At 62.1% G+C, this 55972-nt stretch carries 51 protein-coding genes; 23 read left to right on the forward strand and 28 right to left on the reverse strand.

Going from position 1 to position 55972, the window contains the following annotated elements:
• Positions 1 to 275 precede the first annotated feature (275 nt).
• From DFR34_RS14130 to DFR34_RS14135, 3 genes are all read right to left on the reverse strand, one after another.
• Complete coding sequence (locus DFR34_RS14130) at positions 276 to 590, reverse strand: BON domain-containing protein (protein WP_110391805.1); 315 nt, start codon at positions 588 to 590, stop codon at positions 276 to 278.
• Positions 591 to 679: 89 nt separating this feature from the next.
• Entirely contained in the window at positions 680 to 1561 is an 882-nt protein-coding gene (locus tag DFR34_RS16960) for a hypothetical protein (protein ID WP_146215156.1), read from the reverse strand.
• A 47-nt stretch (positions 1562 to 1608) separates the two neighbouring features.
• The gene (locus DFR34_RS14135) at positions 1609 to 2994 is read right to left on the reverse strand and encodes a KAP family P-loop NTPase fold protein (RefSeq protein WP_110391806.1); all 1386 of its coding nucleotides are present in this window, start codon (positions 2992 to 2994) and stop codon (positions 1609 to 1611) included.
• A gap of 205 nt (positions 2995 to 3199) precedes the next feature.
• On the opposite strand from DFR34_RS14135, the gene DFR34_RS14140 reads away from it, so the two are divergent.
• The 7 genes from DFR34_RS14140 to DFR34_RS14170 all read left to right on the forward strand — a co-directional run bounded on the left by DFR34_RS14140 (position 3200) and on the right by DFR34_RS14170 (position 12886).
• Positions 3200 to 5152, forward strand: a complete 1953-nt coding sequence (locus DFR34_RS14140; RefSeq protein ID WP_245906900.1) for an aminotransferase class I/II-fold pyridoxal phosphate-dependent enzyme — start codon at positions 3200 to 3202, stop codon at positions 5150 to 5152.
• Positions 5153 to 5629: 477 nt separating this feature from the next.
• The gene (argF, locus tag DFR34_RS14145) at positions 5630 to 6559 is read left to right on the forward strand and encodes an ornithine carbamoyltransferase (protein WP_110391808.1); all 930 of its coding nucleotides are present in this window, start codon (positions 5630 to 5632) and stop codon (positions 6557 to 6559) included.
• Positions 6560 to 6622: 63 nt separating this feature from the next.
• Positions 6623 to 7852: an argininosuccinate synthase gene (locus tag DFR34_RS14150; protein ID WP_110391850.1), complete on the forward strand. Its 1230-nt coding sequence runs from the start codon at positions 6623 to 6625 to the stop codon at positions 7850 to 7852.
• A 170-nt stretch (positions 7853 to 8022) separates the two neighbouring features.
• On the forward strand, positions 8023 to 9246 hold the full coding sequence (tyrS, locus tag DFR34_RS14155; RefSeq protein WP_110391809.1) for a tyrosine--tRNA ligase: 1224 nt from the start codon (positions 8023 to 8025) through the stop codon (positions 9244 to 9246).
• 13 nt (positions 9247 to 9259) lie between these two features.
• Entirely contained in the window at positions 9260 to 10276 is a 1017-nt protein-coding gene (locus DFR34_RS14160) for a hypothetical protein (RefSeq protein ID WP_110391810.1), read from the forward strand.
• The gene (recJ, locus tag DFR34_RS14165) at positions 10273 to 11964 is read left to right on the forward strand and encodes a single-stranded-DNA-specific exonuclease RecJ (protein ID WP_110391811.1); all 1692 of its coding nucleotides are present in this window, start codon (positions 10273 to 10275) and stop codon (positions 11962 to 11964) included. The genes DFR34_RS14160 and recJ overlap by 4 nt, the downstream gene beginning before the upstream one ends.
• Positions 11965 to 12097: 133 nt before the next feature.
• Positions 12098 to 12886 (forward strand): 3'-5' exonuclease, encoded by a 789-nt coding sequence (locus tag DFR34_RS14170; protein WP_110391812.1) that lies wholly within the window; start codon positions 12098 to 12100, stop codon positions 12884 to 12886.
• A gap of 191 nt (positions 12887 to 13077) precedes the next feature.
• On the opposite strand, the gene DFR34_RS14175 is transcribed toward DFR34_RS14170, so the two are convergent.
• On the reverse strand, positions 13078 to 14112 hold the full coding sequence (locus DFR34_RS14175; protein WP_110391813.1) for a DNA-binding protein: 1035 nt from the start codon (positions 14110 to 14112) through the stop codon (positions 13078 to 13080).
• Positions 14113 to 14412: 300 nt separating this feature from the next.
• Complete coding sequence (locus tag DFR34_RS14180) at positions 14413 to 14871, reverse strand: HPP family protein (RefSeq protein ID WP_211309432.1); 459 nt, start codon at positions 14869 to 14871, stop codon at positions 14413 to 14415.
• A gap of 173 nt (positions 14872 to 15044) precedes the next feature.
• Here DFR34_RS14180 and DFR34_RS17910 point away from each other — a divergent pair, with 173 nt between their 5' ends.
• Positions 15045 to 15209 (forward strand): hypothetical protein, encoded by a 165-nt coding sequence (locus tag DFR34_RS17910; RefSeq protein ID WP_158281841.1) that lies wholly within the window; start codon positions 15045 to 15047, stop codon positions 15207 to 15209.
• Here the strand turns inward: DFR34_RS17910 and DFR34_RS17915 are convergent.
• Positions 15206 to 15805, reverse strand: coding sequence for a TetR/AcrR family transcriptional regulator (locus tag DFR34_RS17915; protein ID WP_110391815.1), 600 nt, complete (start codon positions 15803 to 15805; stop codon positions 15206 to 15208). The genes DFR34_RS17910 and DFR34_RS17915 overlap by 4 nt on opposite strands.
• A 123-nt stretch (positions 15806 to 15928) precedes the next feature.
• Positions 15929 to 16855 (reverse strand): serine hydrolase, encoded by a 927-nt coding sequence (locus DFR34_RS14190; RefSeq protein WP_245906902.1) that lies wholly within the window; start codon positions 16853 to 16855, stop codon positions 15929 to 15931.
• A gap of 102 nt (positions 16856 to 16957) precedes the next feature.
• Between DFR34_RS14190 and uvrB the strand changes: the two genes are divergently transcribed.
• Positions 16958 to 18961, forward strand: coding sequence for an excinuclease ABC subunit UvrB (gene uvrB, locus DFR34_RS14195; RefSeq protein WP_110391816.1), 2004 nt, complete (start codon positions 16958 to 16960; stop codon positions 18959 to 18961).
• 6 nt (positions 18962 to 18967) lie between these two features.
• Here uvrB and DFR34_RS14200 read toward each other — a convergent pair whose 3' ends face one another.
• Entirely contained in the window at positions 18968 to 20077 is a 1110-nt protein-coding gene (locus DFR34_RS14200) for a YbdK family carboxylate-amine ligase (protein ID WP_110391817.1), read from the reverse strand.
• A 26-nt stretch (positions 20078 to 20103) separates the two neighbouring features.
• Positions 20104 to 21309, reverse strand: coding sequence for a cation:proton antiporter (locus DFR34_RS14205; protein ID WP_158281842.1), 1206 nt, complete (start codon positions 21307 to 21309; stop codon positions 20104 to 20106).
• A 342-nt stretch (positions 21310 to 21651) separates the two neighbouring features.
• Between DFR34_RS14205 and DFR34_RS14210 the strand changes: the two genes are divergently transcribed.
• From DFR34_RS14210 to DFR34_RS14220, 3 genes are read left to right on the forward strand one after another with little or no spacing between them, the layout of a single operon-like run.
• Complete coding sequence (locus DFR34_RS14210; protein ID WP_110391852.1) at positions 21652 to 22314, forward strand: sulfite exporter TauE/SafE family protein; 663 nt, start codon at positions 21652 to 21654, stop codon at positions 22312 to 22314.
• Positions 22315 to 22363: 49 nt separating this feature from the next.
• Positions 22364 to 23215: a prolipoprotein diacylglyceryl transferase gene (gene lgt, locus DFR34_RS14215; RefSeq protein ID WP_110391819.1), complete on the forward strand. Its 852-nt coding sequence runs from the start codon at positions 22364 to 22366 to the stop codon at positions 23213 to 23215.
• Between the two features lie 10 nt (positions 23216 to 23225).
• The gene (locus DFR34_RS14220; protein WP_110391820.1) at positions 23226 to 24083 is read left to right on the forward strand and encodes a putative selenate ABC transporter substrate-binding protein; all 858 of its coding nucleotides are present in this window, start codon (positions 23226 to 23228) and stop codon (positions 24081 to 24083) included.
• A gap of 90 nt (positions 24084 to 24173) precedes the next feature.
• Here DFR34_RS14220 and DFR34_RS14225 read toward each other — a convergent pair whose 3' ends face one another.
• The 8 genes from DFR34_RS14225 to DFR34_RS17220 all read right to left on the reverse strand — a co-directional run bounded on the left by DFR34_RS14225 (position 24174) and on the right by DFR34_RS17220 (position 32701).
• The gene (locus tag DFR34_RS14225; RefSeq protein ID WP_110391821.1) at positions 24174 to 24656 is read right to left on the reverse strand and encodes a RidA family protein; all 483 of its coding nucleotides are present in this window, start codon (positions 24654 to 24656) and stop codon (positions 24174 to 24176) included.
• Complete coding sequence (locus tag DFR34_RS14230) at positions 24649 to 26115, reverse strand: aminotransferase-like domain-containing protein (protein ID WP_110391822.1); 1467 nt, start codon at positions 26113 to 26115, stop codon at positions 24649 to 24651. Before DFR34_RS14230 ends, DFR34_RS14225 begins: the two co-directional genes overlap by 8 nt.
• A gap of 94 nt (positions 26116 to 26209) precedes the next feature.
• Positions 26210 to 28177, reverse strand: coding sequence for a tetratricopeptide repeat protein (locus DFR34_RS14235; protein WP_110391823.1), 1968 nt, complete (start codon positions 28175 to 28177; stop codon positions 26210 to 26212).
• Complete coding sequence (locus tag DFR34_RS14240) at positions 28174 to 29355, reverse strand: TIR domain-containing protein (RefSeq protein ID WP_158281843.1); 1182 nt, start codon at positions 29353 to 29355, stop codon at positions 28174 to 28176. Before DFR34_RS14240 ends, DFR34_RS14235 begins: the two co-directional genes overlap by 4 nt.
• Positions 29356 to 29420: 65 nt before the next feature.
• Entirely contained in the window at positions 29421 to 30173 is a 753-nt protein-coding gene (locus DFR34_RS14245) for a LytR/AlgR family response regulator transcription factor (protein ID WP_110391825.1), read from the reverse strand.
• Complete coding sequence (locus DFR34_RS14250; RefSeq protein ID WP_110391826.1) at positions 30142 to 31221, reverse strand: sensor histidine kinase; 1080 nt, start codon at positions 31219 to 31221, stop codon at positions 30142 to 30144. Before DFR34_RS14250 ends, DFR34_RS14245 begins: the two co-directional genes overlap by 32 nt.
• Positions 31218 to 32294, reverse strand: a complete 1077-nt coding sequence (locus DFR34_RS14255; RefSeq protein WP_158281844.1) for a sensor histidine kinase — start codon at positions 32292 to 32294, stop codon at positions 31218 to 31220. Before DFR34_RS14255 ends, DFR34_RS14250 begins: the two co-directional genes overlap by 4 nt.
• Positions 32288 to 32701: a DUF2306 domain-containing protein gene (locus tag DFR34_RS17220; protein ID WP_158281845.1), complete on the reverse strand. Its 414-nt coding sequence runs from the start codon at positions 32699 to 32701 to the stop codon at positions 32288 to 32290. The genes DFR34_RS14255 and DFR34_RS17220 overlap by 7 nt, the downstream gene beginning before the upstream one ends.
• 375 nt (positions 32702 to 33076) lie before the next feature.
• Here DFR34_RS17220 and DFR34_RS14260 point away from each other — a divergent pair, with 375 nt between their 5' ends.
• Positions 33077 to 33340: a hypothetical protein gene (locus DFR34_RS14260; protein ID WP_110391828.1), complete on the forward strand. Its 264-nt coding sequence runs from the start codon at positions 33077 to 33079 to the stop codon at positions 33338 to 33340.
• Between the two features lie 25 nt (positions 33341 to 33365).
• Here the strand turns inward: DFR34_RS14260 and DFR34_RS14265 are convergent, their stop codons facing one another.
• The 8 genes from DFR34_RS14265 to ubiM all read right to left on the reverse strand — a co-directional run bounded on the left by DFR34_RS14265 (position 33366) and on the right by ubiM (position 42381).
• The gene (locus DFR34_RS14265; protein WP_110391829.1) at positions 33366 to 34532 is read right to left on the reverse strand and encodes an FAD-dependent monooxygenase; all 1167 of its coding nucleotides are present in this window, start codon (positions 34530 to 34532) and stop codon (positions 33366 to 33368) included.
• Complete coding sequence (gene pepP / locus DFR34_RS14270) at positions 34529 to 35833, reverse strand: Xaa-Pro aminopeptidase (RefSeq protein ID WP_110391830.1); 1305 nt, start codon at positions 35831 to 35833, stop codon at positions 34529 to 34531. Before pepP ends, DFR34_RS14265 begins: the two co-directional genes overlap by 4 nt.
• 285 nt (positions 35834 to 36118) lie before the next feature.
• A complete protein-coding gene (locus DFR34_RS14275; protein ID WP_110391831.1) occupies positions 36119 to 36457 on the reverse strand; it encodes a HigA family addiction module antitoxin in 339 nt (112 codons plus the stop codon).
• A gap of 6 nt (positions 36458 to 36463) precedes the next feature.
• A complete protein-coding gene (cybH, locus tag DFR34_RS14280) occupies positions 36464 to 37171 on the reverse strand; it encodes a Ni/Fe-hydrogenase, b-type cytochrome subunit (RefSeq protein WP_110391832.1) in 708 nt (235 codons plus the stop codon).
• Between the two features lie 14 nt (positions 37172 to 37185).
• A complete protein-coding gene (locus tag DFR34_RS14285; protein WP_110391833.1) occupies positions 37186 to 38979 on the reverse strand; it encodes a nickel-dependent hydrogenase large subunit in 1794 nt (597 codons plus the stop codon).
• On the reverse strand, positions 38979 to 40079 hold the full coding sequence (locus tag DFR34_RS14290; RefSeq protein WP_110391834.1) for a hydrogenase small subunit: 1101 nt from the start codon (positions 40077 to 40079) through the stop codon (positions 38979 to 38981). Before DFR34_RS14290 ends, DFR34_RS14285 begins: the two co-directional genes overlap by 1 nt.
• Before the next feature lie 266 nt (positions 40080 to 40345).
• On the reverse strand, positions 40346 to 40930 hold the full coding sequence (locus DFR34_RS14295) for a thermonuclease family protein (protein WP_110391835.1): 585 nt from the start codon (positions 40928 to 40930) through the stop codon (positions 40346 to 40348).
• 185 nt (positions 40931 to 41115) lie between these two features.
• A complete protein-coding gene (ubiM, locus tag DFR34_RS14300; RefSeq protein WP_110391836.1) occupies positions 41116 to 42381 on the reverse strand; it encodes a 5-demethoxyubiquinol-8 5-hydroxylase UbiM in 1266 nt (421 codons plus the stop codon).
• 264 nt (positions 42382 to 42645) lie between these two features.
• On the opposite strand from ubiM, the gene DFR34_RS14305 reads away from it, so the two are divergent.
• Entirely contained in the window at positions 42646 to 43371 is a 726-nt protein-coding gene (locus DFR34_RS14305) for a DsbC family protein (RefSeq protein ID WP_110391837.1), read from the forward strand.
• A gap of 130 nt (positions 43372 to 43501) precedes the next feature.
• Positions 43502 to 44446, forward strand: a complete 945-nt coding sequence (locus DFR34_RS16965) for a hypothetical protein (protein WP_146215158.1) — start codon at positions 43502 to 43504, stop codon at positions 44444 to 44446.
• Between the two features lie 225 nt (positions 44447 to 44671).
• On the opposite strand, the gene DFR34_RS14310 is transcribed toward DFR34_RS16965, so the two are convergent.
• Positions 44672 to 44962 (reverse strand): DUF2917 domain-containing protein, encoded by a 291-nt coding sequence (locus DFR34_RS14310; protein WP_110391838.1) that lies wholly within the window; start codon positions 44960 to 44962, stop codon positions 44672 to 44674.
• A 357-nt stretch (positions 44963 to 45319) separates the two neighbouring features.
• On the opposite strand from DFR34_RS14310, the gene DFR34_RS14315 reads away from it, so the two are divergent.
• The 3 genes from DFR34_RS14315 to DFR34_RS14320 all read left to right on the forward strand — a co-directional run bounded on the left by DFR34_RS14315 (position 45320) and on the right by DFR34_RS14320 (position 48071).
• Positions 45320 to 46453: an aminotransferase-like domain-containing protein gene (locus DFR34_RS14315; RefSeq protein WP_211309433.1), complete on the forward strand. Its 1134-nt coding sequence runs from the start codon at positions 45320 to 45322 to the stop codon at positions 46451 to 46453.
• The gene (locus DFR34_RS17420) at positions 46404 to 46730 is read left to right on the forward strand and encodes an aminotransferase-like domain-containing protein (protein WP_211309434.1); all 327 of its coding nucleotides are present in this window, start codon (positions 46404 to 46406) and stop codon (positions 46728 to 46730) included. The genes DFR34_RS14315 and DFR34_RS17420 overlap by 50 nt, the downstream gene beginning before the upstream one ends.
• Before the next feature lie 525 nt (positions 46731 to 47255).
• Positions 47256 to 48071, forward strand: a complete 816-nt coding sequence (locus DFR34_RS14320) for a C39 family peptidase (protein ID WP_158281846.1) — start codon at positions 47256 to 47258, stop codon at positions 48069 to 48071.
• Positions 48072 to 48183: 112 nt separating this feature from the next.
• Here the strand turns inward: DFR34_RS14320 and DFR34_RS14325 are convergent, their stop codons facing one another.
• A complete protein-coding gene (locus DFR34_RS14325) occupies positions 48184 to 49341 on the reverse strand; it encodes a UbiH/UbiF family hydroxylase (protein ID WP_110391840.1) in 1158 nt (385 codons plus the stop codon).
• Positions 49342 to 49373: 32 nt separating this feature from the next.
• Positions 49374 to 51224 carry a lytic transglycosylase domain-containing protein gene (locus DFR34_RS14330; protein WP_146215159.1) on the reverse strand — a complete coding sequence of 617 codons (1851 nt, stop codon included), beginning with the start codon at positions 51222 to 51224 and terminating at the stop codon, positions 49374 to 49376.
• Positions 51225 to 51518: 294 nt separating this feature from the next.
• On the opposite strand from DFR34_RS14330, the gene ribBA reads away from it, so the two are divergent.
• From ribBA to DFR34_RS14360, 5 genes are all read left to right on the forward strand, one after another.
• The gene (ribBA, locus tag DFR34_RS14340) at positions 51519 to 52622 is read left to right on the forward strand and encodes a bifunctional 3,4-dihydroxy-2-butanone-4-phosphate synthase/GTP cyclohydrolase II (protein WP_211309435.1); all 1104 of its coding nucleotides are present in this window, start codon (positions 51519 to 51521) and stop codon (positions 52620 to 52622) included.
• Between the two features lie 52 nt (positions 52623 to 52674).
• The gene (ribH, locus tag DFR34_RS14345) at positions 52675 to 53148 is read left to right on the forward strand and encodes a 6,7-dimethyl-8-ribityllumazine synthase (RefSeq protein WP_110391853.1); all 474 of its coding nucleotides are present in this window, start codon (positions 52675 to 52677) and stop codon (positions 53146 to 53148) included.
• Entirely contained in the window at positions 53145 to 53600 is a 456-nt protein-coding gene (gene nusB / locus DFR34_RS14350; RefSeq protein WP_110391844.1) for a transcription antitermination factor NusB, read from the forward strand. The genes ribH and nusB overlap by 4 nt, the downstream gene beginning before the upstream one ends.
• Positions 53601 to 53657: 57 nt before the next feature.
• Positions 53658 to 55184: a DUF4214 domain-containing protein gene (locus tag DFR34_RS14355; RefSeq protein WP_158281847.1), complete on the forward strand. Its 1527-nt coding sequence runs from the start codon at positions 53658 to 53660 to the stop codon at positions 55182 to 55184.
• Positions 55185 to 55273: 89 nt separating this feature from the next.
• Positions 55274 to 55942 (forward strand): MOSC domain-containing protein, encoded by a 669-nt coding sequence (locus DFR34_RS14360; protein ID WP_110391846.1) that lies wholly within the window; start codon positions 55274 to 55276, stop codon positions 55940 to 55942.
• Positions 55943 to 55972: the final 30 nt, after the last annotated feature.

Genomic DNA, 55972 nt, shown 5'->3' on the forward strand with positions numbered 1-55972 from the left:
ATGGCGGGCATGGTGATTTCCTCAGCGGGGTTGTGCTGTCCTGTATGCAGCGGCTGTGCCTATTATCTGTTCAGATCATGGTGACTGGCTACTAGCGCCGCTCACAAAACCCAGCGCAGCGTCGCGCGGCCTGGTTGCCTGCCTGCGGCCGCACACCTGACCAGCACCGCTGCGCTGAGTGTGATGAGCGACGGTTAACCATACACTGAGACAATCGCCACCCCCGCAAAGATGGAAGCACAACCATCTGATTTTACTGGGCTTTGTGCTCCGCTTTACGGCTGCACCACAATATCATTGCGCACCCCAGCCACCCCCGGCGTGGCCCGCGCCAAAGCCTCGGCCCGCACCCGCTCGGCCGCGCTGCGGGCAAACCCGGACAACTGCACCACCCCGCGCAAAGTCTCCACCCGAATCGCCACCGCGCTCACCGTCGCATCCTCGGCAAACCGCGCCTTCACCCGCGCGGTGATGCCGGTGTCGTCCACATACTGGCCGACGGTGGACTGATCACGGCTGACCGCGCAGCCGGTGACGGAGACGGCCAGCAAAGCGGCCAGGGCGAAGGAGGCGGGGAGAGTGCGACGCATGGTGGGCTCCTGGGGAAAGTCGAAGGGAAAACGCCCCGCCAATTGGGTGGCGGGGCGTGGGGGTTGGAGTGTGGGGGGAGGGGAAGGTTCTACGGATTGCTCTCTGCTTCTGGGACGAGCTTGTCAAGCACCGCAAGTAAGTCATTTTGTTGATCTTTTTGCAGCGAGTCTCGAATGCGAGGAATAAGCTGAGAAAGTTTGGAGTGAACAATTAACTTTGAGTTCTCTCTTTCTTGCGCTAAAGATCCTAGCATCCAACCATGTAAATGTTTTTTTTGATTGTCATTCAATTTTTCAAGGGCAGGCAAACCAGAAAGCCAGTTATCTAAGATGTGCGGAGAAATATGTGAAGAGTGCGAAAATAACTTATTAAGAATAGTAACACAAGAAAAATCACCATACTCCATTTTTGAGAGCACCTGCTCAAAAATAGAAAATGGATATTTTGACAACACCTCATCATAAATAGAATCCATGTCCAGCTTTTTTTGCTTTATTCGGGAATCCAATACAAATAACGGACCTTTTTTTTCAATCTCCCGATTAAAATATTCCCTTTCGTCGTACGATTGAACGCGGTATAAGTAAACCTGCAACCCATTAAAAGATCTTTGAAAAGAATGCAGATGGACATGGTTTAAATGTGTCTCTGGTTGCAAATATAGTTCTTCGGCAACTTTTGCTATGAGTTTAGCCAAACCACAAGCTTTCTCTAACAACTCCTGCTCTGTTACTCTATTCAGCAAATAAAACTCTAATTCACGCTCCAAATAATCATGGTGGCGTAGCATGCCAGCGCGGGCATCTATAAATTCAACAAGTTGGTCTCTATTTTTTACCTCAGAAAGCATGAACTCTACCCCATACTTAGACTCAAATTTTTTATATAAATAGCGAGCACATGCTCGAGATTTTTCTTCTAGCTCAGCTAGGTCGGCACGCTCCACCATGGCATATTCATGGCGCATCATAGAAAAAGGCCGCCTTTGAGATTCAGTAGGAAATCCCAAAAAGAAAGCTATGCATTCCAACTCCGATTTGCGTACGATTGGAAAAAAGCTTTTTTTGAGCTCTGAGCGCCAATCCATTCTTGAAGTTTTTTAAGCCCTTCTTTAGCCTCAGCATCTTGATCGGCATCCTTAACCCAATTAATCGAAGGCTTGTAATAAGGATGGTTCTTATAGTCACACATTGCTTGACATAGGGTAGAGCAAGCATTTGCAGCATGCAGATAAAGTGCCTCTAAAAAGAGAAAAAACAAAGGGTGTATAAGAAGATCATGATTGTACTGTGTATTTATGGCATCTCGAAGACGTTTAGCTTGCCTGGTGTTGTTGATAAAGCTTTCGCAAATCAACCCCCAGCCATACCCATTATGAGAATAATGGTCAGTAGGTTTTTGTAGGATTTCATGTATTGCAGGCACACTGGAAAAAATCTCACGATATGCTTTTTCTTTCATCTGTGGAGTTGGCACTGGTAACGCAATAGGCATCTGCACAATTTTTTCTAAAAACAGCTCGCCTCGCCCTGGGTGAAATTTATCCAAAGCAGCCGATACTACTTTCCGATCATACGCCAACACATAAACCACATTGGGGAAATTAGCGACAGATTTAATCACCCGAAACATTTCTTGTAATTCGTCTGCGGGTAGTCGGTCGAGATCATCAATAAATACAACTCGCTGAAAGCGATCTTTTTTGAGCAGCTCTTCGAGTTTTTTCTTTCTAGCCTCGAATCCTTCTGGAGGGGTAAGCTTAGCGATGGCTAAGCTCAGTCCTAGTTTAATCGGCCAGAATAGCGCGGGTACTAATAATGCTACTTGGCCATTCTCCAGCCAAGGCTTGATTGCGTTTGAAACACTGTCACCAAACCAATCCAGCATGGGATTCAGAGCAGCACTCACAACAGATGCTAATACCAAAGCAATAATTTCCAGCTTGGATTTCAACCAGACATTATCTGTGCTAGCTTGCCTCTCCAGGCTTTTCAGTAAATCACGAATTGAAGAGCGTAACCATGGCTCCTGGCCCTCCAACTCTTTCAGCAATTTGTCCAGCAAGTTTTCTTTGCCAGAAAACCACCATGGATCAAATTCAATCAGCTTGATTTGCCTGACTGGTTTTTTTCTCTGCACTTTTTCTTGAAGCAATTGGCAAAGATTTGCGCAGAAGCCTTGCGGAGCCAAGCGTGCTTGCTTCCGCCAATGCTTTTTCATCATCAACAAGAAAGATGACTTACCTTCTCCCCATTTACCCTCTATTCCAACAACCATTGGCTCACGGCGCGGAAAGCTAGCGATTTTGTCCGCCAAGCGAGCGGCAGGTTCGGCAAAACCGAGTTTGTCGTTAGATGTTGGGCGGTCACCTCGTACTTGCCCATTGTTATGTAGCGTGTTCATAGCTCAGCTTTCATCATGCATTTGGCCTCAATTGTACGCCAAACGCGGTGAGCGCTTGCACCGCCCCCTTTCCGACTTTGCCCTTTACTGGCACAGTACCCCTTTCAAACGCCGGTTTGCCGGCGGTGGGGGCTGGTGGGCCAGAAGCCTGCTGGGGATGGCCGGGGTGATCGTCCCGGTGGATCAGATAAACAAGGATGAGCGGATGACAGCGTCTCCGGTGTGTTTGATGGTGGTGGCCAGTCATGATGGGCGCTGGCTGCATGAGACGGTGCAGGGTTTGAATGCGCTGGCGGCGCGGCAGGAGGCTGTGCCCGGCTTGCGCTTTTTGCCGGCGGCCAGCGCCGACGAGGCGTTGCGGCTGGCTGGCGAAGAGGGCGATGTGCAGGGTGTGCTGGTGGACGAGAGCATGCCGGCGCGCGGGGCGATTGCCTTGGTGGATGCGCTCAATCAGCTGCGCCCGGAGCTGACCTTGTATGTGCTGCTGGACAATGACGACGAAAAAGCCATGGTGGATACGTTGTCGGCGGATAGCGTAAATGGCTATTTTTTCCGCGAAGAGCGCGATTGGGCCAGTTGGTTGCGCATTATTCACGCCGAGCTGGTGGATAAATCGGCCACGCCGTTTTTTGACCGGCTGCGCCGTTATGTGGCAATGGCTAAAGATTCCTGGCACACCCCCGGCCATTGCGGCGGTGATTCGCTGCGCGCCAGCCCGTGGGTGCGCGACTTTTTTGATTTTGCTGGCGAAGATATGCTGCGCGCCGATTTATCGGTGTCGGTGCCGATGCTGGATTCGCTTTTGCATCCCACCGGGGTGATTCACCAGGCGCAAAAGCTGGCAGCGCAGGCGTTTGGCGCGCGGCGGACGTTTTTTGCCACCAATGGCACGTCTACCGCCAATAAGGTGATTGTGCAAACCTTGCTGGCGCCGGGTGATATGTTGTTGCTGGACCGCAATTGTCATAAATCGGTGCACCATGCGGTGATTTTGTCTGGCGCGCGGCCGGTGTATCTGGATTCGTCGGTCAATCGGCAATACGGGATTTTTGGCCCGGTGCCCAAGGCCACGCTGCTGGCGGCGATGGATGCTCATCCGCAGGCCAAGGCGCTGATTTTGACCTCGTGCACCTATGACGGTTTTCGTTATGACCTGGCGCCGATTATCGAGGCAGCGCATGCGCGCGGCATCAAGGTGATTGTGGACGAAGCCTGGTATGGCTGCGCGCGCTTTCACCCGGCGCTGCGCCCCACTGCGCTGGAGTGTGGCGCGGATTACGCCACGCAATCCACCCACAAGGTGCTGTCAGCGTTTTCTCAGGCCAGCATGATTCATGTCAACGACCCGGATTTTAACGGCCATTTGTTCCGCGAAAATCTCAATATGCATACTTCCACCAGCCCGCAATACGGCTTGATCGCCAGCCTGGACGTGGCGCGCAAGCAGGCGGTGATGGAAGGCTATAAGCTGTTGTCGCGCGCGCTGCGCCTGGCCGCCGAGCTGCGCGAGCAGATTAACGCCACCGGGGTGTTTCGCGTGCTCAGCCTGGAAGAGATGCTGCCGGAAGATGTGCGCGACGACGGCGTGCGGCTGGACCCCACCAAGCTGACCGTGGATATTTCCGCCAGCGGTTATAGCGCCGACGAGCTGCGCGAGGTGTTGTTCGAGCGCTTTAATATCCAAGTAGAAAAATCCACTTTTAACACCCTCACCCTGCTGGTGACGCTGGGGGCAACGCGCAGCAAGGTGTCGCGGCTGTATGACGCGATGCTGCGGCTGGCGCGCGAACGCCGTCCGCCGGCGGTGCGCCAGCGCATGCCGGAAATCCCGCGCTTTACCCAACTGGCCTGCCTGCCGCGCGATGCTTTTTACGAAAGCGGCGAGCGCCTGCCCTTGTTTGACGAACACGGCCAGCCCAATCCGGCGCTGGTGGGCCGGGTGAGCTGCGACCAGGTGACGCCGTATCCGCCGGGCATTCCGGTGCTGGTGCCGGGCCAAGTGATTGATTTGTCTATTTTGAATTACCTGGCGCGGCTGGGCGCTTCGCAAAAAAGCATCGAGCTGCACGGCGTGGATGAAAGCCTGGGCGAGCCGGCGCTGCGCGTGCTCAGCGCGGATGAGCTGGTGCTGTTGCCGGGCGGGCGGCTGGACAATTAAGAGCGGCTAACAAAACCCTCCTGGCGTCGTTGCCCGACCTTGCCGTACTGCTTGTACTGTCTGCGGTCGTGCGCCTAGCCAGGATCGCTGCGCTGGGTTTTGTTAGCCACTCTAAGCGTCGCGCACAGCACCTTCCTGGCGTGCCGGTATGAGCGTGTCGTAGTTCTTGTATTTCTGCGGCAGCGCGCCTGGCCAGGCGCGTTGCGCTGCGTGTGGCAAGCGCCGCTCACGCTGCGCCAAGCCGGCAGCAAAATGTCCCGGCAAGGCGGGCTTTCACGCCACGGGCATCGTCAAGCCTTGCCAGCCAAGGCTAAATCCGTTACAACTACCACTTGCAGCTTGTGCTGCCCAACCCCACGCGCCCGGCCTGGCCGGGCGTGATATTTTGGCGCCCACGCATGGGCGTGCAGGCTGGCCGCGCGGCGCGCGTCTGGCCCGCCCGTTGCCGGCGGCCTTCCCTACGGACCTTTTTTCATCATGAAGCCAGCCAGACATTACCTGCAATTCAGCGATTTGACCCGTGACGAATACCTGCACCTGTTCGAACGCAGCCGAATCCTGAAGCGACGTCACTACGATGGCGAGCTGTACCGCCCGCTGGTCGGCAAGGTCATGTCGATGGTGTTCGAGAAGAACTCCACCCGCACCCGCGCCTCGTTTGAAGCCGGCATGGCGCAAATGGGCGGCCATGCCATGTTTCTGGATTCCAAAAGCTCGCAGCTGGGCCGGGGCGAGCCGATTGAAGACACTGCGCGCGTGCTGTCGCGCATGTCCGACATCATCATGATCCGCACCTTCGAGCAAGCGCTGGTTGAGCGCCTGGCAGCGTTTTCCCGCGCGCCGGTGATCAACGGCCTGACCAACGAATATCACCCCTGCCAGGTGCTGGCCGATCTGTTCACCTGGGTGGAGCAGCGCGGCCCGATCAGCGGGCGCACCGTGGCCTGGATTGGCGACGGCAACAATGTTGCCCGCACCTGGCTGCAAGCGGCTAAACTCTTGGGTTTCAAGTTCCGCATCGCCTCGCCCAAGGGCTATGAGCTGACGGTGCTGGATGCGCAGGATTACGGCCCGGACGTCTACGAAGTGTGCGACAACCCGCTGGACGCCGCGCGCGGCGCCGATATTGTCACCACGGATGTCTACACCAGCATGGGCTTTGAGGCCGAAGCCGAGGCGCGCCACCGGGCGTTTGCCGGCTATGGCGTCACCGCTGCGGTGATGGCCGCCGCCAAGCCGGATGCGATGTTCATGCACTGCCTGCCGGCGCATCGCGGCGAAGAAGTGGACGCCGAGGTGATCGACGGCCCCAATAGCGTGGTGTGGGACGAAGCCGAAAACCGCATGCATGTGCAAAAGGCGCTGGTGGAATTCCTGCTGCTGGGCCGCGTGGCCGACAAGAAATAACCGTTTTCTAAAGGCCGCCCGACGCGGGCGGTTGCTTTATAAGTCTGAGTGAAAGAACTGATCATGTCTGACGTCAAAAAAGTCGTACTCGCCTACTCCGGCGGCCTGGACACTTCGGTGATCCTGAAGTGGTTGCAAGACACCTATCAATGTGAAGTGGTTACCTTCACCGCCGACCTGGGCCAGGGCGAAGAGCTGGAGCCGGCGCGCGCCAAGGCGCTGCAATTCGGCATCAAGCCGGAAAACATCTTTATCGACGACCTGCGCGAAGAGTTCGTGCGTGATTTCGTCTTCCCGATGTTCCGCGCCAACACCGTGTACGAAGGCGAATACCTGCTGGGCACCTCGATTGCCCGTCCGCTGATCGCCAAGCGCCTGATCGAGATCGCCAACCAGACCGGCGCCGACGCCATCTCGCACGGCGCCACCGGCAAGGGCAACGACCAGGTGCGCTTCGAGCTGGGCGCCTACGCGCTCAAGCCGGGCGTGAAGGTGATTGCCCCGTGGCGCGAGTGGGATCTGCTGTCGCGCGAAAAACTGCTGGCCTACGCCGAAACCAACGGCATCCCCATCGACATGAAGCACCGCAACGGCGGCTCGCCGTACTCGATGGACGCCAACCTGCTGCACATCTCGTTTGAAGGCCGCCATCTGGAAGACCCGGCCGCCGAGGCCGAAGAATCCATGTGGCGCTGGACCGTCTCGCCGGAACAAGCCCCGGACGCCGCCGAATACCTGGACGTGGAATTCGCCAAGGGCGACATCGTGGCGCTGAACGGCGTGGCCATGAGCCCGGCGCAAGTGCTGACCAAGCTGAACGAACTGGGCGGCAAGCACGGCATCGGCCGTCTGGATCTGGTGGAAAACCGCTACGTCGGCATGAAGTCGCGCGGCTGCTACGAAACCCCGGGCGGGACCATCATCCTGAAGGCTCACCGCGCCATCGAATCGATCACCCTGGACCGCGAAGTGGCCCACCTGAAGGATGATCTGATGCCGCGCTACGCCAGCATGATTTACAACGGCTACTGGTGGAGCCCGGAGCGCCTGGCCCTGCAAGCGCTGATTGACCACACCCAGCAAACCGTTAACGGCTGGGTGCGCCTGAAGCTGTACAAGGGCAATGTGATTGTGGTTGGCCGCGATTCCAAAACCGACTCGCTGTTCGACCCGACCATCGCCACCTTTGAAGACGATGCCGGCGCCTACGACCAGCGCGACGCTGGCGGCTTTATCAAGCTGAACGCGCTGCGCATGCGCATCGCCGCCAACCTGAAGGCCAAAAAGGGCTGATGCCAGACCGGGCGGCGTATGTCCGCCCTGCTGGCCCACCCGTCAAACCCGCTGCCATGGCTGGCCGCGGGTTTTTTTATTTGCGATAATTGCCGATTGACCTGATTGCGCCTTGCGCGCCCTGACTTGAGCCGACCGCCCACCGGCGGCGGCGCTGGAATGACTGACCGATGACCGCACCCGCCCCCCTGTCCGCCGAACTGGCCGCCGCCCTGGAAACCATCCGCCGTGGCGCCGACGAATTGCTGATCGAAGCCGAGCTGATCGCCAAGCTGAAAGAAAACCGCCCGCTGCGCATCAAGGCCGGCTTTGACCCCACCGCCCCCGACCTGCACCTGGGCCACACTGTGGTGCTGACCAAGATGCGTCAGTTGCAGGACATGGGCCACCACATCATGTTTTTGATTGGCGACTTCACCGGCATGATCGGCGACCCGACCGGCAAAAACACCACCCGCCCGCCGCTGACCCCGGAACAGGTAGCGATCAACGCCAAGACCTACCAGGAACAGGTGTACAAGATTCTCGACCCGGCCAAGACCGAAATCTGTTTCAACTCCACCTGGCTGAACCAGCTGGGCGCCGGCGGCATGCTCAAGCTGGCGGCCAGCACCACGGTGGCGCGCATGCTGGAGCGCGACGACTTCAAAAAGCGCTTTGGCAACAACCAGCCGATTTCGCTGCATGAATTCATGTACCCGCTGATGCAGGGCTACGACTCGGTGGCCATGCAGGCCGATATCGAACTGGGCGGCACCGACCAGAAATTCAATCTGCTGATGGGCCGCATGCTGCAAGAACAGCACGGGCAAAAGCCGCAATGCGTGATCATGATGCCGCTGCTGGAAGGCCTGGACGGCGTCAATAAAATGTCCAAATCGCTGGGCAACTACATCGGCATCTCGGAAGCCGCCAATGACATCTTTGGCAAGGTGATGAGCGTGTCCGACACGCTGATGTGGCGCTATTACGAGCTGCTGTCGCTGCGCCCGCTGGCCGAGATCGAGCAGTTCAAGGCCGACATCGCCGCCGGGCGCAACCCGCGCGACGTAAAAGTGCTGCTGGCGCAAGAGCTGGTGGCGCGTTTTCATTCGCAAGCCGCCGCCGAAGCGGCGCTGGCCGACTTTGAAGCGCGCTTCAAGCAAAACGCCATCCCCGACGACCTGCCGGAAGTCACCGTGCAAACCGGCGAAGGCGGCGTGCTGGCGATTGGCAGCGTGCTGAAAGAAGCCGGCCTGGTGGCCTCCACCTCGGAAGCCATGCGCATGATCGACGGCGGCGGCGTAAAGGCCGACGGCGAAAAAATCGAAGACAAAAAACTGCAACTGGCCGCTGGCGCCACCCTGGTGCTGCAAGTGGGCAAGCGCAAGTTCGCCAAGGTGACCCTGGTCTGAGCGGAGTCTTGCCATGCCGCTGTCTCATCTGACCTTGGTGGTCCCCGATTTGCTGTGGGCCGACCCGGACTTGCGCCGCGAAGCCACCCGCGAGCTGCCCTTGCCGGCCCTGGGCTGGCTGCTGGGCCGTGGCCAAGCGCGCGCGCAGGCGCAAAGCGCCTCGGCCTGCCTGGCCGAGCTGTTTGCCGCGCCGGCTGATTTGCCGGTGGCGCGCGCGCTGGCCCGCGCCGACGGCCTGGCCGCCGACGACGGCCACTGGCTGTGCGCCGACCCGGTGCATTTGCGCGTTGAGCAGGATTATCTCTTGCTGGCCGACGCGCGCATGTTTGCGCTGAACCAGGCCGAAGCCGACGCCCTGGTGGCGACGCTGAACAGCCACTTTGGCCAGGACGGCCTGTGCTTTTACGCGCCCACCCCCAATCGCTGGTATCTGCGCCTGGACGCCGCCAGCGCGGCCGAATTCACCCCGCTGGCCGAGGCGGCGGCGCAGAATATTGATTTTCATCTGCCGCGCGGCGAGCGCGCCAGCTATTGGCGGCATATGCTCAACGAGCTGCAAATGCTGCTGTTCAATCACCCGGTGAACGAAGCCCGCGAACAGGCCGGCGCGCCAGTGATCAACAGCGTCTGGCCGTGGGGCCAGGGCGACGCCGCCTTGCGCGCGCCGGCCGCGCAGCTGTGGGCGGACAGCCCATTGCCGCTGGCGCTGGCCGCCCAGGCCGGCGCCCGCGCCGCCAGCGCCCCGGCCCAGCTGGACGCCGCCTGGCTGGCGGCGCAGTCCGGCGAGGCGCTGATCTGGCTGGACACGCTCAGCGGCGTGCTGCGCTATCAGGATGGCTACGGCTGGCGACAGCGCCTGCAAGCACTGGAGGCGGATTACTTTGCCCCGCTGGCCCAGGCGCTGAAAACCGGCCAGTTGGGCCGGCTGACGCTGCGCTCGCCGGGCGAGGCCGGGTTTTGCGCCCAGCTGGGCGCGGCCGAGCGCTGGAAATTCTGGCGCGGTGCGCGCACCCTGGCGGAGCTGACATGACCGCCATTGCCGTGCGCGCGGCGCCAGAAGACGCCCGCCTTGCCCTGCAGGCCCAGGGCCTGCCCCCGTTGTTTTCGCGGCTGTTTGCCGCCCGTGGCGTGGCGCGCGCCGAGCAGCTGGATTACAGCCTCAAGCGCCTGCTGCCCTACCACACGCTGAAAGACATCGGCCCGGCCGCCGTGCGGCTGGCCGACGCCATCGCCCGGCAAGAACGCCTGCTGGTGGTGGCTGACTACGACGCCGACGGCGCCACCGCCTGCGCGCTGGCGGTGCGCGGCCTGCGCCGGCTGGGTGGCGTGGTGGAATTCATCGTCCCCAACCGCTTTGAATACGGCTACGGCCTCACCCCGGAAATCGTCGAACTGGCCGCCCAGCGCCGCCCGGATTTGCTGATCACCGTGGACAACGGCGTGGCCAGCGTGGCCGGCGTGCAGGCAGCGCGCCGCCACGGCATGGATGTGCTGATCACCGACCATCACCTGGCCGGCGACGAACTGCCCGACGCGCTGATCGTCAACCCCAATCAGCCTGGCTGTCAGTTTCCCAGCAAGCACCTGGCCGGGGTGGGGGTGATGTTTTACGTGCTGATGGCGCTGCGCGCCGAGCTGCGCCAGCACGGCGCCTTTGCCCACGGCGACGAGCCCAATCTGGCCGACTGGCTGGATTTGGTGGCGCTGGGCACCGTCGCCGACGTGGTGAAGCTGGACGACAATAACCGCATTCTGGTCGAGCAAGGCCTGCGCCGCATGCGCGCCGGCCGCGCCTGCGCCGGGGTGAACGCGCTGTTTGCCGCCAGCGGCCGCCAGGCGCGCCGCGCCAGCACGGTGGACCTGGGCTTTATGCTCGGCCCCCGGCTGAACGCCGCCGGCCGGCTGGACGACATGAGCCTGGGCATTGCCTGCCTGCTGGCCGACGACGGCGCGCACGCGCTGGCGCTGGCAGGCGAGCTGGACCGGCTGAACAAAGAGCGCCGCCATATCGAAGCCGGCATGCAGGAAGAAGCCCTGGCCCACCTGGCCGGGGTGGATCCGCAAGGCCGCTCGACGCTGTGTTTGTATCGGGAAGACTGGCACCAGGGCGTGGTGGGCATTGTCGCCAGCCGGCTGAAAGACCGTTTTCATCGGCCCACGCTGGTGTTTGCCCCCGGCGACGAGGGCGAGGTGAAGGGCTCGGGGCGGTCGATTCCGGGTTTTCATCTGCGCGACGCGCTGGACCGGGTGGCCAAGCAGCAGCCGGATTTATTGCGCAAGTTTGGCGGCCACGCCATGGCCGCCGGGGTGACCCTGGCCGAGGCGGATTTGCCGCGCTTTATCGCCGCCTTTGAAGCGGTGGCGCAAGACTGGCTCACCCCGGCGCAACTGACGCGCACCATCGAAACCGACGGCAGCCTGGCGGTGCGCGACATCGCCATGGATACCGCCGACCAACTGGCCGCGCAGGTGTGGGGCCAGGGCTTTCCGCCGCCGTCGTTTCATGACCAGTTTCGCGTGCTGGATCAGCGCCGGGTGGGCGAACGCCATCTGAAGCTCAAGCTGGGCCGCGACGGCGGCGAATTTGACGCCATGCTGTTCAACTGCCCGGACTGGCTGCCGGCGCGGGTGGACGTGGTGTATCAGCTCAATGTCAACGAATGGCGCGGCGAGCGCAATTTGCAGCTGATGGTGGACAACTGGCAGCCGGCGGCATAGGCACTGCTCTTGGCCAAAGAATGTGGCATGCACCAGGGGGGCCTCCACCTGGTGCAGCCGTCCGCCTGCCGCTGTCGCGCCCTTCCCTCCGAATCCCTACAATGGCAGATTGCCACCTTCGCGGAGCGCCGCCTTGACCCCCGTTCTTGCCTTTGACATCGAAACCATCCCGGATATTGCCGGCCTGCGCCTGCTGCACGGGCTGCCCGATACCGACGTCAGCGACGCCGACGTGGCCGAATATGCCTTTCAGCGCCAGCGGCAAAAAAACGGCAGTGATTTTTTGCCGCATCACCTGCACCGGGTGGTGGCGATTTCCTGCGTGCTGCGCTGGGGTGAGCGCATTCATGTCAGCACCATCGGCCAGCCCGGCGACAGCGAAGCGCGCATGCTGGAGATGTTTTTTGCCCTGATCGAAAAATACACCCCGCAACTGGTCAGCTGGAACGGCGGCGGCTTTGACCTGCCGGCGCTGCACTACCGCGCGCTGATTCACGGCATTGCCGCGCCGCGCTATTGGGATTTGGGCGAGGGCGACCGCGATTTCAAGTGGAATAATTACATCAGCCGCTATCACATGCGCCATCTGGATCTGATGGACCTGCTGGCCATGTATCAACCGCGCGCCAGCGCCCCGCTGGACGACCTGGCCAAGCTGGCGGGTTTTCCCGGCAAGCTGGGCATGGACGGCAGCAAGGTGTGGCAGGCCTGGCAAGCGGGCGAAGAACAAAACATCCGTGATTACTGCGAAACCGACGCCGCCAACACCTATCTGGTGTATCTGCGTTTTCAGCGCATGCGCGGCCAGCTGGACACCAGCGCCTACGGCGCCGAATGCCAGCGACTGCGCGACTGGTTAAGCGCCCATCAGGACAAAACCCACTGGCAGGCGTTTCTGGCCGCCTGGGCTGAGAGCCGCTAAGCCCCCCTCCTGGCGTTGTGGTGTAACCTTGCCGTACGACTTGTACTGTCCGCGGTCACACGCCTACGCTGGGTTTTGTGAGCGCCTCAGAGGACACTGACGGGGTCTTCTGGCGGCGTGTGCGGCAGCCGCACTTTGCCGCCAGTCATCATGCGCCAAGCCGTTCATTGGCTGGCATGCACGCGCGGTATTCAACGTGGCTGAGTCGCAGGCCCTTCGCTCATCAACCCACGCGGCGGGCCGCTGAGGCTTTCCAGCCACTCTTGCAGCAGCGCCTGGCGCCCCCGGCTTTCTGCCAGCGCCTGATTGGCCTGGTGCAGCGCGTCACTGAGCGTTTGCTGCTGAGCCAGCGCCGTTTGGCATTGCGCCTGCCAGCGTTGGCCGGCTTGTTCGCTGTCTTTCAGTTGCGACAAGAGCTGTTCGCGCTCACCGTGCAAGGCGGTGAGTTGCGCGTTCAGGCGCAATTCGCGTTTTTCCATGTCTTCGCGCAGCTGTGCCTGGCTAGCCTCCCATTGTTTGCGCGCCTCGCGCAGACTGGCGCGTTCAGCTTCGATCTGTTCATACAAATGCACCCGCAGCCCATCCAGCCGCTGATACGCCAGCGCCTCGCGCTGCTCTGCCTCGGCCTTGGCGCTGGCCAACGCAGCTTCCAGCCGTTGCTGGGCCAGGGTTTCTTGCTCGGCCAGGGCTTCTCGATGGCGGTTTAGCCATTCGGCCTGGCGCTTCTGGTTGTCTTCCAGCTGTCCTTGCAGCGCCTGGCATTGCTGGCCCAGTGCCTCGGCATTGGCCTGCGCGGCAGCCAGGCCTTGTTCCAGGCTGCGCTCGCGCTGCAATACCGCCTCGTGCGCTTCGCGCAATTCTCGTAATTGATTTTCCAGCTCGTGTTGCTTGCCTTGTGCGGCTTCGGCCACTTGCCGCGCGGCGCTGGCCTCGGCCTGCGCCTCGGCGCGCACCGCGTCCAGCGCGCTGTCAGCCTGCTGGCAAGCCTGCTGCCAGATGCTTTCCATGGCTTCTTGCAGGGCGGGCGGCCAGTCCGGCCGCCGGCTGGTTTGCGACATGCGCGCCAAAAAGGTTTGCCGCCACAGTTTTAGCGCTTCGTTGATGGTGGTGTTGGAGCCACTGCCCAGGCGGGTGCGCACCTCCAATACGGTGGGCCACTTGCCTTCGGCCACCAACTGAGTGGCGGCGTCGGCGATGCGCAGATAACTGGCGGATTGCGCTTGCATGCGAGGTTTTCCTGCGGTGGATGGCGATGTGTGTAAATATATTACGTAATACGTACATTACACAAGTTTATTATCGCACTATTTCCGATTATGGAAATAATAGGAAGTTTATTGGGGCCAGATAGCGAGGTTGTACAACAATGTCAGAAGGGGTTTACCCGCCCCCTTAAAATCATGGCCACACTGGGCAGCCCCCACCCATGCACAAGGCCTGACCCGGTTATCCTGAGGTCAGGCCTTGTGCATGGCGGCCAATGACAGGCCCTGTCACGACAGATGTCCCACCCGCGCGCTGTTGCCCTACCAATACTTGGGGTAATTCGCTTCGCGGGTGGCATTGTGATAACACGCCGCCAGCAGGGTGATCAGTACCGCACCCAACAGCGTGGGATACAGCAAAAAGCCCCAGCCCGGTTGGGCCAGAAACACAATCACCGGGTTGGAGCCCGCCGGAGGGTGCACGGTGCGAGTCAGCATCATGGCAACAATAGCCGTGCCGGCCGCCAGGCCAGCCGCCCACCAATGCGGGCCAAAGACAGCGAGAAACGCCAGGCCAATCAACGAACTGAGCACATGGCCGCAAATGATGTTGCGCGGCTGAGAAAACGGCACATCCGGATAGGCAAACACCAGCACGCAGGTGGCGCCAAACGAGCCCAGCACCAAAGGTGTGGACAGCCAAGCGCTCAGGCCAGCAAGCAGCGAGATGGCCACCACGCCGCCCAGGCCCGCCAACAGCACCGCCCGTGCCGTCGGCATCGGTGGCACCGCAAGTTCGCCACCCCGAAATTTGGTCAGCCATTGGCTGCCGGAACGTACCTCAGAAACATATTTGCCTGGGTCGTGCATGGATCCCTCCCGTTCTTTCAAAAAATACCAAACGGTCGGTATGTTATGTGGACGGAACAAGGGGTGTCAATCAAGGACTGATCATGAAATGGGGCTTGTCGCTTTCGGTGCGGCGCCAGCAGATGCACAGGCCACATGGCAAGATCAAAAAAGTGGAGGTAGCGCCACGCACAAAACTCGGCGTAGCGGGCAAAGCGTGCGGCAAGGCGGCGCAAGCACGCCAGGAGGGTTTGGTGAGCCGTGCTTAATCGGCAGACACCGCGAGGTGTGGCATGCCAAGCGGGTTGGCAGACGCCAGCAGATCCAGCAGATGCTGATGCTGCCGGCGCAAAGGCGCGATATTGCCGTCGATCCGGTGCATCAGGATGCAGCCATGCACCCGGGCAATGGCATCCTCGGCATGCATGGTCGCCAGGGCTGGCGGAAAACCCTGCTGGAAAATGGCCAGGTAACAGGCGCGCCAATCGTCGAAAAACCGCCGGATGCGCTCGGCAAACACGGTGTTGGCCACACCAATTTCCAGGCTGAGATTGGCCAGCAAGCAGCCATCCGGATTCGACAGAAAAAACGTCTCCACCGCCTGATTGAAAGCTGCCAGCTGTGTATGGCCGGGTGGCTCGGCCGTCAGAATCAGGCTGAACACATGTGTGCTGAAATGCGCGTGCACCTGGTCCATGGCGGCAAGCACCAGCGCTTCTTTGCTGCTGAAGTGGTGATACAGGCTGCCTTTGGTGATGCCACAGGCTTTGACGATTTCGTCAATACTGGTGGCAGAATAGCCCTTGGCGCGAAAAAGTTCGGTTGCCCGATCCAGCAGGGTTTGCCTGCCAATATGTTTGGCCATACACACAGAAAACGGTAAAAGAATATTCGCGAAGTGCCGCCACACACCCCAGCCAAAACACCGCGCGCCGCCACCTGGGTACAAGTGAGCGGCGCGCAGGGTTTACCCGATGCAGTGACGTGCTCAGCCGGCCAGCCAGCTGCCCGGCAGTTGCTCCAGCCAGCTGCGGATCGAGCGGGCGTCCTGGATGCGGGTCTGGCTGCCGGCGCCGTCCAGCAGCACAATCACCAGCGGCAGGTTATTTACCGTGGCTTGCATCACCAGGCAGCGGCCGGCTTCTTTGATATAGCCGGTTTTCGACAGGCCAATCTGCCATTCGCCCTCGCGCACCAGCGCATTGCTGTTGCGGTAGTGCAGGCGGCGGCTGTCACTCACCCACACGTCTTGCTCGGCGGTGGTGGTGAACTGACGGATCAGCGGGTAGTGATACGCCGCCTGCACCATGCGCGCCAGATCGGTGGCGGTGGCGCTGTTGCCACTGTTCAGCCCGGTGCTGTCGTAAAACACCGCATTGCGCATGCCAACAGAACGGGCTTTCTGGTTCATCTTGGCAACAAAGGCGCGGGTGCCGCCCGGATAGGTGCGCGCCAGCGCCGAGGCGGCGCGGTTTTCTGAGGACATCAGCGCCAGCAGCAGCATTTCACGGCGCGGCAGGGTGACGCCCACCGCCAGACGCGAACCGGAGCGTTTGACCTTGTCCACATCGTCGTCGGTGATGGTGATCATTTCGTCCAGCGACTGCTTGCCATCCAGCGTCACCATGGCGGTCATCACCTTGGTGATCGAGGCAATGGGCTGCACGGCATTGCTGTTCTTGGCGTAGATCAGCTCGCCGGTCTGCGCATTCATCACCAGGGCGGCGTTGGAGTGCAGCGCGGGGGCAGAGCCGTTGTCATAATGGTCTGCCACACGGGCATTGCTGGCGACTTTGCCGCTGCTCTGGCTGGCCCTGGCGGCGGGGGCAGCTTTGTTGGCGCTGGTGGCGCAGGCCATCAGCGGCAGGGTGGTCAGGCTGGCAGTCAGCGCCAGCGAGATGACACGTTTCAACATGAGTGGGTGTTCCTTACTTGCAAGCAGTGAGATTCTACGCACGCGCCGGAGGGGAAACAATCTAAAATCCCGGTTTTGCCATTGCTTTGACGAGTGTGCGCCATGTTTGTGACGTTTCCGGGCAGTCCGTATCAATTGCACCAGCCGTTTTTGCCCGCTGGCGACCAGCCGGCGGCCATCGCCAAACTGGTGGAGGGGCTGGAAGACGGCCTGGCCTACCAAACCCTATTGGGGGTCACTGGTTCAGGCAAAACCTATACCATGGCCAATGTGATCGCCCGCACCGGGCGGCCGGCCATCATCATGGCGCCCAACAAAACCCTGGCCGCGCAGCTGTACGCCGAAATGCGCGAGTTTTTTCCGGAAAACGCCGTCGAGTATTTTGTCTCGTACTACGACTACTACCAGCCAGAGGCTTATGTGCCCAGCCGGGATTTGTTTATTGAAAAAGACTCGTCGATCAATGAACACATCGAGCAGATGCGGCTGTCGGCCACCAAGGCGATTCTGGAGCGGCCGGATTGCGTGATTGTCGCCACCGTGTCGGCCATTTACGGCATTGGCGACCCCAGCGCCTACCATCAGATGATCCTGCACCTGAAAGAAGGCGAAGCCAAATCACAGCGCGACATCATCAGCCGGCTGACACTGATGCAATATGACCGCAATGACATGGAATTCAAGCGCGGGGTGTTCCGCGTGCGCGGCGATGTGATCGACATCTTTCCGGCCGAATCGGCCGAGCTGGCGCTGCGGGTGAGTTTGTTTGACGACGAAGTGGAAACCCTGCAACTGTTCGACCCGCTCACCGGGCAAACCCGCCAGCGCGTGGGCCGCTACACGGTGTTTCCGTCCAGCCATTACGTCACCCCGCGCGAAACCGTGCTGCGCGCCTGCGAGGCGATCAAGGCCGAGCTGAACGCCCGCCGCCAGTGGTTTGAACAAGAAGGCAAATTAGTCGAGGCACAGCGGCTGGAGCAGCGCACCCGTTTTGACCTGGAAATGCTCTATGAGATGGGCTTTTGCAAGGGTATCGAAAACTACTCGCGGCATTTTTCCGGGCACGCCGCTGGTGAAGCGCCGCCGACGCTGATTGATTACCTGCCCAAAAACACGCTGATGATCATCGACGAATCGCACGTCACCATCAGCCAGATCGGCGGCATGTACAAAGGCGACCGCGCGCGCAAAGAAAATCTGGTGGAATACGGCTTTCGCCTGCCGTCGGCGCTGGACAACCGGCCGCTGAAATTTGAAGAATTCGAACACAAAATGCCGCAAAGCATTTTTGTCTCCGCCACCCCGGCCGACTACGAAGCCCGCCATGCCGGCCAGGTGGTCGAGCAACTGGTGCGCCCCACCGGCCTGGTGGATCCGGAAGTGGAAATCCGCCCGGTGGCCAGCCAGGTGGACGATTTGCTGTCGGAAATCACCGCGCGGGTGGCCAAGAACGAACGGGTGCTGGTCACCACGCTGACCAAGCGCATGGCCGAGCAGCTGACCGACTATTACAACGAACATGGCATCAAGGTGCGCTATCTGCACTCGGACATCGACACCGTCGAGCGGGTGGAAATCCTGCGCGACCTGCGCCTGGGTGTGTTTGACGTGCTGGTGGGCATCAACCTGCTGCGCGAAGGGCTGGACATCCCGGAAGTCAGCCTGGTGGCGATTCTGGACGCCGACAAAGAAGGCTTTTTGCGCAGCGAGCGCAGCCTGATCCAGACCATCGGCCGCGCCGCGCGCAATCTGCACGGCAAGGCCATCCTCTACGCCGACCGCATCACCGGCTCGATGGAGCGGGCCATCGGCGAAACCGAGCGCCGCCGGGAAAAACAATTGGGCTTTAACGCCGAACACGGCATCGTGCCGCGCGGCGTGCAAAAGCGCATCAAGGACATCATCGACGGCGTGTACAGCGCAGAAAGCCAGGCGCGCCAGGGCAAGGCCGAGGCGCTGGACGAAAAACAACTGGCCAAGCGCATCAAGGAAACCGAAAAAGCCATGATGGACGCCGCTCGCGACCTGCGCTTTGAAGACGCCGCCCGCCTGCGCGACAGCCTGCGCGAGCTCAAGCAGCGGCTGTTTGGCGAGGAAGACGTGTAAACCCGCCTACTGCGCAGCCCATTGCTCGCAGGCCAACCGCACCACCTGACTCAGCGAGCCTCGGGCCTGGTGCTGCTGACGCAGCCAATGGGCATCGCCGTCCTGCTTGCGCGCCACCTCGCCCAAGGCCACCAGCGCCGCGCGCATGCCGGGGTGGTCGGCGTAGGGCAGCACAGTGTCCAGCGTGGCCAGCACATGCTCGGCAATCGAGCAAGACGCGCCGTCGGCCAGAATCAGATTGCCGGCCAGACCAAAACGGCAGGCCTGAAAGCGGTTGAACGCATACATGCACATCTGGTCTGGCTCGGGCGCGCGTGGTTCGGCCTGAAACCAGGCGGCCAGCGCGCGGGCATAGGCGGCCAGTTGCACCGCGCGCGCCAGCGTCAGCGGCGTATCGCACACGCGGATTTCCAGCGTGCCGAATTCTGGCTTGGGGCGGATGTCCCAGTAAAAATCCTTCATGGATTCGACCACGCCAAAGCCGCGCATTTTGTCAAAATAAGCGTTGAATTCTGCCCAATCAGCCACCGCCGGCATAAAGCCGGACAGCGGAAACGCATTGACGCAATTCAGCCGCGAGGACTGAAACGCACTGTCCACCCCCTGATAAAACGGCGATGACGCCGACAGGGCAATAAAGTGCGGCATATACGGCGCCAGCCGCTGCACCCATTGCACGGCGTGGTCACCATCCGGGCAGCCGACATGAATATGCTGGCCAAACACGGTGAACTGCTGGGCCAGATAACCATACAGCTCGGACACCAGCCGGTAGCGCGGCTGCGGATAGATGCGCTGATCGGGCCATTGCTGGAAAGGATGGGCGCCACCGCCGCACAAGCCCAGATTCAGCCGGTCGGCATGGCGCAGCAGCACAGCGCGAATGCTGGCCAGCTCGGCCAGCATGGCGTCCACATCATGGTGAATGCCCGTACTGATTTCGATCATGCCTTCGGTGATTTCTGGCTTGATTTCGCCAGCGGGCGCGGGCTCTCGGTGCACCAGCTCCATCAGGTCAGACGCGCCACGGGTCAGGTTGTAATCGCGGCGGTTGACGATTTGCAGCTCCAGCTCCACGCCCAGCGTCAGCGGGGTGGACGGGGTGAATTCCAGCATGGGCAAGGCTCCTTGGTCGGATGGCTTCAGGGACGGGCGTCGCCGCTCAGGCGCAGGGCCAGTTGCACGCCCAGCGGCGCCAGCACGGCCAGCAGCAGCCAGGCAGACAATAATGTGGTCAACAAGGGGCCGCCCAGCGCCGGGTAGACCAACCGCGCCTGATCGGCCAGCAATAGCGCCAGCCCGGACATCGGCTGCATGGCCAGCCCCAGCGCGGCGCCCTTGCGCCAGCTCAGCGCATTCAGCCGCGCCAGCGCCGTCAGACACAGCAGACGGCCGGCACATCGTGCGCCAATCAGCGCCAGCGCCGGCAACCAGGCCTGGCCCAGCGCCTGCGGTGGCAGACTGACCCCCAGCGAGACAAACAACAGCAGATAAAACACCGTGCCCAGCGGCTGCACGTCGGGCTCGGCCAGGCTTTCGCGCCGATCCAGCGCCCGCGCCGCCACGCCGCAGGCCAGCAGCGCCACCCACGGCGCCAGCGTCCATAGCTGGGCCAGCCCCAGGGTAAGCACCACCACGGCAAACAGCAGCGGCCATTGTCGGCTGTCGCCTGCGGACAGACGCTGACCCAGCCAGGCCATCAGCGCCCCGGCGGCCACGCCCAGCGCCCCGGCGCCCAGCACCTGGGCCAGCGGTTCCAGCCAGGGTAGCGCGCCATCGCCGGGCACGCGCTCCAGCACGGTCAGGCAGACGGCAAAGGCCAGCGAGGCCAGGACATTGTTCAGCGCGGTCAGGTGCAAGGCGCGCTCCGTCACCTGGCCTTCGGCCCGCAGATCACGCACGGCCATCAATAGCACCGCAGGAGAAGTAGCCAGCGCAATCGACGCTGCCAGGGCCGCCGCCAGCGGGTTGACCCCCAGCCACAACAACATGCCGGCCACCGCCGCGCCCGTGCACAGCGCTTCCAGCAGGCTGCTGGCCAGCAGGCGTTTTTCCCGCAGCAGCCAGCGCACATCAATGCGTCTGCCCAACTGGAACACGATCATGCCGGCCGCCAGATCAATAAACAGCTGCACATCGGCCAGCATGTCGCGGTCCAGCAGATTCAGCGCGGCCGGGCCCAGCAGCAAGCCCATCAGCACATAGGCGGTGGCCGGCGGCACGCGCAAGATGCGCATCAGCCAGTGCCCGCCCAGCAAGCCGCCCAGCAGCACGCCGCCCAATCCCAGCAGAGGGTTGAGCGGCAGGCTCAGGGTGTGCCAGGCGGCGGGGGTGAGCGTAGCGGGCATGGGCGGTCTCCTGTTATTTCTCGGCGTCAGCCTGGGGTGATGCGGCGGGGTGGGCGCGAGGGCGCCGAAGGGTATATGGCCGGCATGGGGCAAGCGGGCAAAACGCGCGGCGGGGCACTGCATGCCGCTGTTCACTAGAGCCGCAGGACGGCCGCTGAGTTCCCGCCGGGCAGGAATGCGCGGGTTTTTCTCAGGCGCGTTCTGCCGCGCATCCGTACAATAATGCCGGCGCGCTGTTGTCGCGCCACCGGCTCTGTTACCCTTTGCGCATTTCCCGCGCTGCACCATCGCCACGGACAGCGGCCACGCCGGCTGTCGGGATTTTTCACGCTTGGAATCTGCATGCAAGACTTCAATCTGGCCGCGCTGTTCATGCTCGGCTTTCTGGCTGGCGGCCATTGCCTGGGCATGTGTGGCGGCATTGTCGCCGCGCTGTCGCTGCAACAACGTCAGGCCCGCTCGCACTGGCTGCTGATGCTGGCGTATAACACCGGGCGCTTGTCCAGCTATTCGCTGGTGGGGGCGTTGGTGGGCGGCATTGGCGGGCTGGGCATTGCTTCGCTGAATATCGCTGCGCTGCAACACCTGCTGTATGCGCTGGCCAATCTTTTGCTGATTGCCATGGGACTTTACCTGATGGGCATATCGGCCTTCATCACCCAGATCGAACGCCTGGGCAAACCCCTGTGGCGCATTGTGCAGCCGGCCATGCAAAAGCTGTTGCCGGTGCGCTCGCCATGGCAGGGCTTGCTGGTGGGCGCGCTGTGGGGCTGGTTGCCGTGCGGCATGGTGTACACCGCCAGCCTGAGCGCGCTGGCCAGCGGCAGCGCCCAGCAAGGCGCTTTGACCATGCTGGCCTTTGGCTTGGGCACCCTGCCCAATCTGCTGGCGATGGGCGCCTTTGCCGAGGCGCTGCGCAGCCTGTCGCGCCAGCCGCTGGTGCGCTGGACCTCCGGCGGGCTGATTTGCGCGCTGGGCCTGTGGCGGCTGGCGCAGGTGCTGTGAGCCCGGGCCGGGTATAATCTCGCCTTTGCCTGTGACTTGAGGAGCCGGTGTGCTGATTCATCCGCAGTTCGACCCGATTGCCGTCTCGCTGGGCCCGCTGGCCGTGCGCTGGTATGGGCTGATGTATTTGCTGGGTTTTGTGCTGTTCATGCTGCTGGGCCAGCGCCGCCTGGCGCAAAGCCGCGGGGTGTTCACCGCCAAGATGCTCGACGATTTGCTGTTTTACGGCGTGCTGGGCGTGATTCTGGGCGGACGGCTGGGCTATGTGCTGTTTTACAAGCTGGGGGATTACCTGGCCGACCCGCTGGCCATTCTGCGCGTGTGGGAAGGCGGCATGGCGTTTCACGGGGGGTTTCTTGGCGTAGTGGTGGCCATGGCGCTGTTTGCCCGTCGCCACGGCCTGCATTTTTTGCAAGTGACCGACTTTATCGCCCCGCTGGTGCCGCTGGGCCTGGCGGCCGGGCGGATTGGCAACTTCATCAATGGCGAGCTGTGGGGTCGTGTCACCCGGCCGGATGCGCCGTGGGCCATGGTGTTTCCGCAGGCCAGCGCCGAAGACACCCGCCAGGCGCTGATGGCCCCCACGCCGGAATGGCTGACCTGGCTGGCCAGCTATGGCGGCCTGCCGCGCCACCCTTCGCAGCTGTATCAGTTTGCCCTGGAAGGCGTCGCGCTGTTTGTGCTGCTGTGGGGGTTTTCCGCGCGCCCTCGCCCGCTGGGCCAGGTGTCGGCGCTGTTCTTGCTGGGCTATGGCGTGGCGCGCTTTGTCGCCGAGTTCGCCCGCGAGCCGGATAATTTTCTGGGGCTGCTGGCGCTGAATCTGTCGATGGGTCAATGGCTGTCGCTGCCGATGATGCTGGCTGGCGCCTGGCTGTGGCAGCGCGCGGCGCGCCAGGGCTGAGGAGCAAAGCATGCAAACAGGCAAATTCTGGCTGCTGGTGCTGTGCTGCGCCGCTAGCGTGGCGCAAGCCGCACCGCTGCTGAAACTCTCGGCCCTGCCCGACGAAGGCGCCAGCGAACAACAACGCCGCTATGCGCCGCTGGTGCGCTACCTCAGCGCCGAGCTCAAGCAAAAAGTCCAGTTTGTCACCCTGCCCGATTACAGCAGCGTGGCCGAGGCGCTGGGGCGCGGCAAGCTTGATCTGGCCTGGCTGGGCGGCTTTAGCTATGTGCAGGCGCGCCAGTTGGGCGAGGTGCGGCCGATTGCCCAGCGTGAAGAAGACCCCAACCACACCAGCGTGTTTATTGTTCACGAAGACAGCCACGCCCATCAGCTGAAAGACCTGCGCGGCAAAAGCTTTGCCTTTGGCGCGCAAACCAGCGCGGCCGGCCACTTGATGCCGCGCTGGTTTTTGCAGCGCGACGGCCTGCGCCCGGAAACCGATTTTCGGCGGCTGCGCTATTCTGGCTCGCATGAAGTCACCGCGCTGTGGGTGGCCACCGGCAAGGTGGAGGCCGGTGTGCTGGGCAGCGCCGGCTGGCAGCGGCTGGTGGACAGCGACAAGCTGGACCTCAGCGAAGTGCGCGTGCTGGCCACCACGCCGGCGTATTCTGAATTCAACTGGAGCGTGCGCCCGCGCATGAGCCATGCCCTGCGGCAAAAACTCACCCAAGCCCTGCTCAAGCTGGACCCGCGCCAGCCCGCCCACCGCGAAGTGCTCACCGCACTGGGCGCGCCCAAACTGATTGCCGCCCAGCCCGAGCAATTTGCCGCGCTGGAGCAAGCCGCCCGCAGCGCCGGCATGCTGGACAAAAAACCTGGCAACTGAGCACGTGGGGCAGCGTCATTACCCAGCGCGCGGCGCGCGACTGCCGACAATCGCAGCGGCAACAGCAGCAGAAGACGCGGCGTGCCGCGTCTATCCCACCCGACTCGCCGCCTGTAAATCCAGCTCCACCGTGGCGTTTTTTGGCAGCTGCGCCACGCCCACCGAGGTGCGCGCCGCGTGGCCGGCTGCGCCCAGCACCTGGGCCAGCAGCGCCGAGGCGGCGTCGGCTACTTCACTTTGCTGGGTGAAGCCTGGCGCCGACTGCACGTAGACATTCAGTTTCAACACCTGCGCCAGCGCATCCAGCGTGCCCAGTTGCTGGCGCAACAAAATCAAGGCGCGCAGCGCGCAGATTTCCGCCGCGCGGCGGGCGTCGTCCAGGCTGGCGGCGTCGCCGGCGGCGCCGGTCACCTGCACCTGATTGCCCACGCGCGGCACCTGGCCGCTGACGTATAGCTGTTCGCCATATTGCAGCACCGCGCAATACTGGCCGCCGATCACCAGCGGCGCGTCCACATCCAGCCCCAGCGGGGCGGCCAGCGCGGTCAAGCGCGCATCGCGTGAATCAAGCATGGGTGGCCTTTCCGCGCCCGGCGGGCGCCTGGTTCAGCGTGTGCTCAATCACCTGCGCCAGGGTGTGCATGGCGCGGTCCACCTCGCGGGTGTAGGGCAGGCCGGCGTTCAGCCGCAGGCAATGGTCCACCCGGCCGGCGTTGGAGAACATCACCCCCGGCGAAATGCGGATGCCCTGCTGCAAGGCGGCGTGGAACACCGCCAGCGAAGATAACTCCCCCGGCAGCTCCACCCAGATGCTCATGCCGCCCGGCGGCAGGCTAAAGCGGCAGCCAGCCGGAAACAGCCGGTCCACCGCATCGGCCATCTGCTCGCGCTGGTGGCGCAATGTGCGCTTGAGCGTGCTCAGGTGGCGCGGCAGCGCGCCACTGCTTAAATAGTCGGTCATCGCCAGCTGCGGCAACAGCTCATTGGGCCGCGACTGGCTGTATTTCAGCATGGCGATGCGCTCGTGCCACTTGCCGCCGGCAATCCAGCCCAGCCGCAGGCCGGGGGCGAGAATTTTGTGCAGCGACGAGCAAACAATCACCTGCCCGCTGTCGTCCCAGGCCTTGATCGCCGCCAGCGGCGGGCCGGCGTCGTACAGCGGGGTGTAGGTGTTGTCTTCAATCAGGGCGATATCGTGGCGCTGGCACCAGCGCAGCAGCTGGCGCTTGTGCGCGTCCGGCATCACGCAGCCCAGCGGATTGTGCAAATTGGGCGTCACCGCCACCGCCTTCAGCCCAGGGCACTGCCGCGCCGCCATCTCCAGCGCCTCCAGCGACAGCCCGGTGTGCGGGCTGGCCGGGATTTCCAGCGCCTGCAAGCCCAGGCTTTCCAGAATCTGCAACAGCCCATAATAAGTGGGCGACTCCACCGCAATCACCTCGCCCGGCTGCGCCACCGCGCGCAAGGCCAGGGTCAGCGCCTCGGTGCAGCCGTGGGTCACCACCAACTCATCCGGCGACAAGGTCATTTGCGCATCCAGCGCATGCTGCGCCAGCGCCTGCAAAAACGGCGCACAGCCCGCCATCGCCAGCGGCTGGCTGAAAATATCCGGCTGCGCGCGCAAGGCGCGCTGGGTGGCCAGGCGCAAGGCCGCGCCGGGATACAAACTTGGCGCGCCGCACGAGCCGGACAAATTCACCTTGGCCGGATAACGCTGGCTGAGCGCCAGCACCTCAGACACCCGCTGATGAATGCCCACATACTGCGCCACATCCGGCGCGCTGGGCTGCGGCTCTTGCAAACTGGCCAGCGGCCGGCGCGGCCGCACAAAATACCCGGCGCGCGGCCGCGCCTCCAGCAGCCCTTCGCGCTCCAGCGTGCGGCACAACTGCACCGCCGTGGACAAACTCACCGCATGACGCGCCATCAAATCGCGCAAGGACGGCATGCGCTCACCCGGCGGCAAGGCGCCGGAATGAATCGCCTGAGCGTAATGATCCGCCCATTGGCGGTACAAAGTCGGAGTATGCATAGCCGACATCATGCCCGCCCCACCGCCGCCAGGGACAGATACAGATGGGGGATTTTGGCGGCGGAACAGCGGGTGTTATGGTGGCGGCGGTGGGTTAGCGGTGTTTGGATTTAAGTTTGGATTTGGGTTTGGGTTTGGCGGGGGATGGGCTGAGTTGACGCAGCACTTGACGCATGGCCAGCAAGTTGGTGCGCCATTCGGCGTGGTCTGGCGATTTCGTGACCAACTGGCTGAGCATGCATTCGGCTGTGTACAACAGCAGCACGCCAGCTTTGGATTTGCACATGTGGGCACTGCACTGGTTGAGTTTGGCTAAGGTAATCGCTAGATCGGATTGCCAACTGGAGTTGGCCGGGTCTCGTTCAACTAGCCAGATACTAATGACCAAGTCTTGCTTGAATGCCTGGGCAGCGTCATCCAGTTGGCCTTGCGCCATGCGCACATCGCCTAATCGGCTATGGGCAACGGCTAAGTTACGCCTATTGGTGTTGGTTGAGTCGAGCTTTACCAGTTGGGTGCTGATAGCTAAACCTTCGCTGAATGCCTGGGCAGCAGCATCCAGCTGGCCTTGCGTCATGTACACATTGCCCAGCTTGCTATGGGTAACAGCCAAATCACACAGACAACTGGTGTTGGCTGGGTCGAGCGCTACCAACTGGGCACCTATAGCTATACGTTCAGTGAATGCCTGGACGACGGCATCCAGTTGGCCTCGTGCCATGCGCACATCACCCAGCTTGTCATTGGCGATGGCTAAATCACGCAACCATCTAGTGGTGATAGCTAAATCTTCGAATGCCTGGGCCGCGGCATCCAACTGGCTTCGCTTCATGCGTGCATCGCTCAGTTGGCTATGGGCGATGGCCAAATCACGCTGCCAGCCGGTGTTGGCGGGATCGAACACCACCAGCCGGGTGAAGATAGCCATGCCTTCGCTGAATGCCTGGGCGGCAACGTCCAACTGGCCTTGCGCCATGCGCACGCTACCCAGTCGGCTATGGGCAATGGCCAAGTCACGCTGCCAGCCGGTGTTTACGGGGTCGAGCGCCACCAGTTGGGTGTTGATAGCTAAGCCTTTGCTGAATGCCTGGGCAGCAGCATCCAGCTGGCCTAACTTCATGTACACATCGCCTAGCCTGCTATGGGCACCGGCCAAGTTATGCTGCCAGCTGGTGTTGGCTTGGTCTAGCGCCACCAGCCGGGTCCTGATAGCTAGATCTTCACTGAATGCCTCTGCGGCGACGAACAGTATCGTGTGCCCATGGTCCAGCTTGCTATGGGCGGTGGCCAAGTCACGTCGCCAGTGTGGTGAATCCAGCAGTGTGGCCAATAGCTGTTCATGCAGAATGCGTCTGGCTTGCTGGTAATCGGCAACGGTACACCAAGTGTCCATTTCGCCATCGGCCACGGCTTGCGCCTGAAACAGGCTCAGTGCCCGTTGTGCCAGGCGTTGGCATTCTTCGGCGGTGAGATACGCTTGTCGAATTTCCACCACATGCAGGCAGGCGCGTGCTTCGGCGGCGGCGGGCAGTTGGGGCAGGGTGAGCAGTTCCGCCAGCACCAGCCCCAGGCGGTCGAGTTCCGTCTGGCGGCCGTGTTGCCGGAAGGTGTAGCAGGCGTCGCTGACTTGCCCGGCGGCGTGCTCGGGGTCGGCCAGCAGGCGGTGGTAGAGCGTTTCTACCTCGGCGTCCGGCTGGGGGTGAAAGTGGTCGGCGGCGTGGGCGGAGAGTTGGCGCAGGCGCTCGGGGTGTTCTGCGGCCAGCCAGTGGCGCAGCGCCAGCCGGGTGGATTCGTGCACATTCCAGCCCTTGCCCTGAAAAGGCTCAACCATCGGCAGGTCGGTCAGTGCGGTAAATATCTCTTTGCTGATGGCGTGTTCGGGCAGCAGGGCGGTGAGGATGGCGGGGTCGAACCAGTGCGGGATGGCAGCGGCTTCGATCAGCGGGCGCAGCTGCGGGCCGCGCGCCTCCAGCACGATGTTCAGCGTGGCCAGGGTGAGCGCTTGCGGGTTGCCTTGTGCGGCCTGGAGCTGGGCGAGGATGTGGTCGAAGTCGAAGCTCATCTGGCGCTCTCCGTTGCGCCAAGGCGCTCGGTATACAAGCTCAGAATAGGCGAAATCTGCTTAGGGTCACCCTGAAAGGTAAAAGTCAGTGCCTGAATAAATTGGATGAAATCTTCAGGCAATGATGTGCGTCGGCTATGTTTAACGCAAAACTCCTGCCATGCCTGGGTGTCAAAAATTGGCTTTAGATCAAATGATTGCGCGTAGCCCCGCCACACGGCATGCTGTTGATTCGGAACGGATTGGCCGCACACCACCACGCGTAAGGCGGGGCAAGCATGTAGGCGCGCCAGCACATCACGCTCCAGCCAGTCTTTGACTTCTTGTGACGCTTGCTCAAATGTATCTATCAGCAAAAGATGAGGGCGATTGAGGTTTTTACAGGCGTCAATCAAGTGCTTGCATTGCATGCTGAAAGAATTGCTGGCGCCAGTGGTAAATCCCGGAATCTCGATTTGGCGGTGCAGCACCGCCTCCAAGGTCACGCCATGTCTGCACTCAATCCGTGAGTGATCAAGTCCAAGTTCAATGGCCATACGCTGAAATTCATTGGTCAAGTGGGTTTTACCGCGCCCACTCGGGCCATGAATCAGCAGTGCACGTTTGGCCGATTGGCTTTGCAGCATGGCCTCGAAGGCGTGGAATTCGTCGTGACAGTTGGCCATGCGGCGATCAAATGGGGTGTGCAGTGTCGGCCAGGAGATGGCGGGGGGTTGGGCGGTGGCGGGGCTGGAGGCGGTGGCCGTCAGCCAGGTCAGCACATGGGCCTGGTCCTCGGGTTTGTGCCAATGGAAGCGATGATAGGCTTGCAAGCCAAGCGGTATGCTGTTGATATCTTCCGGCGCCAGCAGCACCACGCGGAACTGGGGATTGTTAAACCCTTGGTTGTACAGCATCTGCCGCACAATATGCGCCTCGGCGGCACAGCCGTGGCCGATCCCCAGCGGGCCGTCAGCCTCGTAACATTCATGCCAGCCTGGCGTGCAGGCAATCAGCACCTTGTCGGCTTTCTCAACCTGCTGTTGCGACCACTTCGGCCAGCCGCCATTCGGCCCGGCGGGCAGTTGGTCAGAGTCAATCACCACATTGACCCCGGCGGCGCGCAGGGTTTTTACCAATTCGGCCACGCGGGGGCTGTGGGTGTTGCTGTGTCGATACGAAATAAAAACCTGGCTCATGGGCGGCGCGGGGGCTGGGCATGCAAGACGGGTATTGTGGCACAGCTGGCCGTGGTTGTGGGGCCTCAGCCCTGGCGGAACAGGTGCACATACTGCGCCGCCACCGGCAGGCGCTCGCTGCGGCCGCGCAGGCTGAGTTGCCATTTGCCGCGCTCGTCGCGGTGGGCGGCGTCTACGTAGCGCACATTCACCAGCAGGCTGCGGTGAATCGGCCAGAAGTCGTCGCTGTCCAGCTGGCTGGCCAGGGTTTTCAGCGAGCTGCGCAGCCAGTGTTCGGTGTTTTCGGTGACGGCGCGCACGTATTTGTCTGCGGCTTCCAGGTACATCACCTGCTCGATTGGCACCAGATGCACGGTGTCGCCCTGGCCGGCGCGCAGATAGCGCAGCGGCCCGGCGCCACCGTCGGAGTTGGCACTGATGCCGGGGGCGCTGGCGGTGCGCGCGGCCAGCAGGCCTTGCAGGCGCTGCACGGTGGCGGCCAGGCGCAGGGGGTCTACCGGTTTGCACAGATAGTCCACCGCCGCCACGCCAAAGGCTTCCAGCGCGTGTTCTTGATAGGCGGTGACAAACACAATCAGCGGGGCGTCGGCCTGGCCCAGTTGGTGTTGGGCCAGCAGCAGGCCGTCCATGCCGGGCATGCGGATGTCCAGAAAAGCCACGTCCGGGCGCTGGCTGGCGATGGCTTCGCGCGCGGAAAGACCATCGTGCCACAGCCCCAGGCACTCGGCCTGCGGCCAGGCCACGGCCAGGCGTTGCGCCAGGCGTTCGGCCAGGCGGGGTTCGTCGTCAACGATCAGATAGCGGGGTGTGGTCGGCATAGTGGGCGGGCAGAATCAGGCGGGCTTCTACGCCATGCGGCGCAAGCGGGGTGAGGGTGAGGCTGGCGGCGTGGCCATACAGTGCGGCCAGCCGGGCGCGGATATTGGCCAGGCCGCTGCCAGCGCCGGGGCGGGCGTTGGGGGCGTTCAGGCCCACGCCGTTGTCGCAGACGCGGATATGCAGTGCGCTGTCGTATAAATCAGCATAAATACTCAGCTCGCCGCCTTGCACGGCGGGTTCGATGCCGTGGCGAATGGCATTTTCCACCAGGGGTTGCAGCAGCATCGGTGGCAGCTGGCAGCTGGCGGCTTGCTGGCTGGCGTGGATGCGCCAGCGCAGGCGGGCGCCAAAGCGGATGGCCAGGATGTGCAGCCAGGGTTCGATGCGCGCCAGTTCGTCGCTCAGCTGGCTGGCGGCCGGACGGGCGGTGGGTTGAGTGCGGTGCAGATAGTCGGTCAGATGGCTGAGCAGGGCGCGTGCCTCGTGGCGGGTGGGCTGGCTGATCAGCGCATCCAGATGGGCGAGGGTGTTGAACAAAAAATGCGGCTCTACTTGGGCTTGCAGCGCGTGCAGCTCGGCCAGGGTTTGCCCGCGCTGCGCCGCCTGGGCGCTGGCGCGCGCTTCCAACAGGCGGCTGCGTTGCCATAGCCCACCCAGCAGCACGCCGCTGGCGGCCAGGGTGATGGTGAGCACAATCCACAGATTGGCGGCGGCGCTCAGCGGCAACGGGCCGTCCATGGGCGAGGTGTCGGTCAGCCAGCTGCCCAGCGCCAGGCCGATGGCGCCGCCCAGCGGCACGGCCACCAGCATCAGCAGCGCCATCCAGTGGCGCGGCGGCCAGCTCTGGCCCCAAAAACGTCGGCGCACCAGTTCTTCCAGCAGCAGGATGCTGCCGCTGATGGTGTGGTTGTACACCAGGTTTTGCCACAGGGTGGTGACCGACATCGGGGTAAAGATCAGCGCCAGGACAATATTGGTGAGGATGCAGCCCAGCAGCAGCTCTCGCAGCGGAAAAAAACGCGGGCGACCCGCTTCAGCTGGCCTCATGTGCGTGGTCCTGGCCGCTGGGCCGGCAGGCTCAGACGGGCTTCCACGCCGTGTGGCGCCAGTGGGGTGAGGCTCAGGCTGGCGGCGTCGCCATACAGCGCGGCCAAGCGGGCGCGGATATTGGCCAGGCCGCTGCCGGCGCCAGGCCGGGCGTGCGCGGCTTCCAGCCCCACGCCGTCGTCGCGCACGCAGATGCACAGCGCGCCGTCGTGCACCTGGGCGTCGATATGCAGCACGCCGCCGCCCACGGCGGGCTCGATGCCGTGGCGAATGGCGTTTTCCGCCAGCGGTTGCAACAGCATTGGCGGCAGCAGGCAGTGCGCGGCCTGCTCGCTGGCGTCAATGCGCCAGCGCAGGCGCTGGCCAAAGCGGATGGACAAAATACACAGCCAGGGTTCGATGCGCGCCAGCTCATCGGCCAGCGGGCTGGCCTCCTGGCGGGAGGTGGACAAGGTGCCGCGCAGATAGCGGGTAAAGTAATCCAGCAAGTCTTGCGCCTCGTCCAGGGTGTCGTTTTGCAGCAGCGCATCCAGATGCGCCAGGGTATTAAACAAAAAATGCGGCTCAACCTGGGCTTGCAGCGCGCGCAGCTCGGCCAGGGTTTGCCCGCGCAGGGCGGTTTCGGCGTCCAGCCGGGCTTCGGCCAGCCGGCCGCGCTGCCACAGCCAGGCTGATAGTGTCAGGCTGGCCAGCATGGAAATCCCGAGCACGGCCAGCACATTGCTGAGCAAATCGCCTATCGGGCCTTCATGCAACGAAAAATGCGTCACCCACCCAGCCAAGGTGGCGCCCAGGCTGGCGCCCAGCACGGTGCTGCCCAGCAATAACAGGCCAAAGCGCCATGGCGAGGGCCAGCCGCAGCGCGTCCACAGCAGGCGTCGGCCCACTTCGGTCAGTGTGCAGATGCAGGCGCCAATCAGATGGCTGTACACCATGTTCACCCAAAAGGTGGACAGCGGCAAAATCAGCGTCAGCAGTGTGGCAATCAGGGTATTCAGCAGCAACAGGCTGAGCACCAGCTCACGCAGCGGCAGCAGCGCGATATCCGGCACGGCGCGCGCGGGTTTTACCATTGTGCCCATAGCCAGTGCCCCAGAATCCTGTCTGGCGACAGGGTAAACACAAACGCCACACCCAAGCCTATCATCATGCCGCGCACTGCCCGGTAATGCATCTGCCGCCGGCCATGACGCAGGGCATACAGGTTTTGCCCCAGGCCGATCAGCGTCAACAGAGATAGCAGATGAATCCACGACAGATGGCCCTGGCTTTGAATCCAGAACGAACCCACCGCCGTGACCGCCATGGCCGCCATCCAGCTGACGCCCAGCCCGCGATGCAGGCCATCGCCCCGACGACGGCGCCGCGCCAGCAGCCACAGGCCGCACAGCAGGCTGTAGCCTGCCGTCAGGGCGTGGCAGGCGATGGCAGGCGGCATGGCTCGCCACAGTTCGGACAAGGGGGGCGGCGTGATGGGCACCGAAAGCTTCTCCAGCAGCATCTATCTGGGCGGCAGTGTCGCGCAGTGCGGGCCAACTTGCCAGCGGCATGCGACCAGGGCGGGGTTTGGCGGCGCGAAACGCGGCATCTGTGCGCCACGGATTCACGCCGTGAATAAAGTATTTCACGCCCGTGCCAAGTGGTTTAGTCGCACGCCCGTGGTGAGCTGGCCGGGCCACGCGGCAAGCTAGGCTGCCATTCCCCCGGCCGGTGCTGAGCGCCGCTGATCAAACCCCATTGGCGTGATTGGGTGACCTGGCCACACTGGCTTGCTCACCCTGCTGGCCGCGCTGAGTTTGGTGAGCCGTGAACATCGGTGCGTGACTGAAATCAGCCCGTTGCCAAGGAGCGCATCATGAGCAGCCATGTTACCCCATCCCCTGCCATCCCCCGCCACAGCGCCTCGGCGCGCGCCGTGCTGGCCGAGCTGCTGCACCACCCGCTGGCCGGACATTGGCCGGCCGAGTTTCAGGCGCTACTGTGCGTGAATGCTGCGCGTCTGCGCGGCGAACAGGGCCAGCATGCCCAGGCCGGGCGCTGGCTGCACAAGGCACGGGCGCTCAGCCAGTGCGCTGTCACCTTGCGCGAGATAGAGCAACTGGCCCTGATGCCGCAGTAAGCGCGGCTGACAAAACACAGGTGAGTCAGCCGCCCACACCAAACACCAGATGGCCGGCAAAGGCGCGGCGCAGCGGGGCGATATTGTCCAGCAGGGTGAGCCCTAGCCCGCGTGCGGCGTTCAGCAGCGGGTCGTGGCGGTCAAACAGCTGAATCAGGCTGTGGGTAAAGCCGGTGACGGCGCGGCGGTCCAGCTGGCGTTGGCGGGCAAAGCCAGCCAGCACCGCCGCCTCGCCAATGTCGCGCGCGCCGGCCAGGCTGTCCACCAGGCCGACGGCGTCGCGCAGGCCCAGGTTCAGCCCTTGCGCCGCCACTGGGTGCATGGTTTGCGCGGCGTTGCCCACCAGCGCCACCCGGCCGCTGACCGTGCGCAGGGCAAATTTCAGCCGCAGCGGCACACAGGCGCGGGCGCCCACCCCGGTGATGGCGCCCAGCCGGTCGCCGATGGCGGCCTGCAACTGGGCGATGAAGTCGGCGTCGTCGCAGGCGGTCAGCGCCTCGGCGGCGGCGCCTTGCCGCGTCCACACCAGCATCATGGCGTCGCCGCAGGGCAGCAGCGCCAGCGGGCCATCCACGGCAAAGCGCTCAAACGCCATGCCCTGATGCGGCACGCTGACGTCCACCCGGCAGATCAGCGCCGATTGCTGGTAGTCATGCTCGTGGCGGCGCATGCCGGGCAACTGGGCGGCCAGCGCGCCGCCTTCGGCCAGCGCCACCAGCCGGCCGGTCATCTGCCGGGTGTGGCCTTGGTGGGCAAAGCGCACTTGCGCATAGGCCGACAAGGAGTGCAGCCCCTGGACTTCTGCGCCGTGAATCACCCGCACCGACGAGGCCGCCAGCGCGGCGTCCAGCGCTTGGTTCAAATCCGGGTAAGACACGGTGTAGCCCAGATGCGGCAGCTTGAGGTCGTCGCGCTGAATCAGCGTGCGGCCAAAGCTGCCTTGCTGGCTGATGTGCACGGTGTCGATGGCGGTGGCGGCCAGGCTGTCCGGCCAGCCGCCAGCGGCCAGCAGCGCTTGCTGGCTGGCGTGCGACAGCGCCAGCACGCGCGGGTCGTCGCGGCGGCCGGCGTCGTGGGCGCGCGCTTCCAGCAGGGTGACTTGCCGGCCGGCGCGCGCCGCCAGCAAGGCCAGGGTGGCGCCCACCGGGCCGCCGCCCACCACGATCAGTTCGCTGTGTTCGGGCAGCTTCATGCGCGCGCCTCGGCCATCAGCGCTTCGATATCGGCCACCGTCTTGGGCGCGCCGTCGGTCAGCACCACGCCGCCCTCGGCGCTCACCAGCACATCGTCTTCAATGCGGATGCCAATGCCGGCAAAGCGCTCGGGCACATTGGCCGCCGCGCGCAGATACAGCCCCGGCTCGACGGTGGTCACCATGCCGGCTTGCAAAGCGCGCCATTGGCCGTCCAGCTTGTAGCGGCCAACGTCGTGCACGTCCAGGCCCAGCCAGTGGCCGATGCGGTGCATGTAAAACTGCCGGTAGGCTTCTGATTCGATATTGCCGTCCACCGTGCCGTGCAGCAGGCCCAGGTCGATCAGCCCTTGCACCAGCACGCTTAAGGCGGCGTCGTTGGGCACATTCCAGGCCACGCCAGGGCGGATGGCGGCAATCGCCGCCAACTGCGCGGCCAGCACCACCTCGTACACCGCGCGCTGTTCGCCGCTGAAGCGGCCATTCACCGGAAAGGTGCGGGTGATGTCGCCCGCGTAGCCCTGGTATTCGCAACCGGCGTCGATCAACAGCAAGTCGCCATCGCTCAGCACATCGCGGTTGCCCACATAGTGCAGCACGCAGGCATTGGCGCCGCCAGCGACGATGCTTTCGTAGGCGGGGCTGCGCGCGCCGTGGCGGACAAAGGTGTGCAGGATGTCCGCTTCTACCTGGTATTCATACAGGCCCGGCTGACAGGCGCGCATGGCGCGCACATGCGCCTCGGCCGAGATGTCGCCCGCGCGGCGCAGCAGCTGGATTTCGTGGGCGTCTTTGAACAGGCGCATTTCGGCAATCGCCAGCGACACATCATGAATGGCCGGCGGCGCGGTGACGCCGCTGCGCGCCATGCCGCGCACGGCGTCCAGCCAGCCCAATACCCGGCGATCCCAGCCGCTGTCGCGGCCCAGGGTGTAGTGCACGGTGGGCTGGTTGCCCAGCCATTGCGGCAGTTTGGCGTCCAGTTCGCTGAGCGGGTAGGCCTGGTCAAAGGCAAAGCGCTCGCGCGCGCCGTCCGGGCCGTGGCGAAAACCGTCCCAGATTTCCCGCTCCAGGTCTTTTTCCCGGCAGAACAGGATGGACTGCCCTTCCGCCGGCAGCAGCACCAGCACGGCTTCCGGCTCGTCAAAGCCGGTGAGGTAGTAAAAACTGCTGTCGGCGCGATAGGGGTAGTGGGTGTCGGCATTGCGCACAGCGTGCGCGGCGGTAGGCAAAATGACAACGCCAGCGCCCAGCTCGGCCATCAGGCGGCGGCGGCGTTCGACGTAATGGGCTGTGGACATGAACAGGATTCCCGACAATGGCATGATGCCGGCCAGGGGGATGGCCGGATACAGAATGCGCCAGTGTACACCGGCGGCGCGGCGATGATGAAGCCAGCCAGATAAGCGCCGCTCACAAACCCTTCCTGGCGTGGTTGCCCGACCTTGCCGTACTTCTTGTACTGTCTGCGGTCGTGCGCCTGGCCAGGCGCGCTGCGCTGGGTTTTGTGAGCAACGCCAAGCCCGTCCGGCCAGGCCACAGAAAAAAATACCCCGGCAAGCCGGGGCACAGAGAGAGAGACGTATTCAGGCGCAAAGGGCCGTGTCGGGCCGCAGTGGCTTGCCGGCCAGTTGCCGTCGGGCGGCGTATAAATCCCAATCCGCCTGCAAGTGCAGCCAGAAACCGGCGTCCACGCCAAAACACGCCGCCAGCCGCAAGGCGGTGTCGGGGGTGATGGCGCGGCGGCCGTGGATCATTTCGTTCAGTCGCCGGCGCGACATGCCCAGCGCGCGCGCCGCCGCCAACTGGCTTAGCCCCAGCGGGGCCAGGATGCGGCTGGCCAGAAAGCGCCCCGGATGCAAAGGGGCGCGATTGCCGCCAAATCTTGGCCAGCGGGCGACGGTGGGCGCAAGGCTTGCAGGCATGGCGGCTCAGTCCTTGAACATGCGAAAACCGCTGACCATGGTGGAGATCATGCTCTGCTTGGACATGATGTCCTCGCGGATGGCGGCGTACACATGCACCATCACAAACAGCACAATGCCCCACATCGCCAGCCGGTGCCAGTTATGCACGTCCAGGCTGCTGCCAAAGGCGCCAATCACCCAGCCAAAGGCGCTGTGCGCCCAACTGCCGGCGCCCGTGCCTTCGCCGTACAGGGCAAAGCCGGTGACGCACATGAACAGGGTGATCCACAAAAAGCTGGCCATGGCGATCTGGCCCACCGGGTTGTGGCCGATGTATTTTTTCGGATAGCGCTCCAGGAACAAATACCAGCGGATTTCAAAGAAAAACTCTTTCCACCACTGTTTATCCCACACCGGCACCAGGATGATTTCCCGCGCGTGGTGGTTGCCCACAAACGCCCAGTACAAACGGCCAAGCAGGCCCACCGCCAGAATGTAGCCGGCGGTGAAATGGGCAAAGCGGATATAACCCATCACATAGTTGAAGGTTGCCTCACCGGGCACGCTGGGCAGCGGCTTGCCGATGAAATAACCGGTCACCGACAGCACGATGATGCTCAGCACGGTGATCCAGTGCCACAGCCGCAACGGCGCCTCGTAGACATACACCGAGGTGACCTTGCGCTGGCCGGACAGCTGCGGGGCGTCGCCGTCAAAACCATAGGTTTTCATGGGGAATCCTCCGCTTAGCGCACGGCAACGCTGATCAGCTCTTCACCTTCCGGGCTCATCACATGCGTCGAGCAGGCCAGGCAGGGGTCAAAGCTGTGCAGGGTGCGCAGGATTTCCAGCGGCTCGTCCGGCTTGGCCAGCTGGGTGTTCATCAGGCTGGCTTCGTAAGCGCCGATCTGGCCCTTGCTGTCGCGCGGGCCGGCGTTCCAAGTGGTGGGCACGATGCACTGGTAGCTGTCGATGCGGGTGTTGTCGATTTTCAGCCAGTGGCCCAGCGCGCCGCGCGGCGCCTCGGTAAAGCCCACGCCCTTGACCTGCTTGGGCCAGGAGGCCGGCTCCCATTTTTCGATATTGGCGGTGGCGGTATCGCCGGCCTTGATGTTGGCAATCAACTCGTCGTAATTGCGGCGCATCTCGTAGGCAGCCCACACGCTTTCCAGGCCACGGGCGGCGGTGCGGCCCAGGGTGGAGAACAGCGCTTCCACCGGGGCGTCCAGCTTTTTCAGCAGCGCTTCCACCGGTTCTTTGAATTCCGGCTTGTTCTGCATATAGCCAATCACGTAGCGGGCCAGCGGGCCGACTTCCATGGCGTGGCCCTTCCAGCGCGGCGACTTGATCCAGGAATACTTGGCCGATTCGTCCAGCTGTTCGATCTTGGTCTTGGTGCCCTTGTGGCCCTTGCCCAGCTCGAATTTCGGCTCGGTGCGGCCATCCCACGGGTGCAGGCCCTTGCTGTCGTCGCCGTAGGTGTACCAGGAGTGGGTGACGAACTCCTGAATCTCGTCCGGCGCGGTGAGGTCCACCGGGTGCACTTCGGTCAGCTTGCCATTGATGATGGCACCGCGCGGCAGCAGCAGGCTTTTTTCGCTGTAATCGTTGGCGATGCTGGGGAAGTCGCCATAAGACAGCAGGCTCTGGCTGGCCAGGCCGCCGCCAATCTTGGACCAATCCTTGTAAAAACCGGCAATCGCGGTCAGGTCGGGCAGGTAAACCTGCTCGCAGAAGGCAATTGAGCGGTCGATGATGCCCTTGACCAGGTTCAGCCGCTCCATATTGATGGCGCCGACCGCGCCGACGTCGTCAATATTGATCGCGCACGGCATGCCGCCCACCAGCCAGTTCGGATGCGGGTTTTTGCCGCCAAAGATGGCGTGAATCTTGACGATGTCTTTCTGGAAATCCAGCGCTTCCAGGTAGTGCGCCACCGCCATCAGGTTGGCTTCCGGCGGCAGCTTGTAGGCCGGGTGGCCCCAGTAGCCATTGCGGAACGGGCCCAACTGACCGGATTCGACAAACTTCTTCAGTCGCATTTGCAGGTCATGAAAATAACCCGGACTGGAGTTGGGCCAGCTGGAAATGCTTTGCGCCAGCGCGCTGGTGGCTTTCGGGTCGGCTTTCAGCGCCGACACCACGTCCACCCAGTCCAGCGCGTGCAGGTGGTAAAAGTGCACCAGATGGTCGTGCACATACAACGTGGCCTGCATCAGGTTGCGGATCAGGTTGGCGTTTTTCGGGATGGCGATGCCCAGGGCGTTTTCCACTGCGCGCACCGAGGTCAGCGCATGGGTGCCGGTGCACACGCCGCAGATGCGCTGGACAAAGGCCCAGGCGTCGCGCGGGTCACGGCCCTTGAGAATCACTTCCAGACCGCGCCACATGGTGCCGGTGGACACCGCATTGGTGATGACGTTCTGACTGTTCAGGTTCACCTCGCAGCGCATATGGCCTTCGATGCGGGTGACCGGGTCCACCACCACGCGGCGGCCGCTATTGTCCAGCGAGAACCCTTGTGTTGTGTAACTGCTCATTATTTATCCTCCGCCTGGGTGGTTTCGACCGGTTTGAGGTCCTGTTTTTTCAGGGCTGTGCTCTTGAGCGCGCTGACAGCGGCATGCGCGGCAATGGCGGCGCCCACCCCGCCGGCGGCGGTCAGGCCAATGGCGTCGGCGTTGGCTTCGATGCCGAATTGCGGAATGCCGGTCACCCGGTCGTAGAACGAACCCTTGTCCCAGAAGCCGTCTTCCGAACAGCCCAGGCAGCCATGGCCCGATTGCACCGGCCAGGACACGCCCTCGTTCCAGCGCACGGTGGAACAGGCGTTGTAAGTGGTTGGGCCCTTGCAGCCCACTTTGTACAGGCAGTAACCCTTGCGCGCGCCTTCGTCGTCCCAGTGCTCGACAAACTGGCCGGCGTCAAAATGCGGGCGGCGATAGCATTTATCGTGAATGCGCTGGCCGTAGAACATCTTCGGCCGGCCCTGGCGGTCCAGCTCGGGGATGCGGTCAAACGTCACCATATAGGTGATCACCGCCGCCATGACTTCCGGAATCGGCGGGCAGCCCGGCACCTTGATGACGGGTTTGTCCAGAATCACCTGGTGCACCGGCGTGGCGCGGGTGGGGTTGGGCTTGGCGGCCTGCACGCAGCCCCAGGAGGCGCACGAACCCCAGGCGATCAGCGCCTTGGCGTCTTTGGAAATCCGCTTGAGTTTTTCTACAAACGGCTCGCCGCCCGGAAAGCAAAACATGCCGTCTTCGTTCAGCGGCGGGTTGCCTTCCACGGCGACAATATAATTGCCTTTGTACTTTTGCTGGATTTCTTCCAGGATGGCTTCTGCCTGATGACCGGCGGCCGCCATGATGGTGTCGTCGTAATCCAGCGAGATCATCGACAGAATGGCATCCTTGGCCAGCGGGTGCGCCGAGCGGATGAACGATTCGGTGCAACAGGTGCACTCCAGCCCGTGCAGCCAGATCACCGGCACGCGCGGCTTGGTTTCCAGCGCGTGGGCAATTTTGGGCACAAAAGCCGAACTCAGGCCCAGCGAAGTGGCCGTCAAGCTGCAAAATTTGAGGAAGCTGCGACGGGTCACCCCCTGACGCCGCATCACGTTGTAGAAAGTCTCCATCTCGTGTTGTTGTCCTTTATACGTGGCGGGAAAAGCTCAGAGCATCAAGCCAGGGCAACAACAAGATGCATGCCAGCCTGTCTAAAGGCGACATGCACTGATAAAACAGCGACTTGTCACGGGGTGGAAATAAACCGGTGGAAACTTGCTTTGCAGTGCGCAGGGCGGGGTGACAAGTTGGATAACTGGTCTTGCCGGCCAGGCGTGCCGTGCGCCTGATCAGGCGCAGGGCACGGGCGGCGGGGGTTTTGTTAGCCGCTCTTAGCTCAGCGGCCGTCTTCTTCACGCTTGCTGCGCCGATAATCCCACGGCGCGGTAGGCATGGCGTCGGCCCACAGGCCCAGATGCTGCTGACGGGCAGACTGCTGGGCTTGCTCGTAGGCGGCAAAATCACTGCCCGACTGGTTCTTTTTGGCGTACTGGGCATAGTGCCAGGCATAACCATCCTGCACCTGCGCCAGATTCACGTCCACATTATCCAGCCACACCCGACCGACATGGCGGCCATAGCGGTCTTTTTCGACCACTTCTACTTTCACCTGGCGGCCGAACACCCGCGCCGACAGCGCCTGCTTGGCGGCCTGGCCGTGCGGCTGGGCTTTTTCCGGGGCGTCGATAAAAGCAAAGCGGATTTTTTCCGGGCTATTGCCCAGCGCCAGCACGGTGATCGTATCGCCATCGGCCACGCTGACCACCCGGCCTTCAATCACCCCCTGCCCGCCGGCCGAGCCGGTATAAAACAGCCCAAGCACCGCGCTGATCACCACCACCAGGGCGGCCAGCTTGGTTTTCAGGCTGCCATTGCCAAACAGGCGAAGCAAGGCGTTGATTTCTCGCTGGGTGATGCGCATCGGGTGTTTCCTACACAAACAGACAGCCGCAAAGTCTAGCAGGCTGCGCCAGCACAGGAAACGCCCAAGCCGTGCTTAGCGTCGCTCACAAAACCCGGCGAAGCGATCCTGGCCAGGCGTGTGACCGCAGACAGTACGGGTAGTACGGCAAGGTCACACCACCACGCCAGGGGGGTGAGCGGCTCTTACGCCAGCCAGCGCGGCAGCGGCAGCTTGGGCAAGGGCGGCAGCGGCAGGGCGTCCAGCGCGCGCCACAGGCCGTGGGCCGGTCGGCCAGTGAGCTGGCGGGTGACGGCGGCGCGCACTGGCGGCAAGAGATTGCTCAGCCCCACCACCGCTTCGCGCAGCGCCTTGGCCGGCGCGCGGTCGTCGGTGAACAGCTTCACCACCACATTGGTGCCCAGATAAATCGGCAGGGTGACGCGCTGGTGTTCGCGGGCATAGGCGGCCAGCCCGCGCGCCTCGCCCAGATCACGGCCGGCCTTGCGCGCCTTGGCCAGCTGTTTGGCCAGGGTTTCCACCCCATACAGGCCAAAGTTGTAGCCATGCGCGGTCACCGGGTGCATGCCCACCGCCGCATCGCCCACCAGGGCAAAGCGCGGCCCCCAAAAGCGCTCGGCGTACACCGCCACCAGCGGGTAGGCGTGGCGCGCGCCGGCCTGGCGCATGGTACCCAGACGGCTGCCAAACGCCTGTTCCACCGCCTGGGCAAAGCCGGCGTCGTCCAACGCCATCAGCGCGTCGGCGCCGTCGCTTTTCACCGTCCACACCGCCGACGATTGCTGGCCGGCCATCGGCAGAATGGCCAGGGTGTGGCCGTGCAAAAAGCACTCGTGCGCGGCGCCATCGTGCGGCTGGGCGTGCGCCATGCGGCAGACAATCGCCGTGCGGCCAAAATCCAGCGAGCGCGCACCAATGCCGGCCATGCGCCGCACGCTGGAAAACCGGCTGTCAGCCGCCACCACCAGCGGCGCACTGAACTGCCGGCCATCGGCCAGCGTCACTGTGGCGGCCTGGGCGCTGCGCGTCAGCGCCGTCACCCGCGCCTCGCCAATCAGCTGAATCGCCTCGCCGCGCGCCATGGCGCCAGCGTGGCAGGCGGCGCGGATGCGGTGATTGGGCACCAGCCAGCCCAGTTGCTCGTGGCCATCGGCCTGGCCGTCAAACACCAGCCCGCGCGGCGAATCGCCATTGCTCACCCGCGCCTGGCGCAAGGGGGCGATGTCATCCGCCGGCAGATGCTGCCACACCCCCAGCTCGCTCATGATGCGGCGGGCGCGGTGGGTCAGCGCAATATCACGGCCGTCTTCCGGCGGCTGCGCCAGCGCCGCAGCCGGCTGTTGCTCCAGCACCAGGCTGCGAATGCCGGCATCAGCCAGCGCGCACGCCAGCGCCAGGCCGGCCGGGCCGGCGCCCACAATGATCACGTCGCTGCTGAAAGAAATGCTCACGGTGAAGGCTCCTGCAAGATGAAAGTCCGCGCCGGGCGGACGGAATGTGACAATCGGCGCACTATGGCCTTGGGCTTGGCTTAAGGTCAATCACGCAGGGCAAGCCAGGCGGCTTTGCCAGCCCCACCGTCAGCGCAGGCATCAGCCCAGGCCCATGACGGCACGGCAATTGCATATTCACCCCGTGCGGCGGACAATCACGCGCTGAACCCTGGCGCCCGGAATGGGTCCCAGACTGTCTGACTGTCTGCTGAAAGTGTATTGATGACCTTTTCCTTCCGCCCCCTTGCCCTGGCCCTGGCCAGCTTTTCCCTGCTGGCCTGCACCGCCCAGGCTGCCGACGACAGCGACGCGGTAAAAAAAGCCTTCGCCAAGCAGTTTCCCGAGCGCAAAGTGCTCAGCGTTGCGCCGACCTCAATGAAGGGCGTCTATGAAGTGGTGATGCCAGGCCGGCAGATCGTCTACACCGACGCCCGCGCCGAGCACCTGCTGGTGGGCGAGCTGATCGACGTGAAAAAGCGCGAAAGCCTGACCGAAAAACGCATGAACCAGCTCTCCAAAGTGGACTGGAAGCAACTGCCGCTGGAGCAAGCCATCAAAGAAGTGCGCGGCCAGGGCCGTCGCCAGCTGGCGGTGTTTTCCGACCCGGATTGCCCGTTCTGCAAAAAACTGGAAGCCACCCTGGCCCAGCTGGACGACGTGACGATCTATACCTTCCTGTTCCCGCTGGCTGAACTGCACCCCGACGCCCCGCGCAAATCCGCGCAAATCTGGTGCGCCAACGACCGCGCAGAAGCCTGGACACAATTCATGCGCAAGGGCATCGCCCCGCAAGGCGCAGGCGACTGCGACACCCCAATTGCCAAACTGCAAACCCTGGGCCAGCAACTGGGCATCAGCGGCACCCCGGCACTGATCTTCCCGAACGGCCAACTGGTGCCGGGGGCGATTGGCAAGGAGGATATTGAGAAGCTGCTGGGGGCGAGGTAATATTGTCGATATTGCACGAGACCTTACCTTATACAAAATAATCAAATCAATTAATAATAATTTGGCATATACCCCCCTTTGTTTCTGCAGGGGGGCTTCTTAATATTTGATAGGTTTTTGAATGCACACCATGTCAGAAAAAAGAATCACGTTGCCGTATATAGAGTTACTTAGCGCCCCATCAGAACTTTTAGCTTGGTTTAGTCAAAATTTCTTTTTTGGTGGGAAGTATTCTGAAGTACTCAACCTACTAATTGATAATGACTTGCTTGTTGAGGCAATGTGGGTGGTAAGGCATATCGACGCATCCAGCTCGTCCGGAGAAATTATTATGGTAGAGGCAAAAGATGTTCTAAGAAAAGGAAGCATAATCACACCTTACTATTTAGAAAGCAAGGATAAGCTTCTAGTAGAGGGACACATTATGGCAAGACAAGGAATTTTTTGCAGAGGCCTTCTTGCCACTGAGAATGGCGATATATGGACTCTTGGAGATATCGTTTGTGGTGGCATTTCGACCGATAATTTGTATGTAAATAAAGACTGCATTTGTTATGGTGAAGTCAAAGCAAAATCATCCATTGTAGTCAACGGAAATATTGAGGCTTCTGATGACATAGAGGCCGGCGGAAAGATTTTGGCTCGCTCAATAGACTGTGAAACAAACATTAGTTCAGGTGGAAGCATTTTAACCGCAGGAGAGCTGTGTGCCGAATATTCAATTTTTGCCGAAGAAGAAATTTATTCGAAAGGAAGTATTTCAGCCTCAGTTTCCATTGAATCAGGAGTTGAGATAGCATCTCGAAGAAACATTTTTTGCTCACACGGAGCTATATACTCTGGCGGAGGAATTTACGCAAAAGGCAAAATCTCTTCTGCGGACTCAATAACCGGGATGAGTGATGTTATGGCAAACAATCAGATAGAAGCATATGAGATACAGGCGGAAGGAGTGATATACCCAGATCAAGCTGAAACCGAAGAGAATAACCAAGAAGATTTCTGCGATGAAAAAAACATGCGAGTTAAGCTCGCAAAAAAATTGAGTCAAGTATTTTTGAGAAGAAAATCGTAAACAGTAAGCCACTTTGAATTAGCTTAAATTTGACGCGCCAAAAATTAATATTTCTTATGCCGGCCCTGATTGTTATCAGATTTTGCGAATAAAATGAAAGCCAAGAAATTTTTCAAAAGCCTGTATATGTTTGTGTAAATGCGTACATGGCTAGATTTTAGCAAACATGCCATCAAACTAGTTCAAACACTGCCGGGCAACCACGTCACCCGGCAATCGCCATGCTCACCCCAACACCCACACCGCCCCCCGTCCCAAGCCAGGATAGCGCAGCGGGCGGGGTCGATGGCGGGTTTGGGGATTCGGGGTTTCCAGCAACAGCACGCCTTGGTCGGCGGCTTCGACCAGCAGTGGGCCGTCGGCGGGCACCGGGTAGCTGTCGCCGGGGCGCAGCACCACATCGCCATCACCAGCGGTGAGCCATAGCACGCCGCTGGCGCAGCGCGCCAATTGGCCGGCGCGGGCGGGCAGTGTCAGTAATTGGCCAGCGGCAACACAGTGACGGGTGGGGGTCATGATTGGGCTCCTGAAAGCGGTGTGGGGACGCCAATCATGCTAGGCTGTGTCGCGCTGCGCCGGCAGAGGCACAGTGGCCCGATTTTGACCGGTTTTGCCTGGGCAGTTTTCAACTGTCCTGCCCATGTTGCACTGCAACTGTCTCTGGCGGGCCAGGGCGACAGGCGCGAGCATAAGCATGACGCGCTGCCGGCAAAACGCCGCACAGCCGCCACAGTAAAAACCGCGCCGCAAGCTCGCACCTTGCCGCTTTTTTGTGTTGAGCGCAGCTGAGCAAACCCTCCTGGCTTGCCGTACGACTTACCCTGTCTGCGTGCGCCTGGTTTTGTGAGCGACTTTCACCGCCTGATTGACACCATGAACGCCACCACGCCCACCCTGCTTTATCAGCATCTGGCCGACGATGTCGCCAGCATGATTGCCAGCGGCACGCTGCGCCCCGGCGATAAACTGCCGTCGCTGCGCGAAATGCGCACCCGCCGTCAGGTCAGCCTGACCACGGTCACCGAAGCGTTTCGCGTGCTGGAAGACCGTGGGCTGATCGAGGCGCGGCCGCAGTCCGGCTTTTATGTGCGCCGCCGCCCGCCTTTGCCGCTGCCGGCGCAAAGCTCGCCCTCGCCCGAGCCGTCGCTGGTGTCAGTGAATGCGCTGCTGTGGCGTTATATGCGCATTGCCCACGCTGGCACGTTTGGCTGTGCGGTGCCGGCGGCCGAGCTGTTTCCGGGCGCGCAGTTGCAAAAGCTGACCAGCGAGGCGCTGCGTCGTCATAGTCATTTGCTCAGCGATTATGGCAAGCCGGCCGGGCTGGACAGTCTGCGCCGGCAGATTGCCCGCCGCGCGCTGGGCTGGGGCGGCCGGCTGGCGGTGGATGACATCATCGTCACCAATGGCTGTATCGAGGCGCTGAGCTTGTGCCTGCGCGCGGTGGCGCAGGCCGGCGATGTGGTGGCGATTGAATCGCCCACCTATTTTGGCGTGTTGCAGCTTCTGGAAAGCCACGGCGTAAAGGCGCTGGAAATCCCCACCCACCCGGTAAGCGGCGTGTCGCTGGAGGCGCTGGAGCTGGCCACCCGCCACGGCCAGGTGAAAGCCTGCCTGCTGACGCCGAATTTTTCCAATCCACTGGGCAGTCTGATGCCAGAGGCCAATAAGCGCGCCTTGGTGGAGATGCTGGCCGAGCGCAATATCCCGCTGATTGAAGACGATATTTATGGAGAGTTCCACTTTGGCCGCGAGCGGCCGCTGCCGGCCAAGGCGTTCGACACCTGCGGCAATGTGCTGTATTGCAGCTCGTTCACCAAGATGATCTCGCCCGGCCTGCGCGTGGGCTGGGTGTGCGGCGGGCGCTATCAGGCCAAGCTGGAGGTGCTGAAATACATCAATAGTTTTACCACGCCAGCGCTGATGCAGCAGGTGGTGGCCCAGTTTCTGGAATCCGGCTTTGACCGCCATATCCGCCGGCTGCGCCGATCAGGTGGCGCAGGCAATTGACGGCATCGAACGGTATTTTCCGGCAGGCACGCGGCTGAACCCGCCACAAGGAGGTTATGTGCTGTGGGTGGCGCTGCCGGAAGGCGCCAACGCCGTGGCGCTGATGGAAACCGCCGCCCAGGAAAACATCAGTCTGGCGCCGGGCGCGTTGTTTTCTGCGCGTGAAGGCTTTGCCAACTGTATCCGGCTGTCCTGCGGTGCGCCATGGACACCCCAGCAAGCCAACGCCCTGCGCCGGTTGGGCGAACTGGTGGATGCCAACTTGCAAGACACATGAAATTCTTTCGCCGAATCGTCCTGGTGTTGTGGTGACTGGCGATTTGCCAGAGCTGCTTCGCTGAGTTTGGCAAGTGATGCTCGACTGTGGTTTTTTTGCATGCAGTTTAGCTGGTCTGCCAGGGGCAATATACTGCACCTTATCTGCTCTATATTATGGCTGTGCGCATGACGTTGCGCGCATGGCCATACATGGGCAGATTCGAACGAACCCTCATCAAGATAAATAAACTCAATTAAATCAATATATTGCGATTTAATTTGCGCCTGACATTTCATTCCGTGCACTCATTTCCGGGTGTTTTTTCATACAAAATTCCGCCCATTGTTATTTCAAATGTTTGCATGAATTTTGGCAAAACCACCGTGCCAATCAAATAAAAATCTCCGTTAAGTAAAACTACTCATACACTGCATTGGCATGAGCCGTAGGCAAATGCACAACGCATCTTGCCCTCGGTTTGAGGGCTTCGCCTTGGGCGGGGCCGTGGTGGTGGGTGATCCATACAACAACGGGGAGTCTGACATGGCAACTGCAAGCCGCATTATCCTGACCGGGGTGCCGGCCTATCGGCAAGACACTGTAGTGAAAGAAAACGGCAAATCTGTGATTGCCGGCTGCGGCCCTACCGCCGCCTTGATGCTGTTGGCCTGGTACGACCGCCGACGCGGCTACAAGCGGCTGGTCAGCGCCAGCCAGGAAAGCAGCGCGCTGCCGGATGACTTGATCATCGAGTTGCGCCAGCTAATGCACACGGTTAACGACCTGAAAAACGGCCAGGAATGGGGGCTGACCGTGCCGGCGTTTTTTCATAGCGGGCTGGATAAATACATCTCCGACCGTTACGGCAAAACCAAGATCGAAACCTGTGGCAGCAGCGACCTGGGCGTCAGCCTGGACGATGTATTCGAGAAATCCGTCTCGCTGATCCGCAAAGACAAACCGCATGTGCTGCTGCTGGACTGGCAGGGCAAGCAGGGGATTTTCCCCAATCATTACGTGGTGGTGGTGGGTTTTCGCAAGGATAACGGCTACAAGAAGCTGATCGTCAATCCGGGCTGGGGGTATAACTTCCATGTGGTGGATATGGAAGACGATTCGGTCAAACCGGTGCGCTTGTATTGGGTGGATTCGATCGAAAAAGATCCGGACGGCCCGGCTGACGGCCACACCATCGGCCCCAAAGATAGTTACACCTGGGTGAAAAAAGACGGCAAAGACCTGCTCGACCCCGATCCCTACAGCGCCAGCAGCAACAACAAGGTGGACTGGCGCGCGGCTGATCTGTGCGAAGAACTGATCACCGGCACAATGATCCGCCGCAACAGCTGGTTTGACTGAGAGTCAGCAGTCCAGTTAAAAACCCAGCGCAACGCTCCTGGCCAGATGCACGACTGCAGACACGGCAAGGTCGGGCAACAACGCCAGGAGGGTTGTGTGAGCGGTTCTTGGTTCAAAACCCGATGGCTTGCCTGGCCAGCTGCCGTTTAATCAAGGGCAGATGCTGGGTGAGCGACAGGCCGGTGTTGCGCAGCCAGCCCAGCAGCGGGTCTTGGGTGTGAAACAGCTTGAACAGGCCATCGCAAGTCAGCTGCATGGTGTTGACCGCCTCGCGGCGCATGCGCTGGTAGCGGCGCAGCAGCAGCCATTCGCCGGGGTCGCCGCCGTGTTCGGCCAGCAGCGCGGCCAGGGCGTGGGCGTCGCCAAAGCCCAGGTTGACGCCCTGGCCGGCCAGCGGATGCACGGTGTGGGCGGCGTCGCCTACCAGGGCGATGCGCGGGGCCACCACGCTGTCCGGGCGCATCAGCCGCAGCGGAAAAGCATGCGCCGGGGTCAGCAGGCTAAACCCACCCAGCTCGCGCCCGCCAGCCTGGGCGACGGTGTCGCACAGGCTGGCGGCGTCCAGCGCGGTCAGCGCCTCGGGCTTGGCGGTGGACCACACCATGGAAATCCGCTGCCCCGGCAAGGGCAGCCAAGCCAAGATGCCATCGCCCAAAAACCACTGGCGGGCAATATTGCCGTGGTCGCGCTCGGCGACAAAATTGGCCACCACGCCGCTGTGGCCATACGGCGAGACATCCACGCGGATGCCGGTTTGCTGGCGCACCCAGGAATTGGCCCCGTCGGCGCCAATCAGCAGGCGGGTGTTCAGGCTGCGGCCGTCGTCCAGCGTCAGGCTGACATGGCGCGGATGCTGGCTGATGGCGGTGGGGCGCACGCCGGCAATGCATTGTGCCGGGCTGTCGGCCAGTTGCTGCCACAGCGCCGCCAGCAGCCAGCGGTTTTCGGCAATCCAGGCCAGCGCCGGCTGGCCGGCGTCGGCGGCGTGAAAGGCAATCCGGCCGTGGCGGTCGCCGCGCACGTCCATGCCGGCCACCACGCCCAGGCGCGAGGCATCCGGCCAGGCGTGCAGTCCCTGCAAAAAAGCCTGATTGGCCGGGCTGATGGCGTACACCCGTGGATCCCAGTCGTCGGGGCGGTCCAGCCCGGTCAATGGTGGCTGCTGGCCTTCAATCAAGGCCACCTGGCGTCCCTGGCGCGCCAGCGCCAGCGCCAGGCTGGCGCCCACCAGGCCGCCCCCTACAATCAGCGCGTCAAAACATGTGTTCATGATGCGAGGTTCTTTCCTGTTGCCATCGTCGCTTAGCGGCCGGGAATCCAGCCCATACGGTCTTTCAGCCGCAAGCGGGCGCTGCCCAGATGACCCGAATAATGCACGGCGTTGGCCATCACTTTTTGCACATAATCGCGGGTTTCGGTAAACGGGATGGTCTCGGCGTAAATCGCCCCTTCCAGCGTGTCGCCAGATTGCCAGGCGCGGGCGCGGCCCGGCCCGGCGTTGTAGGCGGCGGTGGCCAGCACGGCGTTGTCGTCCAGGCCGTCGAACACATGGCGCAGATACCAGGTGCCCAGCTGGATATTGGTGGAGACATCGTTCACCGAGAAACTGCCCAGCCCCATCTTGTTTGCCACCCATTTGGCGGTGGCCGGCATCAGCTGCATCAGGCCAGAAGCGCCCACGCCGGAGCGGGCGATGTGCACAAAGCGGCTTTCCTGGCGAATCAGGCCATACACCCAGGCTTCGTCCAGATTCAGCTGGCGGGCGTAGCGCTGGGTGGCGTCGCGGTAGGGCGACAGATAGCGCAGGGTAAAGTCGTGCAGGTTCACCGTGCGGTCGGCGCTATAAATGGCCATATCGTAAAAGCCGGCCTGACGGCCGATTTCCGCCGCCGCCAGCAGCGATTCATCCGGCTGATTGCGCATGGCAAAGCGCCATTCGCGCTTGGCGTCTTCGCGGAATTCCGGACGGGCAAAACGCTGGGCGATGTCAAACAAGGCCAGCGCGCGCGCCAGCGACGGGTTTTGCCGCATGCTGGCGATTTCTTGCTCGGACGGGGTGTAGCGCGCCGGGGTTTCGCCCACCGACGTGCCCAGCTCGTCGCGGGCGAGCAGGCCATAAAAACTGTTCAGCTGGCTGATGCGGGTAAAGCGCTGGTTGGCGTCTTGCGTTTTGCCGCGCTGTTTGAGCGCGCGGCCTTGCCAGTAAGTCCAGGCCGGCTGGTTACGCAGCGCTTCGGGCATGTCTTCGGTAACCTGGGCGACGGTTTCCCAGTGGCCCACGCGCAGCGCGGCGCGCGCCCACCATTCCCATTGCTCGTCGCTGAGCTGGCGCTTGTCGGCCTTGGCGTAGGCGCTGAGCGCGCCCCAGCCGTCCTGACGCTTGGCGGCGGCCATGCCCACCTGACCCCAGCCATAGCCGGCGTCGGTTTTGGGCAGGCGGCCCTCCAGGCTGGCCAGCAGCTGGCCGGCGCCTTGCGGGTCGTTCTTGGCCTGCCGCACGATGGCGAACAGCGCGCTTTCGCGGCCGGCTTGGGTGGACAGATCGCCCACGCCAGGGCTAGTCACCTGCGCGGCGGACAGCGGCTGGCCGGTGGCCTGGCTGATGGCGCGCGCGCTGTTGACATTGCCAGCGGCCAGCATCAGCCGCACGCGCCGCCAGATGTCCGCCTCAGACAAGCGCCCGCTTAACTGATCAAACAAGGCCGCGCAGCCGGGCGTGGCGGTGCGCTGGGTAAGCCAGCGCTGACGCGCCTGCGCCAGCGCCTCGCCATCGCCTTGCTTTAAGCGCAGCAGGGTGTCCGAGCATTGCACATCGTCGTCGCGCGCCACCGCCGGCAGCTTGGCGTACTCCTGGGCGAATTCAGCCCAGGCTTCGCTGCGCGCCAGGCGCTTGGCCCAGTCCAGGCGCAGTTTTTCTGCCAGGGCGCTGTCGGCGTAGCGTTGCAAAAAGGCCTGCACTTCGCCGCTGCCCGCGGCGTCCAGATTGCGGCTGAGCGCCCAGTAGCGCGGGTAACTTTCCAGCACCGTGCCTTGCGCGCTGTCTTGCGCGGCAAACAGGGCCGGGCCGCCATTGCGTGCGGCCACCAGATCGGCGTCCAGCGCCGCCCAGGCGGGCAGCGAGGCCAGACAGGCCAGGTAAAGCAGTTTTTTCATGCCAATACTCAGTCGATAAGCCAGACAGCACATCTGGCAAGGAAGTGTTGCATTTTAAGCCATTGCCCTGCCCGCGCAGGCGGGAATGCCGCCAACCCGGCAAAAAAATTTTGCGCCGGCCGCCCTGGCCCCCGGCGATGGCCCGCTGACGGCCGGCATATTGCCAAATACACTATCGATAGCGCCATCGCGCGCGCGGAAATCGGCGCACTGGGGTATGATAGAAGAACTGCACTTCACACACCGGCCGCCTGGCCGGCTCTGGTTGATTCTTCCGAATTCCTTTAGTCCATTATGCTCAGTCCTATTCAAGACATCATCGCCGACATCAAGGCCGGCAAGATGGTCATTCTCGTTGACGAGGAAGACCGCGAAAACGAAGGTGACCTGGTGCTGGCGGCCGAACACGTCACCCCGGAAGCCATCAACTTCATGGCCAAATACGCGCGCGGGCTGATTTGCCTGACGCTGTCCGAGGCGCGCTGCCGTCAGCTCAACCTGCCGCTGATGGTCAGCAACAACGGCTCGTCGCACGGCACCAACTTCACCCTGTCGATCGAAGCCGCCGAAGGCGTCACCACCGGGATTTCCGCCGCCGACCGCGCCCGCACCGTGCAGGCCGCCGTGGCCCGCCACGCCAAGCCCAGCGACATCGTGCAGCCGGGGCATATTTTTCCGCTCAAGGCGCAAAACGGCGGCGTGCTGGTGCGCGCCGGCCACACCGAAGCCGGCTGCGACCTGGCCGCGCTGGCCGGCCTGGAGCCCGCTTCGGTGATCTGCGAAATCATGAACGACGACGGCACCATGGCCCGCCTGCCCGAGCTCTTGGTGTTTGCCGAGCAGCACGGCCTGAAAGTCGGCGCGATTTCTGACTTGATCCACTACCGCAGCCGCCACGAATGCCTGATCGAGCAAGTGGGCAAGCGCCAGGTGGCCACGCCGTTTGGCGAATTCACCCTGCACGCCTTCCGCGACAACACCACCAATGAAACCCATCTGGCGCTGTCCAAGGGCGACATCCGCCCGGATGCCGACACCCTGGTGCGCGTGCACGAGCCGCTGTCGGTGATGGACTGGCTGGACGCCGGGCAAAGCCCGCATTCGTGGAGCGTGGCCCAAGCGCTGGCCAAGATCAACGCCGACGGCAAGGGCGTGGTGGTGCTGCTACACCGCACCGAACACGGCGCCGAGCTGCTGGAGCGCGCGCTGCCCGACCTCAACGCCGAGCGCCCGCGCGCCAAGTGGGACGCCAAAACCTTTGGCATCGGCGCGCAAATGCTCAAGGCGCTGGGCGTGGGCCGCATGACCCTGCTCTCGCAGCCGCGCAAGATCCCCAGCATGACCGGTTTTGGCCTGGAAGTGTCGGGCTATTTGCTGCCCGAGGCGGCCCACGCGTAAAATCACCTGTTTTGCGACGGCCGCCATGGCCGTCGCGGCAATGGAGACTCCCATGCATCCCGATATCCAAATCGTAGAGCCCAACCTGGACGGCGCCGAACTGCGCATTGGCGTGGTGATGAGCCGCTTTAACCCGGTGGTGTGCCACGGCCTGCGCGACGCCTGCCTGGACGAGCTGATCAAGCTGGGCGTGGCCGCCGAAGACATCACCCTGGTGACCGTGCCCGGCGCGCTGGAAATCCCGCTGGCGCTGCAAACCCTGGCCATGTCTGAAGACGAAGACTTTGACGCGCTGATCGCCCTGGGCGCGGTGATTCGTGGCGAGACCTACCATTTTGAGCTGGTGTCCAACGAATCCGGCGCGGGCGTCACCCGCGTGGGCCTGGACACCGGCGTGCCCATCGCCAACGCCATCCTGACCACCGAAACCGACGAACAAGCCGAAGCCCGCATGGAAGTCAAAGGCCGCGAAGCCGCCCGCGTCGCCGTGGAAATGGTTAATCTGAACAAGAGCTTTTTTGAATGAAAACTGCCCGCCGCCGCGCCCGTGAATTTGCCGTGCAAGGGGTGTACCAATGGCAATTGAACGCCCACACCGCCAGCACCATCGAAAAAAACCTGCGCGAAAATGAATTTTTCGCCAAGGCCGACGAAGCCCTGTTCCGCACCCTGCTGTTTGGCGTGCTGCAAGACATCGCCAGCCTGGACGAGCAACTGCAACGCCACTACGAACGCGCCCCGGAAGAAGTCAGCCCGGTGGAGCGCGCCATCCTGCGCGTGGCCGCGCTGGAGCTCACCCAACACCCGGAAACCCCGTATCCGGTGATCATCAACGAAGCCATCGAAATCGCCAAAACCTTTGGCGGCGCCGACGGGCACAAATTTGTCAACGGCGTGCTGGACAAACTCGCCGCCGACGTGCGCGCGGATGAAGTCGAAGCGCAAAAACGCCAACGCCGCAACAGCCGGGCGGGGTAAGCCAGGCTGGAGGGGCGGCTAAGACAGCCCCGAGTGATGCAAAACGCGCCAGAGAGCATGCTCCTGGCGCGTTTTTTTGTGCGCCGCAATGCTTTTGGTTTACAAATATTTACAAAAAATACTACAAATGGTAGTTTTAGCAATCAATTCATCATGGAGGGCTGTCGTATGCAACAAGAAGTCACCAATCTAAGCGGCTTTCCTTTCCGAGCTGTTGCTCATATTTCTGTGCAATTCAAGGATGGCCATAGTGTTCGTGGCACGGGCGCTGTGGTAGGCCGCAATGATGTGCTAACAGCCACACATGTTATCTACGATCCTGATCATGGCGGCTGGGCAAGCCAGGTCACCGTTTATCCGGGTGCAGATTACAACAGTAAAACGGGGGCGCTTTATCAACCTTATGGCAGTTACTCTTATGCGCAACTTTATGCTTGGCCGTCTCAGACATTTGCTGTGCCTAGCAATACCACCATGGCGCCCAGCGAGGTGCCGTATGATGTTGCTGTGATTTCAACCTGGAAGCCCATCGGCGATGCTGTAGGCTGGTTTGGTCTGAGCGCAGGGTATGATACATCACAATGGGCCTATCAAATAGGATATCCCGCCGGCTCAACAGGCATGATGTTTGGCTCTGCCTGGATTAGGCATGATTCCATATATGATGAATATCATGCCTATGCCAGCGATGGCAGTGATATTATGGGGTCAGGCAGTTCTGGCGGCCCGCTTTACGTCATGAGCAATGGCAGTCCGTATATTGTTGGCGTTAAAAGCGCTGGCTCGAGCACAACCAGCCAATGGGCTGACATCGGGTTTAATTATGAAAAGATTATTGAGGCAATAAACTCAAATGACTTTTACATGACGGCCGCCGATGATGAGTCAGTAATTCGTGCTGTAAAATATGGGCCATCGCCTGGCTCAGGAGGGGCTCGCAAGGTTGGCTCTATCAATGCAGACACATTGACAGGCACTCAAAAAAACGATGTATTTATTCCGAGCTGGGGGAATGACACGATTAGTGCGGGCAACGGCATTGATACGGTGATTTACTCTGACAAGGCTTCTGCCTATCAAATCAGCAAGCAAGGCAATTTTTTGACCGTAAAACATAATTCATGGCTTGGAAAAGATGGCGTAGATGTATTGGATGGTGTAGAGCGGTTGATTTTTAGCGATCAGTCACTGGCTTTTGATAGCACCGGAAATGCGGGAAAAGCCTATCGGATTTACCAGGCAGCATTTGACAGAACGCCTGATGCAGCTGGGCTAGGCTATTGGATTAGCCGTATGGATGCAGGGGCTTCACTTGAGCAAGTTGCTCAAAGTTTTCTGGGCTCAGCAGAATTTGTTTCTTTATACGGCGCCCGGCCAAGCACTGGCTTATTTGTTTCAAAGCTATATCTTAATGTGTTGCATCGCTCAGCAGAAACGGCAGGATTCAACTATTGGAGCAATTTAGTTGGCACAGGAAGAGTCACACAGGCTCAAGCGCTGTCAGAGTTTAGCGAAAGCACTGAAAACACGATTCAAGTTGCAGCAAAAATCCCAAATGGGATTTGGTATGACTATTATGGATGACAGGTTTTGTGCCATGTGCAACAAGTAGGCCAAACAGATAAAATAGCGAGTACTTCAATATTACTTCTATGTCCACAGCCAGCCCCTCCATGCTCCCCACCCTCCCCCTTTCCGGATTATTCATCGGCCAGCTGGCCCACCTGCCTGGCGACGGAACCCCCACCGGCATGTATAAACAGCCGGTGGACGAGGCCTGGGCCACGGTGGATGGTTTGCGTGGCGATGTGCAGGCCGACCGGCGGTTTCATGGCGGGCCGGACAAGGCCATTCATCACTATCCGGCCGAGCATTACGCCCGGCTGGCTGCGCATGCGCCGCAAGCCGCCGCTGCGCTGCGCGCCGGGGTGTTGGGCGAAAACCTGTCCACCACTGGTTGGGACGAAACCTGCGTGTGTCTGGGCGATTGTTATCAAGTGGGCGAGGCGCTGCTGCAAGTCACCCAACCGCGCAAGCCCTGCTGGAAAATCAATGCCCGGCTGGAGGTGGAGCGGCTGTCGATGTTTATCGCCGAGCACAGCCTGACCGGCTGGTATTGCGCGGTGCGTCAGCCCGGTCGGCTGTGGCCGGGCGCGCCGGTGACGCTGGTTTCCCGCCCGGCCGACACGCTGAGCCTGGCGCAATTCAACGCCCTGCAAGCCGAACACCGCCCCGACCCGGCGCGCCTGCGCGCGGTGGCCGCCATCGACGGCCTGGCGGCGGATGTGGCGCAGCGGTTGCGCGAGCGGGCGGCGTGGCTGGACGGCTTGCGAGCAGGGTGACACCCTGGCCCGCGCCGTTACCACCCTGCA

This window comes from Rivihabitans pingtungensis, from assembly GCF_003201855.1.
Classification (GTDB): Bacteria; Pseudomonadota; Gammaproteobacteria; order Burkholderiales; family Aquaspirillaceae; genus Rivihabitans; species Rivihabitans pingtungensis.

Excerpts from the sequence above, each read along its gene's own strand:
- DFR34_RS17910 (WP_158281841.1), top strand. The coding sequence starts at position 15,045 with ATGAAATGGGGCTTGTCGCTTTCGGTGCGGCGCCAGCAGATGCACAGG.
- DFR34_RS14205 (WP_158281842.1), bottom strand. The coding sequence starts at position 21,309 with ATGCCCGCTACGCTCACCCCCGCCGCCTGGCACACCCTGAGCCTGCCG.
- DFR34_RS14230 (WP_110391822.1), bottom strand. The coding sequence starts at position 26,115 with ATGCATACTCCGACTTTGTACCGCCAATGGGCGGATCATTACGCTCAG.
- DFR34_RS14225 (WP_110391821.1), bottom strand. The coding sequence starts at position 24,656 with ATGCTTGATTCACGCGATGCGCGCTTGACCGCGCTGGCCGCCCCGCTG.
- DFR34_RS14290 (WP_110391834.1), bottom strand. The coding sequence starts at position 40,079 with ATGGAGACTTTCTACAACGTGATGCGGCGTCAGGGGGTGACCCGTCGC.
- ribBA (WP_211309435.1), top strand. The coding sequence starts at position 51,519 with ATGCTCAGTCCTATTCAAGACATCATCGCCGACATCAAGGCCGGCAAG.
- DFR34_RS14130 (WP_110391805.1), bottom strand. The coding sequence starts at position 590 with ATGCGTCGCACTCTCCCCGCCTCCTTCGCCCTGGCCGCTTTGCTGGCC.
- DFR34_RS14295 (WP_110391835.1), bottom strand. The coding sequence starts at position 40,930 with ATGCGCATCACCCAGCGAGAAATCAACGCCTTGCTTCGCCTGTTTGGC.
- uvrB (WP_110391816.1), top strand. The coding sequence starts at position 16,958 with ATGTTTGTGACGTTTCCGGGCAGTCCGTATCAATTGCACCAGCCGTTT.
- DFR34_RS17915 (WP_110391815.1), bottom strand. The coding sequence starts at position 15,805 with ATGGCCAAACATATTGGCAGGCAAACCCTGCTGGATCGGGCAACCGAA.
- DFR34_RS14355 (WP_158281847.1), top strand. The coding sequence starts at position 53,658 with ATGCTCCTGGCGCGTTTTTTTGTGCGCCGCAATGCTTTTGGTTTACAA.
- DFR34_RS14275 (WP_110391831.1), bottom strand. The coding sequence starts at position 36,457 with ATGCCTGCAAGCCTTGCGCCCACCGTCGCCCGCTGGCCAAGATTTGGC.
- DFR34_RS14305 (WP_110391837.1), top strand. The coding sequence starts at position 42,646 with ATGACCTTTTCCTTCCGCCCCCTTGCCCTGGCCCTGGCCAGCTTTTCC.
- DFR34_RS14140 (WP_245906900.1), top strand. The coding sequence starts at position 3,200 with ATGACAGCGTCTCCGGTGTGTTTGATGGTGGTGGCCAGTCATGATGGG.
- argF (WP_110391808.1), top strand. The coding sequence starts at position 5,630 with ATGAAGCCAGCCAGACATTACCTGCAATTCAGCGATTTGACCCGTGAC.
- recJ (WP_110391811.1), top strand. The coding sequence starts at position 10,273 with ATGACCGCCATTGCCGTGCGCGCGGCGCCAGAAGACGCCCGCCTTGCC.
- tyrS (WP_110391809.1), top strand. The coding sequence starts at position 8,023 with ATGACCGCACCCGCCCCCCTGTCCGCCGAACTGGCCGCCGCCCTGGAA.
- DFR34_RS14315 (WP_211309433.1), top strand. The coding sequence starts at position 45,320 with ATGAACGCCACCACGCCCACCCTGCTTTATCAGCATCTGGCCGACGAT.
- DFR34_RS14260 (WP_110391828.1), top strand. The coding sequence starts at position 33,077 with ATGAGCAGCCATGTTACCCCATCCCCTGCCATCCCCCGCCACAGCGCC.
- DFR34_RS14240 (WP_158281843.1), bottom strand. The coding sequence starts at position 29,355 with ATGAGCCAGGTTTTTATTTCGTATCGACACAGCAACACCCACAGCCCC.
- DFR34_RS14135 (WP_110391806.1), bottom strand. The coding sequence starts at position 2,994 with ATGAACACGCTACATAACAATGGGCAAGTACGAGGTGACCGCCCAACA.
- DFR34_RS14360 (WP_110391846.1), top strand. The coding sequence starts at position 55,274 with ATGCTCCCCACCCTCCCCCTTTCCGGATTATTCATCGGCCAGCTGGCC.
- DFR34_RS14245 (WP_110391825.1), bottom strand. The coding sequence starts at position 30,173 with ATGCCGACCACACCCCGCTATCTGATCGTTGACGACGAACCCCGCCTG.
- DFR34_RS14210 (WP_110391852.1), top strand. The coding sequence starts at position 21,652 with ATGCAAGACTTCAATCTGGCCGCGCTGTTCATGCTCGGCTTTCTGGCT.
- DFR34_RS14175 (WP_110391813.1), bottom strand. The coding sequence starts at position 14,112 with ATGCAAGCGCAATCCGCCAGTTATCTGCGCATCGCCGACGCCGCCACT.
- ribH (WP_110391853.1), top strand. The coding sequence starts at position 52,675 with ATGCATCCCGATATCCAAATCGTAGAGCCCAACCTGGACGGCGCCGAA.
- DFR34_RS14190 (WP_245906902.1), bottom strand. The coding sequence starts at position 16,855 with ATGTTGAAACGTGTCATCTCGCTGGCGCTGACTGCCAGCCTGACCACC.
- DFR34_RS14320 (WP_158281846.1), top strand. The coding sequence starts at position 47,256 with ATGGCAACTGCAAGCCGCATTATCCTGACCGGGGTGCCGGCCTATCGG.
- pepP (WP_110391830.1), bottom strand. The coding sequence starts at position 35,833 with ATGTCCACAGCCCATTACGTCGAACGCCGCCGCCGCCTGATGGCCGAG.
- DFR34_RS14180 (WP_211309432.1), bottom strand. The coding sequence starts at position 14,871 with ATGCCGACGGCACGGGCGGTGCTGTTGGCGGGCCTGGGCGGCGTGGTG.
- DFR34_RS14200 (WP_110391817.1), bottom strand. The coding sequence starts at position 20,077 with ATGCTGGAATTCACCCCGTCCACCCCGCTGACGCTGGGCGTGGAGCTG.
- DFR34_RS14325 (WP_110391840.1), bottom strand. The coding sequence starts at position 49,341 with ATGAACACATGTTTTGACGCGCTGATTGTAGGGGGCGGCCTGGTGGGC.
- DFR34_RS14265 (WP_110391829.1), bottom strand. The coding sequence starts at position 34,532 with ATGAAGCTGCCCGAACACAGCGAACTGATCGTGGTGGGCGGCGGCCCG.
- DFR34_RS14160 (WP_110391810.1), top strand. The coding sequence starts at position 9,260 with ATGCCGCTGTCTCATCTGACCTTGGTGGTCCCCGATTTGCTGTGGGCC.
- DFR34_RS14235 (WP_110391823.1), bottom strand. The coding sequence starts at position 28,177 with ATGAGCTTCGACTTCGACCACATCCTCGCCCAGCTCCAGGCCGCACAA.
- DFR34_RS16965 (WP_146215158.1), top strand. The coding sequence starts at position 43,502 with ATGTCAGAAAAAAGAATCACGTTGCCGTATATAGAGTTACTTAGCGCC.
- DFR34_RS14255 (WP_158281844.1), bottom strand. The coding sequence starts at position 32,294 with ATGGTAAAACCCGCGCGCGCCGTGCCGGATATCGCGCTGCTGCCGCTG.
- DFR34_RS14150 (WP_110391850.1), top strand. The coding sequence starts at position 6,623 with ATGTCTGACGTCAAAAAAGTCGTACTCGCCTACTCCGGCGGCCTGGAC.
- DFR34_RS14330 (WP_146215159.1), bottom strand. The coding sequence starts at position 51,224 with ATGAAAAAACTGCTTTACCTGGCCTGTCTGGCCTCGCTGCCCGCCTGG.
- DFR34_RS14250 (WP_110391826.1), bottom strand. The coding sequence starts at position 31,221 with ATGAGGCCAGCTGAAGCGGGTCGCCCGCGTTTTTTTCCGCTGCGAGAG.
- nusB (WP_110391844.1), top strand. The coding sequence starts at position 53,145 with ATGAAAACTGCCCGCCGCCGCGCCCGTGAATTTGCCGTGCAAGGGGTG.
- DFR34_RS16960 (WP_146215156.1), bottom strand. The coding sequence starts at position 1,561 with ATGATGCGCCATGAATATGCCATGGTGGAGCGTGCCGACCTAGCTGAG.
- DFR34_RS14310 (WP_110391838.1), bottom strand. The coding sequence starts at position 44,962 with ATGACCCCCACCCGTCACTGTGTTGCCGCTGGCCAATTACTGACACTG.
- DFR34_RS14285 (WP_110391833.1), bottom strand. The coding sequence starts at position 38,979 with ATGAGCAGTTACACAACACAAGGGTTCTCGCTGGACAATAGCGGCCGC.
- DFR34_RS14220 (WP_110391820.1), top strand. The coding sequence starts at position 23,226 with ATGCAAACAGGCAAATTCTGGCTGCTGGTGCTGTGCTGCGCCGCTAGC.
- cybH (WP_110391832.1), bottom strand. The coding sequence starts at position 37,171 with ATGAAAACCTATGGTTTTGACGGCGACGCCCCGCAGCTGTCCGGCCAG.